Below are 54,688 nucleotides of genomic sequence, written 5' to 3' on the forward strand. Positions count from 1 at the left end.
GCGAGGAAGCCGCCGACCAGACCGGGACGCAGTTGAAGATCGAGCATATCAGCGCCGGCTATGCCAACGGCTTCAAGGTGCTGCATGATGTCTCGATGCATCTGCCGAAAGGCCAGACACTGGCGATCGTCGGCGAAAGCGGCTCGGGCAAGTCCACCCTTGCCCGCGTCATCACCGGGCTTTTGCCGCCGACCGAGGGGCGCATCACCTTCGAGGGCAAGGAGCTGCCGCGGGCGCTGAAAGGCCGCAGCAACGACGAGCTCCGCCGCATCCAGATGATCTACCAGATGGCCGATACGGCGATGAACCCGCGCCAGACGGTGCGAGACATCGTCGGTCGACCGCTCTCCTTCTACTTCGGCATGCACGGCCAGAAGAAGACGGAGCGGGTCAAGGAACTGCTCGACCAGATCGAAATGGGAACGCGTTTCCTCGATCGTTATCCGGCCGAACTTTCGGGCGGCCAGAAGCAGCGCGTGGCGATCGCAAGGGCGCTCGCCGCCAAACCGGAGCTGATCCTCTGCGACGAGCCCACCTCGGCACTCGATCCGCTTGTGGCCGAAGGCATCCTGAATCTGCTTCTTAAGCTTCAGGAGGAAACCGCTGTTTCCTATGTCTTTATCACCCACGACATCGCCATCGTGCGGGCGATCGCCGACAGCGTCGCGGTCATGCATCGCGGCCGCCTCGTGCGCTTCGGGCCGAAGTCGAAGGTGCTGTCGCCACCCTTCGACGACTACACGGACCTGCTGTTGAAGTCGGTTCCGGAGATGGAAATCGGCTGGCTGGAGCGGGTGCTGAAGACACGCCGCATGGAAAGCGCCGGCAACTGAAAAACGAGACGGCGGCACGATCGCGTGCCGCCGTCTCATGCCTTCGTCAGGCAAGCTCAGCGTTGCCAGAAGGCCTTGCTCGTCTCTGCGCGAACCTCAGCCCTCGTCATCCCGATATCCTTGAGCCGCTCCGGATATTGATCCGCCATGAGCTGAAGTTGCTCGCGGACGCGAACGCGGTCCTCCCAGACGACAAGGATCCGGAAGGGATCGTGGCGGCCGAGGCTGTCGGCCAGATGCTTGGCCGGCTGGTTGAGATCAAGCCGAACGGCGTGATAGAAATCGGACACTCCCGAAAGCAGGCTGCTCATCGCCGTTCCCACCTCTTCCTGCCCCTCAGGGCGTTGAAACACTGTCGGAACTCTAGGCCCGTGGAACGCGTCCCACATCGCGCAGCTGCTGTGTTTTCCTCTCCTGCATTTGTAGTATTTTGCCTGCAGCACCGCGCGCCCCGTTGGACGCGCAAGAGGCACTGTGGCACCTTGCCGTATGTCGCCATTGAAAACGGCCCGGTCAGATGGCAGGAAGCAGCCATGAACCGTATCCCGACACCACAGGTCGCCACCGAAGCCTTGTCAGACCGCGAGCGCGCCGTGGCCGAGCGCTTTGCCGCCGGCCTGACCTATCGCGAAATCGGCGAGGCGCTGTTTATCGCGCCGTCGACGGTGCGCACGCATCTGGCGACGATCTACGGCAAGCTCGGCGTTCGCAACAAGATCGAGCTTGCCGCCTCGGTCGCGCAGATGGTGGCCGGCAGGACGGCGACCGAGGCGGTCGCGCCGTTGCGCGACGCCGAGCCCGCCTCGCCGACGCTCGCCGTCTTTCCCATTGAAAGCCTCAATCCGGAGGAGCGCTGGCGCCGTTTCGCCGACGGGCTGTCGTCCGACATCTGCGTCGATCTCGCGCGCTTCGCCGATCTGCCCGTGATCGCCTTCCACACAATGAAGCTGCTCGGCAACCGGCCGGAAAGCTTCGAAGACCACGTCCAGGCGGTCGGCGCCACCTATGCCATCACCGGGCAGCTGCGCGCGGACGACCGGCGGGTCCGCCTGACGATCCAGCTTTCCGATACCCGCACCGGCATGACGCTCTGGAGCGAGCGCTACGAGCGCACCATGGAAGACGTGCTGACGCTGCAGGACAGCCTCACCGAAAGCGTCATCAACGTGCTCGCCGGCTGCTTCGGCACGCTGGCCGCCATCGGCCGCAAGGCGAGCCGGCAAAAGCCGCCGGGCAGCCTGCAAGCCTATGACTACTTCCTGCTGGGCGTCGAACAGCACAATCGCTTCAGCCCGGATGGCAACGCCGCCGCCATGCAATTGCTGACGCGCTCGATCGAGCTCGATCCGGGGCGGGCGCGCGCCTGGACCGAACTTGCCTATGCCCATTCCATCCAGGCGGCGAACGGCTTCGGCGACGACCTCGAAAGCGCAAGAAAGAACTGGCGCAGCGCCGCCGAGGAGGCGCTGCGGCTCGATCCGACGGATCCGGCCGGCCATACCTGTATCGGCGATTTCAAAGCCTGCATCGGTGATCTGGCGGGTGCCGCCGAGGCCCATGCCCGGGCGCTCGAATATGGCAGAAACAACGCCGATACGCTGGCGCTGCTCGCGGGAGCCAAGGCCCTGATCGTCGGCGATCCCGCCGACGGGATTCCCTTCATCGAGCGCGCCCTCTCGCTCAACCCGCTCGGCCCGCCCTGGTACCACGGCATGTTCGCGCGCGTTCTCTTCGTCGTCGGGCGCTATCGCGCGTGCTTGTCCGCGCTTGAAAAGAGTTCGCAGGAATCGCCGAACACACTGATGTTCCAGGCGATGGCACACGCGTACCTTGGCGAGATGGAGGAAGCGGCAGAGGTCGTATCGCGGCTGCAAGCCCAGTTCCCGTCGTTCACGGTCGAGGGCTTCATTGCCGGCTATCCCATCTCCAATCCGCCGGCGCTTTCGGCCGTTCGGGAGGGTGCCCGGTTGGCCAGGCTCGTCTGACGATAGCTGTCACTTCTGCCGGCAATCGACGTCGCCCACCCTCTGCGCCGCCTCGCCTTCGAAGGTCACCGTCGCCTCGCCCTTGGCCGAGCAGTCGCCCTTTTCGCCGCTGCCGGCGCGGAAGTGCACCACCGGCTGGCCTTCGACCATGATGCTCGGCACCACCTCGTAGAGTTCCGGCGGGCAATTGGTGACATCGGAAAGCCTGAGCGCCGGCTGCCCGCCGATCATCACGCTGGACGCCCCCGAAAGCGCACAGGACGGGATCGGCGCCCGTGCCTCCTCGGCCTTTGCCGGTGACATCGGCAATGCGAAGCAAAGGCAGGCGATAGCGGCCAAAGCAGATTTCATGATCCCCTCCTCGATCGGTGCGTTCGGCGAAACCTACCACATGGCGACGCCGCCTCAATATTCGGTCGGCACGGTCAAGAGCTCGGCATCGGGCGTATCGAGGAAGGCTCGCACCGTCTGCGGCAGGTGCCGCGAGCCGAAGGACAGCACGCCGCAACGTGAGAGCATCTGCCGCAGATCCGGCTGCGCCCCGAGCGAGCGCCAGATCATCCGGGACGCGTAAGGCAGGTTTTCCTTGCGCCAGGAGACCCCCATGGTGGTGCCGCGCAGATAGACCCGCTGATGCACTTCGAACGGCAGAAGGATGGTCTGCGCCAGCATCGGCTCGCGCCCGATGCTGCGCTCGGCGATGAAGATGCGGTTTCGCCAGAGAGTGACGAGGCCGACATATTTTGAGAACTGCTGGATCTCGTTTGCGGGATCGCGGATGCGCTCGATCGATTTCACCCGGATCGAGCCTGCCTCCTCGTAGATCCGGGCGCAGGAGCAGACGACCAGCCCCGGCCAGGAGAGCGACACGTGATAGGTCTGGTAATAGCCGACATGGCGCCGGAGGCCCGCGATGTCGCCCGGGAAACCCTCAAGCAGCAGGCCGGCATCCGAGCGGTCCCGATCGGGGCGCGTCATGCGCGCCTCGAACTGTTTGGCCGGCAACGCGAAGTCTTCGGCCGAAAGCCCGAAGAATCGGGCAATGCGCGCCACATTGTGCGCCGATGGCCGCGCCTCGCCACCGATGTAGCGGTTGAACTGCTGGCGGTTAATGCCGATTTCGCGGCAGATCTGCGAGATCGACCGTCGCGTCGCACAGGCAAACTTGAGATTGGCGGCGAAGATGTCGATGTCCTGCACGATGCTTTTCGAACCCCATTCAACGCGCTTCCAATCCCTGTCGAACAGGAAGCATTCAGGTAGCGTAAAAGAGCGTAAAGAAGCGTCAAGTCGCGAAATTGTGTGCCGGTCGGCAAACGCTAGGTTTTCCCTAACAAGCATCACTCCAAAGGGAACCCTAGAATGACCGAATTCACGAAGCGTCCTGACGGCCTCCTTATCCCCGCGAGCCTTGCCTCGACCGGCCTCAGCCGGCGCGGCTTCCTGGCCGGCACGGCAGCATTGGGCCTTGCGGCCGGTTTCGGCGGCACGCTCGCCGCCACGGACGCAAGGGCTCAGGAGCCGAAGCGTGGCGGCCATCTGAAGCTCGGTCTCAAGGGCGGCGCCACGACGGACTCGCTCGACCCGGCCGCCTATAGCGGTTCCGTTTCCTTCGTCATCGGTCACCTCTGGGGTGATACGCTGGTCGAATCCGACCCGAAGACCGGCGCGCCCCTGCCGGCGCTTGCCGAATCTTGGGAGCCCTCGGCCGATGCGTCCGAGTGGACCTTCAAGATCCGCGGCGACGTGAGCTTCCACGACGGCAGCAAGCTGACCGTTGCCGACGTCGTCGCCACGCTGAAGCGCCATGCGGACGAAGGCTCGAAGTCCGGCGCGCTCGGGCTGATGCGCTCGATCAAGACGATCGAGGAGAAGGCAGGCAGCCTGGTGCTGACGCTCACTGAAGGCAATGCCGACCTGCCGCTGCTTCTGACCGACTATCACCTGATCATCCAGCCGAAGGGCGGCGTCGACAATCCGGCCTCGCCTGTTGGTACCGGCCCCTACAAGCTTGCAAGCTACGAGGCAGGCCTGCGCGCCACCTTCGAGAAGAACGCCGATGACTGGCGCTCGGACCGCGGCTTCGTCGACAGTGTCGAGATCATCGTGATGAACGACACGACGGCGCGCATCGCAGCACTTTCTTCCGGCCAGGTCCACTTCATCAACAACATCGACCCGAAGACCGTGCCGCTGCTGAAGCGCGCCCCGCGCGTCGAGATCCTCAGGACCTCCGGCAAGGGCTTCTACAGCTTCCTGATGCATTGCGACACCGCGCCCTTCGATAACAACGATCTGAGGCTGGCGCTGAAATATGCGGTCGATCGACAGGCGATCCTCGACCGGGTGCTCGGCGGCTTCGGCACGCTCGGCAACGACTATCCCGTCAACGGCAACTATGCGCTGGCACCCGAAGACATCGAGCAGCGCGCCTATGACCCGGACAAGGCGGCCTTCCACTTCAAGAAGTCCGGCCATGACCGGCCGATCCTGCTGCGCACCTCCGACGCCGCCTTCCCGGGTGCTGCCGACGCCGCGGTGCTCTTCCAGGAAAGCGCCAAGAAGGCGGGCATCGAGATCGAAGTGCGCCGCGAGCCGGAAGACGGCTACTGGACCAATGTCTGGAACGTGCAGCCCTTCTGCGCTTCCTATTGGGGCGGCCGGCCGACGCAGGATTCGCGCTACTCGACCTCCTATCTCTCGACCGCCGAATGGAACGACACCCGCTTCAAGCGCGAGGATTTCGACAAGCTCCTGCTGCAGGCCCGCTCCGAGCTCGACGAGGCCAAGCGCAAGGAAATGTACCACACCATGGCGATGACGGTGCGCGACGAAGGCGGCCTGATCCTGCCCGTCTTCAACGATTACGTGAACGCCGCCTCGGCTTCGCTCAAGGGCTTCGTCGACGACATCGGCAACGATCTCTCGAACGGCTACGTCGGCAGCCGCGTCTGGTTCGACAGCTAAGCCATTGCGACGAAAGCCGGACGCGGGCTCGCGTCCGGCATTTCCCGAGAAAACAAAGAGATCGTTAGAACCACATGTCAGAGCGCGAATTCACAGTCATCGAAAACGAATGGATCCGGCTGAAGGACGGCACCGAGCTTGCCGCCCGCATCTGGATGCCGGCCGGCACGGAGGCCGATCCGGTTCCGGCCGTGCTCGAATACCTGCCCTACCGCAAGCAGGGCGGCACGAGCCTGCGTGACGAATCCACCTATCCTGTCTTTGCCGCCGCCGGCATTGCCGGCGTGCGCGTCGACATCAGAGGCTCCGGCGAAAGCGAAGGCGTGATCGACGGCGAATATACGCCGCGAGAGCTTTCCGACGGTTGCGAGATCGTCGAATGGATCGCCGCCCAGCCCTGGTCAAACGGCAAGGTCGGCATGATGGGCATCTCCTGGGGCGGCTTCAACTGCCTGCAGGTCGCGGCCTTGAAGCCGCCGGCGCTGAAAGCCGTCATCTCCATCGCCTCGACCGTCGACCGCTACAACGACGACATCCACTACAAGAACGGCTGCCACCTCTCCGCCCAGCTGTCCTGGGCGGCGACCATGCTCGGCTACCAGTCGCGCTCGCCGGATCCCGCCATCGTCGGCGACCGTTGGAAGCAGATGTGGATGGAGCGGCTGGAGAAAGAGCCCTTCTTCATGGAGGAATGGCTGGAGCACCAGCGTCGCGACGAATTCTGGCAGCACGGATCGATCTGCGAAGATTTCGACAGGGTTGGGATCCCCGCGCTGGTCATCGCCGGCTGGGCCGACGGCTACCGCAACACGCCCTTGAAGGCGGTCGAAGGCCTTGGGGACAAGGCCAAGGCGCTGATCGGCCCCTGGGTGCACAAGTACCCGCATTTCGCCTTTCCGAAGCCGCGCGCCGATTTCCACGGCGAGGCGATCCGCTGGTGGAACCGCTGGCTGCGCGACGAGGAAAACGGCGCCGAGAACGGGCCACAGGTGCGCGCCTATATTCTCGACGGGCCCCGCCCGTCGCTCCGGCGTGACAGCGATCCCGGCCGCTGGGTGGCGAAGGACGCCTGGGCAACGCCGGAAATGCATCTCTTCGGCATCTCCCATGACGGCCGACTGACGCCGTCGGCCGGCGGCACCGGCATCGGCGAGGTCTACCTGAAATCGCCGCTCGATACCGGCACGGCATCCGGCGAGTATTTCACGCTGAAGCCCGATGCCGAAATGGCCGGCGACCAGCGCATCGACGATGCCGGCTCGCTCACCTTCGAGACGGCACCGCTACTGGAAGCCGCCGACTATCTCGGCCAGCCAACGCTGACGGTCGACGTCACCTGCCAGGAGCCTACCGCCAATCTCGCCGTGCGCCTCGTCGACGTGCATCCTGACGGTACCGCCACCCGCGTCGCCTTCGGCGTGCTCAACCTTTCGCATCGCGACGGCAACGCCCAGCCGCGCGCCATGGAGCCCGGGCGCAAGACGCGCATCACGCTTACGCTCGATGCCTGCGGCTACCGCTTCCGCGCGGGCAATCGCATCCGGGTGTCGCTCTCGACCTCCTATTGGCCGCTGATCCTTCCCACCCCGACCGATCCGGGCCTTTCGATCGACACAGCAAGCCTCTCGCTCGCCCTTCCCCTGCTCGGCGCCCACAGGGAGATCGCCGTGCCCGAGCCGGAGAACCCCGACCCGCTGCCAAAGTATCGCGAGCTGACGCGCGGTATTTCGAGCCGCACCGTCGAGCGCGACATGACCCACGGCATGACCCATTACCGTATCTACGAGGACACCGGGCTTTCAGAACATCCGGATACGGGCCTTGCCACCCAGGATATCCGCGACGAGACCTGGTCGATCGCACCGGACGACCCCTCGTCGATGATCGGAACCTCGACCTGGACCTGTGTTGCCAAGCGCGAGGGCTGGTCTGTGCGTACCGTCTCGACCTCGACGCTCCACTGCACGAAAAGCGAGTGGATCACCGAGGCGGAGGTCGTCGCCTATGAGGGCGAGACACGGATTTTCGGGAAGCATTTCAAGAAGCGCATCCCCCGCGACTTCATGTGAAGGGCACGGGCGGCCGGTTCCAACGCGCTGCCCCGCCCCCGCATTGACATCTCACACAAGTCATTGTACCAATCGGTAAAGAGTTTACTGATTGGTACAACCATGCGCCATTTCTTCTCGCGTCATCAGCCTCCCGTTCATATCAACCGCGGCTTGATTGCCGGCATCGGCGGCCTCGTCGCCATCGCCGCCGTCGGCGCCCTCACAGGCCTTGTCGGCCACCCCATGTTGATGGCGCCCTTCGGCGCCAGCTGCGTGCTGATCTTTTCCGTCACGGCGAGCCCGCTGTCGCAGCCGGCCAACGTCGTCGGCGGCCACTTCGTTGCCACCCTCGTCGGCCTGATCCTCCGAACCGTCTTTCCGAATGAATGGTGGGCGGTCGCCATCGCCGTCGGCGCGGCGATCGCGCTGATGGCGGCATTGCGCATCACCCATCCGCCGGCAGGCGCCAACCCGCTCGTCGTCTTCGCCGCCGATCCCGGCTTCGAATTCCTGCTCTTCCCGGTGCTGACCGGCTCGCTTATTCTCGTCGCCGTTGGCGCGCTGTTCCACCGTTTCGCCAAGGTCGAGTATCCGCTGGTGAGGAAGCCCGCATGAGCCGCGTCGTCGCTGAGCGAAAGGACGTGATCGCCATGCTTGCGGAAATCTTCCGCGAGCACGGTTATGACGGCACCAGCCTCAGCCTGATCACCGAGAAGACCGGGCTTGGCAAAGGCAGCCTCTACCACTTCTTCCCCGGCGGGAAGGAGGAGATGGCAGAGGCCGTGCTTGGCGATATCGCCGCCTGGTTCCGCACGCACATCTTCGAGCCACTACGCAATGCGGAAGACCCGGCCGCAGCGCTGGACGCGATGTTTGCCGCCGTCGACGGCTACTTCCGCCAGGGCAGACGCCTCTGCCTGATGGGGGTAATCGCCACGAGCGGCGCACACGACCGCTTCGCCCGCGAACTCAACCGCTATTTCTCCGATTGGCGTGCCGATCTATCCGCAACGCTTGAACGCGCCGGCACACCGGCCGCCGAGTGCGACGGCGTTGCCGAGGAAATCGTCGGCGGCATCCAGGGCGCGCTGATCCTTGCCCGAAGCCTCGAGGACCCCGGCGCCTTCGTCCGGGTGCTGGCCCGCCTCAAGGCGCGCCTGCCCGTATCATCGTAAAAGCAAGCGACCACCCTTCCTCCCCGGCCCAAATTGACAAAAATCAGATCGCGGCTTGAGCCTGCCTTGACAATCGCCTTTTCGCACGGATATTAACCGCTAAGTTAAATAACTCTACGGTTAAAGACTGGGCGTATTGGGGCGCCCAGAGGAGGAGGATTCATGACAGCGGCGACCGCAAACGCAGCACGCAAGGATATCAGCCTGGAAATCGTGCGCGACTTCGAGGCGCCGATAAACCTCGTCTTCAAGGTCTGGTCGACGCCGGAGCACCTGTTGCGCTGGTGGGGACCGCAGGACTTCACGCCGCATTCGGTCAACATGGACTTCCGTCCGGGCGGGGCCTGGCGCGCCTGCATCCGCTCGCCCGAAGGCCAGGACTATTGGATGAGCGGCATCTTTCGCGAAGTGCGCGAGCCCGAGAAGCTGGTCTTCACCTTCGCCTGGGACGAAGACGGCGAGCCCGGCAGCGACACGCTGATCACCGTTTCCTTCGCCGATATCGGCGGCAAGACGCGGCTCACCTTCCAGCAAACACCATTCGAGACCGTCGAAGAGCGCGACTCGCACCAGGATGGCTGGGGCGAGTGCCTCGAGCGGCTCAGGGATTACGTCGACCATGTCTGAGATTTCGAACCTTGAAACCGAAAACGCGCCCGGTCCGAAGGCGACCCGGCGCGAATGGATCGGGCTCGCCGTGCTGGCGCTGCCCTGCATGCTCTATTCCATGGACCTGACGGTGCTGAACCTCGCGGTCCCGCAGCTTGCCGAACAGCTCAAGCCCTCGGCCGCCCAGCTTCTCTGGATCATCGATATCTACGGCTTCATGGTCGCAGGCTCGCTGATCACCATGGGCACGCTCGGCGACCGCATCGGCCGCCGGCGCCTGCTGATGATCGGCTCGGTCGCCTTTGGCCTGGCGTCGATCTTCGCCGCCTTTGCCTGGAATGCCGAGACGCTGATCATCGCGCGCGCGGTGCTTGGTGTCGCGGCAGCAACGCTTGCGCCCTCCACCCTCTCGCTCATCCGCAACATGTTCCTCGACGACCGCCAGCGCACGTTTGCGATCGGGGTGTGGATCGCCAGCTTCTCGGCCGGCGGCGCCATCGGCCCCGTGGTCGGCGGGCTGATGCTGTCGCAGTTCTGGTGGGGCTCGGTCTTCCTGCTCGCCGTGCCGGTCATGGTGCTGATCCTCATCCTCGGGCCGATCCTCCTGCCGGAATTCCGCGATCCCGAGGCCGGCCGGATCGATCTCGTCAGCGCCGCCCAGTCGCTCGTCTCCGTGCTTTCGGTGATCTACGGCATGAAGCACATCGCCGAGGCCGGGTTCGATACGATCGCAGTCTTCTTCATCCTGCTCGGCATCGTCGTCGCGATCCTGTTTGCGCGGCGCCAGCTTCGTCTCGCCGATCCGCTGATCGATCTGGCGCTGTTCAGGACGCCGGCCTTCAGCGCCGCTCTTGGCGTCAATATCCTCGGTCTCTTCGTCGGCTTCGGCGCCTTCCTGTTCGTGGCGCAGTACCTGCAGCTGGTGCTCGGGCTCACGCCCTTCGTCGCCGGTCTCTGGTCGGTGCCGACGGGTGTGGCGATGATCGTCGCCTCGATGACCGTGCCTATGCTTGCCACCCGTTTTGCCGCCTCCAACCTGATTGCAGCGGGCTTCGTGCTGACGGCGATCGGCTTTGCCATCTGCACCCAGGTCGGCACCACAAGCAGCCCGCTTCTCGTCACCACAGGCCTCGTTGTGCTCTGCCTCGGTTTTGCCCCGGTCGGCACGCTGACGACGGATATGATCGTTGGCTCTGCCCCGCCGGAGCGCGCCGGTGCCGCCTCGGCGATCTCGGAGACCAGCTTCGAGTTTGGCGGCGCGCTCGGCATTGCCGTGCTCGGCAGCCTGCTGACCTCGGCCTATCGCGGCCGCATGGACCAGCTGGTGGTCACCGGCCTGCCGGAGGAAACCGTTGCCGCCGCCCGGCAGACGCTCGGCGGAGCGGTCGCGGTGGCTGCCGACCTGCCACCTGCAGAAGCCGAGCGGCTGCTGACGGCGGCGCGCGACGTCTTCACTCAGTCCTTCGCCTTCACTGCCTCGATCTGCGTGCTGCTATCGCTCGGCACCGCACTCATCGCCTTCCTGCTCCTGCGCAAGGCCAGCGATGACGGTGACGGCAAGGCGCAGGTGGCCGCCGATCAGCCGGCGCATTCGGGCAACGCCGGTTAACAGTGCCCGGCGCCAGGCCGGAAACGCAAAGTAGCGCAAATTTCAAGCGGCGCCGGCCAGATGGCCGGCGGGCGATGATCTGCGTCCAATCCCAGGGAGGAAACCGATGAAGAAGCTCTATCGCGGCAGCTGCCATTGCGGCGCCATCGCCTTCGAATGCCAGCTTGATCTCGCCGAGGGCATCCGCCGCTGCAACTGCTCCTTCTGCGCCAAGACGCGCATGCAGAAGGCATTTGCGCTGCGCGAAGAATTCGAGATCACGTCAAGCAAGGACCGGCTGACGAGCTACCGGGCCGACAATTCGAGCTGGATCGAAGGCGACGTCGATCATTATTTTTGCAGCCGCTGCGGTGTCCGGCCCTTCTCGCGCGGCTACCACAAGGATTTCATCGGCCATTTCTACGCGGTCAATGTCGCCTGCCTCGATGGCGTCAGCGACGCGGAACTCGCCGAGGCGCCGATCATCTACGAAAACGGCCGCGATGACGACCACTTCAACGCGCCCGCCGACACGCGCTTCATGTGAGCGCACACGGCCAGTCAGGCGACGGTCAGCGCCCGGAGCGCATCGAGCGCTCGCTCGGCATCCGCTTCCGGCACGAAGATGTGGTCATGGTAATAGGCGGCGATCACATTGGCGCTGATGCCCTCGCGCGTCAGCGCTGCCGAAACGGCCGCCGTCAGCCCCACGGCCTCGAGCGCCGAATGCACGTTGAGCGTGATGCGGCGAAGCAGCGGACCATAGGCGAGCCCGGCCTCGTCGGCGGCCGCGCGGGTAACGACCAGGGTCAGCCCCTCGTCCTCGCGATAGGTGGCAAGCGCCTCCAGCGCCTGGTAGCGCGCCTGATCCTGATAGGCGACGGTACAATAGACATAGGTCTGCGGAAACAGCACCGGGTTCATCGTCGAAAGCAGTTTCGCGAGATCCGTTTCTCCGGCCATGTCATCGTCCCTCGTTCTCGGCGCCTCGTGCTTGCCCACTGGTATCGGATCGTCACGTTGGCGTGAAGCACGCGATCGCGATTTGACCGTTGCCAATCCCATGAAAACATGAGGTCATCGAACGCCGGCGCTGGAGCCGGGCGACGGGAGGACGCGATGGCGCGCAGCAAGTCGGTACATACCTCTGACAGATCCCTCACAAGATTGACCGCGGCCTTCGCCGCGTTGCTGGCGTTTTCGCCCATCGCCGCCGCCCAGGAGCCGGCCGTCGTCATCCCGCCGCCGTCACTCGACGAGAAGTCATCCGCTTCGACCGAAATCGCCGTCTTTGCCGGCGGCTGTTTCTGGGGCGTGCAGGGCGTCTTCCAGCACCTTAAGGGCGTGAAGAAAGCGGTCTCCGGCTATTCCGGCGGCACCGCGGCAACCGCCGACTACGAAACCGTGAGCGGCGGCAAGACCGGCCATGCGGAGGCGGTGGAAGTGACCTTCGATCCGCGCGACGTCACCTATGGCCGGCTGCTGCAGGTGTTCTTCTCCGTCGCCCACAATCCGACCCAACTCAACTATCAGGGGCCGGATCACGGCCCACAGTATCGATCGGCGCTCTTTACCATCACCGATGAACAGAAGCGGATCGCCGATGCCTATATAGCCCAGCTCGGCAAATCAGCCGCCTTCTCGGCAAGGATCGTCACGCAGGTTTCGCCCTTCAAGGGCTTCTACGCTGCCGAGGACTATCATCAGGATTTCTGGACGCGAAACCCGACGCACCCCTATATCGTCTACAACGACCTGCCGAAGATCGAGAACTTGAGAACCCTGTTCCCCGAGGCCTTCCAGGCAAATCCGGTGCTGGTGTTCAAGCCGAAGAGCTAGGCCCGCTTCACAAACGGACACAGCAGGTCGTCACCGCGTTCCGACAAGGACCGCCACGCCTTCCGCCAGCCGGCGAAAGCCTTCGCGCGCGCCCTCGCTCATGTGCCGCGCCCTCAGCCACGCATGGATCATCTGCGGCTCCTCGCGGAAGGTGACGTTCACGCCCGCCATAGCAAGCCGCGCCGCATAAATGCGGGCATCGTCGCGCAAGGGGTCAAAGAAGGCGCCGGTTACATAGCTCGGCGGCAGGCCCGAGAGATCCGTTTCCGCCAGCGGCGCGGCGAAGGGATTGTCCGCCGGCGCCTTGAGGATATCGCGATAGTAGCTGACATCGGCGGTCGTCAGTCCCGGCGCCTCCGCCATCTCCTCATAGGAACCCGACACAAGATCGCCGCCAAGGCCGGGATAGATCAGCACCTGGCCAACGATGCCGGAAAGCCTTTCCGCCCGTGCCTTGAGAACGATGCCAGCCGTGAGATTGCCGCCGGCGCTGTCGCCGGCCACGACGACCGGGCGGCCGTCGGACAGGAGGTGTTGCAGCACGGCGTAGCTGTCGTCGAAAGCAGTCGGCCAGACATGCTCCGGCGCGAGCCGATAATCGACCGAGACCAGCTCGGCCTGAGCGAAATCCGCAAGCTCGGCGCAGATCGCATCATGGCTGTCGAGTGAACCGACGACGAAGCCGCCGCCATGGATGTAATAGATGCGCGTTTCGCTCGAGACCTTGGCCGGCCGGTAGCGCCGGGTCGGGATACGGCCGTCGACGAGTTCATCCATGCGCGTCAGCCCGGCCGGGCTCGGCGCATCGAACTCGGCGCAGAGCGCGTCATACCATTTGCGCTGCTGCTCGATCGAGGCGTCGACCGCGTCGGCGGGATAGAAGTCCTCGCAGCGGCGATGAAAGGCGAGGATCCCCTCCTCCGTCGGCATCGGCCGCTTGGTCACCTGATCCACGTCGTCCTCCCTGCAATCCCGAAGTCGCCTGCAGCTTAGCACCGGCGTTCCGGCTCCCTGTCCGAAAACCGACATGACGGGAAAAAATCGGCGGTCGATCCGGTTGCATCGGCCACCCGCTTGCCAGCCCGGCCTCGCACCTATTAACTCGCGCCATGGCCTTCACTTTCAGACAGTTGCAGTATTTCGTCGCCGTTGCCGAACAGGGGTCGATCACCCGTGCGGCGCAGAACCTGTCGATCTCGCAATCCTCGATCACCGAGGCGATCAAGGAGCTGGAAGGCGATCTCGGCGTCGAGCTCTTCGACCGGCATCCGCGCGGCCTGTCGATCACCCACAACGGCCACCAGTTCCTGCGCCACGCCACCAAGATCCTCTCCAATGTCTCAGACGCCCGCCGCAGCTTTTCCGACAGCCGCGAGGAAACCGGCGGCAAGCTCAATCTCGGCGTCACCTCGCTGGTTGCCGGCTACGTGCTTTCCGATCTGCTCGCCCGCTATCGCCGCGCCTGCCCCGGCGTGGAAGTCAGCGCCATCGAGGACAACGGCTCCTATCTCGAACATCTGCTGATCGGCGGCGAGCTCGATGTCGCCGTCATGGTCATATCCAACCTGCGCGACCGCATGGCGCTGCAGGCGGAGATTTTGGAGACCTCGCCCTATCGCCTATGGCTGCCGATCGGACATCCCTTGGTCAGCGCCGACATCATCTCCGTCAGCGATATCGCCAAGGAACCGCTGATCATGCTGACAGTGGACGAAATCGAGGAGAACACCGGCAAGCTTTTGTCCGCACTTGGCGCCCGCCCGCATGTCGCCTTCCGCACCCGCTCGGTCGAAGCGGTGCGCAGCCTGGTGGCGACAGGCGCCGGCATCGCGCTTTTGCCTGACCTCGTCTACCGCCCCTGGTCGCTGGAAGGCGACCGCATCGAGAGCCGCGACGTGTCGGGCGCGCTTCCCGTCGTGCAGGTCGGCATGGTCTGGCGCAAGGGCTCCGGCCTGCCACAATCGGCGCGCGATTTCGTCGGCATCGCCGAAGCGCTGAGAAGCGCCAGACCGCGCTAATTCACTAAATTTATTAGTCTTCTCCCGACACTGGCCACACCTTTGGCGTGCCGGTGGGTGACCGATATCGGAAAAACCGAAAGCGACATTCTGTTTAATGAATTTGCGAATACGGTGAAATGAAGGCACGCTTCATTCTGGGAACGAAGCCGCAAAACGCGGCTCAAAACTGGGAGAATTCAGATGAAGCAGATGCTCAAATCCTGCACGGCATTGACCCTGTCGCTCGGCCTTGTCGCCCCGGCCTTCGCGCAGGAGCCGCTGAAGGAACTCGGCAAGGGCGAAGGCGAACTCTCCATCGTCGCCTGGGCCGGCTACATCGAGCGCGGCGAGACCGACAAGGCCTATGACTGGGTCACGGATTTCGAAAAGCAGACCGGCTGCAAGGTCTCGGTCAAGACCGCCGCCACCTCGGACGAAATGGTGGCGCTGATGAACGAAGGCGGCTTCGACCTTGTCACCGCCTCGGGCGACGCCTCGCTGCGCCTCGTCGCCGGCAAGCGCGTCCAGCCGATCAACACCGATCTCATCCCGAACTGGAAGACGATCGACGAGCGCATGCAGAACGCGCCCTGGTACACAGTCAATGGAGTCCACTACGGCACGCCCTACGTCTGGGGCCCGAACGTGCTGATGTACAACAAGGACGCCTTCAAGGGCGAAGCGCCGAAGAGCTGGAACGTCGTCTTCGAGGAAATGAACCTGCCCGACGGCAAGTCCAACAAGGGCCGCGTCCAGGCCTATGACGGCCCGATCCATGTGGCCGACGCTGCCAACTACCTGATGAAGCACAAGCCGGAACTCGGCATCAAGGACCCCTACGAACTCAATGAAGACCAGTACAAGGCAGCGCTCGAGCTGCTGCGCGGCCAGCGCAAGATCGTCGGCCGCTACTGGCACGACGCAATGATCCAGATCGACGACTTCAAGAACGAAGGCGTCGTCGCCTCCGGCTCCTGGCCGTTTCAGGTCAACCTGATGGAAGCCGAGAAGCTGCCGATCGCCTCGACCATTCCGGAAGAAGGCGTGACCGGATGGGCCGACACCACCATGCTGCACGCCGACAGCCAGCATCCGAACTGCGCCTATATGTGGATGGAGCACTCGCTGTCGCCGAAGGTCCAGGGCGACGTCTCCGCCTGGTTCGGCGCCAACCCGTCGGTCGGTGCGGCCTGCAAGGGCAACGAACTCTTGACCGACGCCGGCTGCAAGACCAACGGCTACGAGGACTTCGACAAGGTCAAGTTCTGGAAGACGCCGGTGACGAAGTGTGAAAGCCAGGGCGAATGCGTGCCCTATCACCGCTGGGTCTCCGACTATATCGGCGTGATCGGCGGCCGCTAAGCCGTCAGACCTATCGCAAGCATTTGCCCCTCACCCTGACCCTCTCCCCGCACGCGGGGAGAGGGAACGCCCCCGGCCAAACCGTAGGGCGTGAACTTGAGGCAAGACGCCCGCCGCACGTCCCCTTCGCCCTGCCTGCGGGGAGAAGGTGCCCGGCAGGGCGGATGAGGGGCCACATTTCCCGGAGCCATACAATGACCACCGCCGTTCTCTTCGACAATGTTTCCCGCCACTTCGGCGCCGTGCGCGCCGTTGATGGCGTGAACCTCGAGATTGCCGAGGGCGAGTTCTTCGCCATGCTCGGCCCCTCAGGCTCCGGCAAGACCACCTGCCTGCGCCTGATGGCCGGCTTCGAGCAGCCGACCGGCGGCCATATCGAGATCTTCGGCGAAACGGCGGAGGGCGTGCCGCCCTATCGCCGCAGCGTCAACACCGTCTTCCAGGACTACGCGCTCTTCCCGCACCTCTCGATCCTCGACAACGTCGCCTATGGGCTGATGGTCAAGGGTGTCGGCCGCGAGGAGCGGCGCAAGGCGGCCGAGGACGCACTCGCCATGGTCAAGCTGCCGGGCTATGGCACCCGCCGTCCCGGGCAACTCTCCGGCGGCCAGCGCCAGCGCGTGGCGCTCGCCCGGGCACTTGTCAACAAGCCCAAGGTGTTGCTCCTCGACGAGCCGCTCGGCGCGCTCGATCTGAAGCTGCGCGAGCAGATGCAGGAGGAATTGAAGAGCCTGCAGAAGTCGCTCGGCATCACCTTCGTCTTCGTCACCCACGACCAGGGCGAGGCGCTGTCGATGGCCGACCGCATCGCCGTCTTCAACGATGGCCGCATCCAGCAGCTTGGCAGCCCGGAAGACGTCTACAAGCAGCCGAAGACGCGGTTTGTCGCAGATTTCGTCGGCTCGTCCAACGTGCTGCCGCAAAAGCTCTGCCAGCGGCTCGGGCTGAAGGCACCCTTTGCGAGCCTGCGTCCCGAAGCGATCGTCCTCGCCCAGCCGGTAGATGGCGCGCTCAGCCTCTCGGGCACCGTCTCGGCCCATAGCTTCCTCGGCGCCGTCAACCGTGTCGTCGTCGATGTCGATGGCGCCCGCGTCGCGGTCGCCAGCCCCGCAGCGCTCGCCGTGCCCGCGCTCGGCAGCCCCGTCACCATCAGCTTTGCCGCAAACGAGCTGCACCCGATGGAGGACGCATGACCGCCTTTGCCGAACCCCTCGTTCTGCCTGAACGCCGAGGCCCCGCCGGCCGCCTGTTGGACTTCTTCTGGAAGCACCCGCATCTGCTTCTGTTGATCATGCTCGCCCCGCCGCTGCTCTGGCTCGGCGTCGTTTATCTCGGCTCGCTGTTTGCGCTTCTGCTCCAGAGCTTCTTCTCGATCGACGATTTCTCGGGCCTGATCAACTACGAGTTCACGCTCGCGACCTATCGCCAACTGCTCAGCGAAACCAATCTCGACATCATCCTGCGCACCGTGCTGATGGCGGCGACCGTCACCGTCGCTTCCGCCGTCATCGCCTTCCCGATCGCCTATTACGCCGCGCGCTACGCACAAGGGAAATGGAAGGTGCTCTTCTATCTCGGCGTGATGCTGCCGCTCTGGTCGAGCTATCTGGTCAAGATCTATGCCTGGAAGCTGATTTTGGCCAAGGAGGGCATCCTCACCTGGTTCTTCGAAAAGCTGCATCTCATGTGGCTGCTCGACGGCTGGCTGTCGCTACCCGTGGTCGGCGGCAACTCGCTCTCGGTCAGCTATACCGGCACCTTCATCGTCTTCGTCTATGTCTGGCTGCCCTTCATGATCCTGCCGATCCAGGCAGCGCTGGAGCGCGTGCCCGGCAACCTGATCGAGGCCTCCTCCGATCTCGGCGGCACGCCGGCCCAGACCTTCCGCTACGTGCTCTTTCCGCTGGCCCTTCCCGGCATCGTCGCCGGCTCGATCTTCACCTTCTCGCTGACGCTCGGCGACTACATCATCCCGCAGATCGTCGGCTCGTCGCGCCTCTTCATTGGCCAGGCCGTCTATGCCCAGCAGGGCACGGCCGGCAACATCCCGCTGGCCGCCGCATTCACGGTCGTCCCGATCGTCATCATGGGCGCGTACCTCTTCGTCGCCAAACGCATGGGAGCCTTCGATGCGCTCTGAACGAAACCGCTCACCGATGGGCCTGAAGATTGCGGCCGCCGCCGGCCTCGCCTTCCTGCACCTGCCGATCCTCCTGATCTTCCTCTATGCCTTCACGACGGAGGAAAAGAGCTATCAGTTCCCGCCGCCGGGGCTGACGACGCAGTGGTTCGCCGTTGCCTGGAACCGGCCCGACGTCTGGGCGGCGCTGACGCTTTCGGTCAAGGTCGCCTCGATCGCAACCGCGGTCGCGCTGGTGCTCGGCACGCTCTGCGCCGCAGCCGTCAGCCAGACGCGCTTCTTCGGCCGCGAGACGGTCTCGCTGCTCGTCATCCTGCCGATCGCGTTGCCCGGCATCATCACCGGCATTGCGCTGCGCTCCGCCTTCTCGATGGCCGATATTCCGTTTTCCTTCTGGACCATCGTGCTCGGTCACGCGACCTTCTGCATCGTCGTCGTCTACAACAATGCGGTCGCGCGCTTCCGGCGGATTTCCGGCTCGCTGATCGAGGCCTCGATGGACCTTGGCGCCGACGGCTTCCAGACCTTCCGCTACATCATCCTGCCCAACATCGGCACGGCTTTGCTTGCCGGCGGCATGCTCGCCTTCGCGCTCTCCTTCGACGAGGTGATCGTCACCACCTTCACTGCCGGCCAGCAGTCCACGCTGCCGATCTGGATGCTCGAAGAGCTGATCCGCCCGCGCCAGCGCCCGGTGACCAATGTGGTTGCCATGGTCGTGGTGCTCGTCACTTTCCTGCCGATCCTCGGCGCCTACTACCTCACCCGCGACGGCGACCAGATCGCCGGCGCCGGCAAATAACTCGACTATCAAGGGAGAACAGACATGGACACCCAACTGCTGATCGGATCGCGCTTCGAGGCCGGCACCGAGGCCGACGAACACATCCTGAACCCGCGGACGGGCGGCAAGATCGTCGATCTGCCGGAAGCCTCGCATGCCCAGGTCGAGGCGGCCGTCGACGCCGCTGAAAGCGCCTTCACCAGCTGGTCGCAGACGACACCGGCCGAACGCTCCAACTATCTCTTGAAGATCGCCGATGCGATCGAGAAGGATGCGGACGGCTTTGCAGCCCTCGAGGCGCTCAACTGCGGCAAGCCGATCAATGCGGTCAAGAACGACGAACTGCCCGCTATCGTCGACTGCTGGCGTTTCTTTGCCGGCGCCGTGCGCAACCTGCACGCCCCGACCGCAGGCGAGTACCTGCCCGGCCACACCTCGATGATCCGCCGCGATCCGATCGGCATCGTCGGCTCGATCGCGCCGTGGAACTATCCGCTGATGATGATGGCCTGGAAGCTGGCGCCGGCGATCGCCGGCGGCAACACCGTCGTCTTCAAGCCCTCCGAACAGACGCCGCTGACGGCGCTGAAGCTCGCGCGGGTGCTTGCCGACATCCTGCCGGAAGGCGTGGTCAATGTTGTCAGCGGCCGCGGCGAAACCGTCGGCAACGCGCTGATCAACCACCCGAAGATTTCGATGGTCTCGATCACCGGCGATATCGCTACCGGCAAGAAAGTGCTGGCGGCGGCCGCCAAGACCGTGAAACGCACCCATCTGGAGCTCGGCGGCAAGGCCCCGGTCATCGTCTATGACGACGCCGACCTCGAAGCGGTGGTCAACGGCATCCGCACCTTCGGCTATTACAATGCCGGCCAGGACTGCACCGCCGCCTGCCGCATCTATGCCGAAGCCGGTATCTACGAGAAGCTGGTCGCCGACCTCACCTCGGCCGTCTCGACCATCCGCTACAACCTCGCCGACGACACCGAAAACGAGATCGGCCCGCTGATCTCGCGCCGCCAGCGCGATCGCGTTGCGAGCTTCGTCGAGCGCGCTGCCGACCAGAAGCACATCGAGATCACCACCGGCGGTGCCGCCGGCAGCTCGGACGGCTTCTTCTTCCAGCCGACGGTTGTGGCCGGCGCCACGCAGGAAGACGAGATCGTGCGCCGCGAAGTCTTCGGCCCCGTCGTCTCCGTCACCCGCTTCACCGGCAAGGACGATGCCGTCGCCTGGGCCAACGACAGCGACTATGGCCTCGCCTCCTCCGTCTGGACCAAGGACATTTCCCGGGCGATGAAGGCCGCCTCCCGCCTGCAATACGGCTGCACCTGGATCAACACCCACTTCATGCTGACCAACGAGATGCCGCATGGCGGCGTCAAGCAGTCGGGCTACGGCAAGGACATGTCGGTCTACGCGCTCGAGGACTACACCGCCGTTCGCCACATCATGATCAACCACGGCTGAGGCTCACCGCCCCGGGCGCGGAGAATGCATGCAAACGAAACAAACGGGAGGAGTTTGCGATGTACCGTCGTCAATTGCTTGTTGCCGCTGGAGCCCTCGGCCTCAGCGCCCTCGTGCTCACGCCGGCGGCGTTTGCCGCCGACGCGCCGCCGGATGTGGTCGCGGCCTATGTCGCGGCCTGGAATGCCCATGACTCGAGCAAGGCCGCATCCTACTTCGCCGATGACGTCACCTATTACGACGCGTCGGTCGGCAAGCCGGTCACCGGCAAGGATGCCGCCAAGACCGGCGTCATCGACAATTTCCTGAACGCGGTGCCTGATGCCGTCTGGACCATGAAGGGTGATCCGATCGCTAGCGGCGACAAGGTCTCCTTCGAATGGGAGTTCTCCGGCACCAATTCGAGCGCCTGGGCCGACGGCACGGCCGCGACCAACAAGAGCTTCAAGTTCACCGGCGCCTCGGTCTTCACCGTCAAGGATGGCAAGATCGCCGCCCAGAACGACTATTACGACGCGCTCGGCTTTTACAAGCAGCTCGGTCTGATGCAGTAGACGAGCCGAGCGGCGGTTTCGCCGCTTCGATGGCCGCAGGCTTCGGCTTCCGGCCATCGTCTCTTGGCTTCAAATCATGAATACAAAACTCATAAATGACTTGCACCGGAAAAAATCTTGAGTAACACGATCACCTTATTAGTTTCTGACCACGCTCAGAAGGTATCGCATGCTTGCAGGACGGCGTTCTTCCAAGGCTCCATTACCGATCGGGCTTACCCGCGCGCGGGTGACGTCTTGACGGCGGCCGTGTCCGAACCGGTCGTCGCGACAGGCGGCCCCAAGGCGCTGTCGGTCGCCTTTGCCGGCACCCATGCCTGGTGCAATGAGAAGATGGTGCTCTCGGACGAGCTTTCCGACGGCATGGCGCTGCCGGACTTCTTTGCCTCCGGCGCCTTCGACCGCGCGCTCGATATCTACACGGAGAAATCCGGCGCCAGCGACCGCCGTGCCGTCGCCTCCATGTGGTCGCTCTACTATTTTTCGAGCCTCACCATTCCCTATCTCGTCGCGCGCGTGCTTGACGATCAGGTGCTGCCCGTCGCCTTCGATCAGATGAAGGTGGCGCTCGCCGAGGATGGCCTGCCGCGAACCTTCGGTGTCGCCACACCGGGCGACTGGCAGAAAGCGGACGATAGCGACGTTTTCGCCACGCTTGCCCCCCTGATGCAGGGGCATCTGCGTGAGGTCGTCAGTTATCTCAAGTCCGTCGGCGGCATAGCCCCGAAGCTCGCCTGGAACAATGCGCTCGTCTATATCGACTATGCGCTGCGCGCCTCCGGCATCGAGCCGCTGAACGCGCAAGCCGACGCGCTGATCGGCAGCAAGTCCCTGCCGGACGGCACACCCAATCCCTTCTTCGATTGCCTGCGGCACGAGGAGGAAGATGGCGCCCGTGTCTGCCGGCGCAAGATCTGCTGCCTGCGCTATCTGCTGCCCGGCGTCCCGAGCTGCGGCAGCCTCTGCGCCCTCCCAAGCCAAAGGAACCAATAGGTTTTGTCTTCCCGCTTCCTCTTCCCGGCCGCCCTGCGGCTGACGCTCGTTTTCATCACCGCCCTGCTCTTTGCTGTCTCCGCCCGCGCCGAAAGCAACTGGCCGATGACCATCACCGATGCGGTCGGCCGCGAGGTGACGATACCGGCAAAGCCGAAGGCGATCCTGCTTGGAAGCGGCTTCAATCTCGTCGCCCTGTCGCTCATCCATCCCGATCCCGTCAGCCTGCTTGCGGCCTGGTCCGGCGACATGAAGACCGACAACCCCGAGATCTACGAGAGCTTCCGGCGTAAGTTTCCTGATATCGCCGACGTGCCGCAGATCGACGATGGCACCGGCCCGGGCCTCTCCTTCGAGACGCTGCTGACGGTGAAGGCCGATCTCGCGCTGCTCAATAACTGGCAATCCGACACCGAGTCCGGCAGGCGCGCCATTGAGTATCTGACCGGCATCGGCGTGCCCGTGGTGGTGGTCGATTTCAACAACGACGCGCTGACCGGCACGCCGCGCATGATGCGTCTGCTCGGCCGCATCCTCGAACGGGACGAACAGGCAGAAGCTTTCGCCCGGTTCTACGAGGACAAGCTCAAGCTGATCCGCGACCGCATCGCCGCCAAGCCGGAACCGCGCCCGCTGGTGCTGATGGACGCCTTCCCCCAACCCGACCGCTGTTGCTGGGCCTATGGCACCGGCGGTCTCGGCGAATTCCTGACGGTGGCCGGCGGCCGCAACTTTGCCGAAGGCGTGCTGCCACGGCCGGGCGGGACCGTCAACGCCGAGGCGATCATGGCCGCCAATCCGGAAATCTATATCGCCACCTCCTCGCCCGGCGGCAAATACGGCACGCTCTCGATCGGCCCCGGCGTCAGCGAAGACGAAGCGCGCGAGACGCTGGCCCGCACCATCGAGGCGCCGGCGCTGAAGACCATCCGCGCCGTCGAGGAAAAGCGCGTGCACGGTCTCTGGAACTTCTTCAACGCGATCCCGCTCAACATCGTCGCCGCCGAAGCCTTCGCCACCTGGATCCGGCCGGATCTGTTCGGCGATCTCGACCCCCAGAAGAGCCTTGCCGAGATCAACGCCCGCTTCGCCGCGGTGCCCTTCGAGGCCACCTACTGGGTGAACCTGACACCCAACAGATAGGGAGACGTCCTGTACACGCGAGCGCGGACCCACGCGGCATCGTCATGCGTGTTCACCAATTCGTCAGGGTGCTTCCTTTCGTCCGACGCCCCGGCGTGTTGCCAGTCGGCGCCCACCCTATATAAAGGCCAGGTGGTGTAGCGCGCCGTTCCAAAATGCGAGCGTCGCTGTAACACGTTGATCGGCTGCACGATTTCTCTGTTGCGTCGATTCCGGACCAAGGAATGATGCGGGGTTGAGGAGGATCTTGATGCTATGGTTGATCGCGTTACCGCTGGGTCTTGTCGTGGTGTATCTGGCAGCGCGCTTCAGCCGCTTTCGTCATTGGGCCGAACCGATCCTCTCCGTCGCCGTGGCGCTCGGCCTGCTCGTCGCCTTCATCATCTGGTTTGCCGACCGCGACGGTCGCACGCCGGCCGCGCCCCCGCCCGTTGAGACGACCCAACCGGCCGGCCTCACGGCCGCCGACGTTGCCCTCGAAGGCCTGACCTTCGAACAGAGCCAGCCGGAGAGAAGCTTCCGGCTGCGCGGCACGGTGACGAACAAAGGGCCGCAACTGCTCGAATATTTCCGCCTCGCGGTAACGCTCGAAAACTGCCCTGACGGCAATTGCGAGACGATCGGCAACGACACCGCACTCATCCTCGCCCGCGTGCCGGCGGGCCAGAGCCGTTCGTTCGAAACCTTCCTCACCTTCCCCAACCGCGAGGGCGAAAGCCTGACGGCGCCGAAATGGACGACCGAGATCCAGGAAGTCCGCGGCGCCAACCGGTAGTCGGCGGCGCGGGAGCGGAAGCACCTGAACGGTAGCCCAGTCTGCCCGCGCCCGACCGTCAAGCCGCTGCCGGTCGCTGCAACGCCTCGACGAACTTCGCCGTCGACAACACCTCGGCAAATTCCGCCCGCAAGGTCGCCACGTGGGCGCGGTGGATTTCCCGCGCCGAGATCACTCCGCCTTCGCCGTCCGGCTGGTCGAAACAATCGCAGGCATCCTCGACGAGGATCATGCGGTAGCCGAGATTGGCGCCGACGCGCACCGAGGTCGAGACGCACATGTCGGTAGAAATGCCGAAGGCGACGACCGTCTCGACGCCGAGACGACGCAGGCGCAAGTCGAGGTCGGTACCGATAAAGGCGGCGTTGACGCCCTTGGTGACGAGTGCCTCGTCTCCCATCGGTCCGAAGCCCGGCCGGAAGCCGTTGCCGGGCGCGCCGAGGGAAAGCGTCGAGCCGGGCATGACGCTGTCGTGGCGCACGTGAATGACTGGTCGGCCGCTTGCCCGCCAGGCGGCAAGGAGCGCAAGGCCGTTGCTGTCGACCGCCTCATTCCAGCGACGCGGCCAGGGGGCGCTGTCAAAGGCCTGCTGCATGTCGATCGGCAGCAGCACGGCGTTGTCGGGGACACTCATTTTGGGCATGGCAAGGCTCCTTGGTTGTAGGGAGACGCTATCTTGCCTATCGTCCGATTTCACTGGACATGATGACGCCTGACCGGACATATGTCCGGAAATGGCGACAAGGAGGCGACGTTTTGACGGAAATCGATGAAAAGGATCGCCTGCTTTTGGCAGCGCTCAGGCAGGATTCGCGCCAGAGCCTGGTGGCACTGGCCCGCCACAGCGGCCTTTCGCGCAGCGCGGCCCATGACCGGCTGCGACGGCTGGAATCGAAGGGCGTGATTGCCGGCTACACCATCCGCCTCGGCATCGAAGACCAGAGCCCGACCGTCAAATCGCTGATCGCGATCACCTTCCAGCCCGGCAAGAACTGCGACCATATCGTGCCGCATCTCTCGGCCATGCCGCCCATCGTCACCTGCTGGTCGCTCGCCGGCGCCACCGACCTGATGGTGCTGGTCGAGTGCGCCTCCAACGGCGATCTCGACACCATCCGCCGCCAGATATCGATCATCCCGGGCGTCGCGACGGTGCAGACGCATGTGGCGCTGAGGACGCATTTCAACCGGCGGGACTAGGCAAACGAAATGCGTCGCCGGCACGCTTGCAGCGGCGACGCGATTTGCCTGCAGCTTGCCGCTCAGGCCGGCCGGCTGATCTCGTCGAGATACCAGTTGATGTAGCGCAGCTCGTTCTGCTCCATCGGCGCGATTGGGCCTGGCACAAAGTAGTGCGAACGCACGCCGCGCGACGTGTGCTCGATGATCGCCTTGTCCTCGTCGGTCGTCACCTTCCAGAGCCAGGTGAGCCTTTCCAGATCGTAGTCGCGCCCCTCCTCGGCCTTGCCGTCGACGAGCCAGATCAGCTCCATCTCCGAGGTTTCGGCCGTCTTCGGGATGAAGCGGTAGATCATGCCGTGGTCCGGATAGCAGACGAGGAAGGTGGTGCCGCCCAGATGGATCGAGGTGACGCCGCCGTCGAAATCGGTGAAGCGGCCCATCAGCGTGCTCAGCGCCTGCCCGTCCTTGCTGCCGGTCTGGACGCCATCATAGAGCGCGTAGCGGAAGGCATGAATGGTCTCCTTGCCGCCGGTGGAATTCTGCCAGTGATTGCCGGAGGCGACCTCGATGCCGAGCGCGCAGGTGCGCGCCTCCATCCTGGCGTTCAGTTCCTCGATCAGGTGCAGCGGCTGTTCCAGCGCATGGGTTTCGGAATATTCCGGATGCGCCGGCCCGCAATGGTAGCACTCGACATAGTTTTCGACCGCAAGCTTCCAGTTGGCGTCGATCGCATAGCTCTGACGATGGGCGATCTTCGCCGATCCCCAGCCATACTGCCCGCAGGTCGCATGCAGCAGGCGCTCGACCTCGGAGAAATCAAGCGGCTCGGCGGCAAAGGAGATGAAGATCAATCCTTCGACGACACGCACGTTGAGCTTCTTCAGGCCGTGGTCCTCGCGCTTGAAGTCCTTGGGCATCAGCCGCGCCGCCTTCAGCGCGCCATCATTGCCATAGGTCCAGGCATGGTAGGGACAGACGAAGGCACGGGCATTGCCCTTGTCCTTGGTGCAGACCTCGGCCCCGCGATGACGGCAGACATTGAGCATCGCATGGATCTCGCCGCTTGCCGTACGGGTGACGATCACCTGCTCGGAGGCCATGCGGAAGACCTCGAAATCATTGGCGTTGGGGATCGCGCTTTCATGGGCGACGCAATGCCAGTGACGCCGAAAAAGCCGCTCGAGGTCCCGTTCATAGATCTCCGGGTCGAGGTAGAAGGCGCGGGCAAGCCCATGGCCCGGACGATGGCCGGCGACCAGCTGATCGATGCGGTCGCCCGCAACTGTCGTATCCTTAAGCTCCGATGCGAGCATGGACTGAACTCCAGAAAGAAGACCGGAAACCCGCGATCCGGCACGCGTATTTTCGTTGTGCCTCGAAGAGCCCCTCATCCGCGCGGTGAGGGGTTGTCTCAAGCGCCAGGCACGCCACCCGACGCCTGCCTACATCCGCACCCGCTCCGCCCGCGGGTCGTACATGGGCTTCAACGACGCCTCCGCCTTCACCCGCGTTCCGGCGATCTCGATCTCGAAGCTTGATCCGAGCACGTCCTCTGCGCTCTCGCCTTCCGAGGGCACGTAGCCAAGCCCGATGGCGCCGCCGAGGTGGTGGCCGTAGTTGCCTGACGTGATCGTGCCGACGATCTTGCCGTCGCGAACGATCGCCTCGTTGTGGAAGAGCAGCGGCTCGGGATCTGCGAGCCGAAACTGCACCAGCCGGCGCGAAAGCCCGCGATTGTGCTTGGCGAGCACCGCCTCGCGGCCGATGAAATCGCCCTTGTCGGCCTTGACCGCAAAGCCGAGCCCGGCTTCGAGCACATGATCTTCGTCGGTGATGTCGTGGCCGAAATGGCGGAAGGCCTTTTCGATGCGGCAGCTATCCAGTGTGTGGATGCCGCAGAGCTTGAGGCCCAGGTCCTGCCCCGCCGCCTCCAGCGCCTCGAACACATGCGCCGTCTGGTCGGTCGAGACATAGAGCTCCCAGCCGAGCTCGCCGACATAGGTGACGCGGTGGGCGCGGGCGAGGCCCATGCCGACCTCGATCTCGCGCGCCGTGCCGAACGGATGCCCCGCGTTGGAAAAATCGTTCGGGCTCACCTTCTGCATGAGCTCACGCGCCTTCGGCCCCATGACGCAGAGCACGCTTTCGCCAGCGCCGACATCGGTGATCACCACGAACTCGTCCGTCAGATGCTTGCGCAGCCAGGCGAGGTCGCGCTGGAGCGTGGCGCCGGGCACGACCAGCAGGAAGGCGGTTTCCGACAGCCGCGTCACCGTCAGGTCGCTCTCGATGCCGCCGCGGGCGTTGAGCATCTGGGTATAGACGATCCGGCCGGGCTCGACGTTCATCTCGTTGGCGCAGAGCCGCTGCAGGAAGGAAAGCGCATCGCGCCCTTCAACCCGGATCTTCCCGAAGGAGGTCATGTCGAACAGGCCGACGCCGTTTCGCACCGCAAGATGCTCGTCCCTCTGGTTCTCGAACCAGTTCTGCCGCTTCCATGAATAGCGGTACTCGCGCTCCTGGCCTTCCTTCGCAAACCAGTTGGCGCGTTCCCATCCGGCGACTTCACCGAAGACAGCGCCGCGGGCTTTCAGATGCTCGTGCAGCGGCGAACGGCGCACCCCGCGCGCGGTCGCCATCTGGCGATAGGGGAAATGGTCGGCGTAGAGCAGGCCGAGCGTTTCCGAGACGCGATCTTTCAAATACGCGCGATTCTTCTGGAACGGCTGCGCCCGGCGGATATCCACCTCCCAGAGATCGAAGGGCGGCTCGCCGTCATTCATCCATTGGGCGAGCGCCATGCCGGCGCCGCCCGAGGAAACGATGCCGATCGAATTGTAGCCGGCCGCGACCCAGTATCCCCTCACCTCCGGCGCCTCGCCGAGATAGTAGCGGTCGTCGGGCGTAAAGCTTTCCGGGCCGTTGAAGAAGGTATGGATCCCAGCCGTTTCCAGCATCGGCATGCGGTTGACCGCCATTTCGAGGATCGGCGCGAAGTGGTCGAAATCGTCCGGCAACTGGTCGAAGCAGAAATCCTCGCGGATGCCGTCCATTCCCCAGGGCTTGGCCTTGAGCTCGAAGGCCCCGATCAGCATCTTGCCGGCATCCTCCTTGTAATAGGTGCACTCGTCCGGCACGCGCAGCACCGGCAGGCGCTTCAGCTCCGGAATCGCCTCGGTGACGATGTAGAAATGCTCGCAGGCGTGCAGCGGCACCGTGACGCCCGATTGCCGCGCAAACTCCCGGCCCCACATGCCGGCGCAGTTGACGACATGATCGGTCTCGATCGTGTAGCTCTCGCCATTCTGCTCGCAGGTGACGCCGGTGACCCGGCCGTCCTTCTTCAGGACGGACGTCACCTTGACACCCTCGATGATCGTTGCGCCGTTTTGCCGGGCGCCCTTGGCGAGCGCCATGGCGATATTGGCCGGATCGCACTGGCCATCGAGCGGCAGATGCACCGCCGCCTTCACATCCGAGGTGTTGAGGTGCGGATACATCGCCTTCACTTCGTCAGGCGTGATCTCGCGCACGTCGACATTGAAGGCACGCGCCAGCGACGCCTGGCGATAGATCTCTTGCCTGCGCTCCTCCGTCAGTGCCACGGTGATCGAGCCGTTCTGGCGCATGCCGGTGGAAATGCCGGTTTCGGCCTCGAGCTTGACGTAGAGGTCGGCCGAGTATTTCGCGAGCCGCGTCATGTTCTGCGAGGCGCGAAGCTGACCGATCAGGCCGGCCGCATGCCAGGTGGTACCGGAGGTCAGCTGCTTGCGCTCAAGCAGAACCACATCGGTCCAGCCGAGCTTGGCGAGGTGATAGGCGACGGAACAGCCGGAGACGCCGCCACCGATGATGACTGCGCGGGCTTTCGAGGGAATGGGCTTGCTCATGCGCGCAGTCTTTCATTGGAGGGATCCCAGAGCGGTTGGTCCGCCTCGACCGTCGCCTTGAAGCGATCGCCGAAGATCTCGACCTCGATTTCCTTGCCGGGCACGGCAAGGTCGGCGCGCAGCATGCCGAGCGCGATCGACTTGCCGACGCGGTAGCCCCAGTTGCCCGAGGTCGTCTCGCCGACAACCTGGCCGTCGGACCAGAGCGTCGACATATAGGGCGCGTCGCAGCCGTCGGCGGCGACCGTCAGCGTGACGAAGCGCTTGCTGACGCCCTGCTGCTTTTCACGCTCCAGCGCCGCCTTGCCATTGAAGCCGGGCTTGCCCCAGTCGACGAAGCGCTCCAGCCCACCCTGCAGGATGGTGTAGTCGGTCGACAGATCGCCCTTCCAGGCGCGATAGCCCTTCTCGATGCGCAGACTGTCGAGCGCTTCCATGCCGAAGGGTTTGAGGCCATGCTTCTGACCGGCCACCCAGACGGCGTCGAAGATGGCGGCCGTATCCTCCACCTTGGTATGGATCTCCCAGCCGAGTTCGCCGGCGAAGGAGACGCGCACGAGCTGGCAATAGCGCCCGGCGATCTGCGCCGTCTGGTGCGTGAGCCAGCCCTTGGCGAGATCCGCTTCGCTGACCTCGGCGAGGATCGCGCGCGATTTTGGCCCGGTCAGGATCTGGCAGGAGAAGGACTTGGTGACGTCGTCGATGGTGAAGGCGGCGTCGGCCGGCCGGTGCTTCATCAGCCATTCGAAATCGTGCCACTGCGCGGTTGCGGCGGTGATGAGGAAGAAGAAGTCTTCGTCGAGCATCATCACCGACATCTCGGTAACGATCCGGCCTTTGTCGTCGGCGAAATAGGCCAGGCCGATGCGCCCAGGCTTCGGCACGCGGCCTGTGATGAGGCCGGAGAGCCATGCGGTCGCGCCCTCGCCCTTTACCCGGAAGCGCGAGAAGCCCGGCAGGTCGAGTATGCCGGCGGCATCGCGCACGGCCAGGCACTCTTCTTCGATGCGCTTGGCCCAAGGCCCTTCGCGGCCCCAGGTCTGCGTCGCCTCTTCCGAGGTGTCATCGCCTGGTTTGGCGTACCACATCGCACGCTCCCAGCCGTTATAGGGCTTGAACTGGGCGCCGAGGGCGGCGATGCGATCGTGGATCGGCGATAACTTTTTGCCGCGCCCGGCTGGCCAGTAATGCTTCGGAAAGTGCATCGCGTATTCGTGGCCGTAGATCTCCATGCCCTTGGCGATGCAATAATCCTGGTCGGTGTAGTCGGTGTAGCGGCGCGGATCGCAGGACCACATGTCCCACTCGGTCTGGCCCTCGGTGATCCATTCGGCGAGCACCTTGCCGGCGCCACCCGCCTGGCAGATACCGAAAGTGAAGACGCAGGCCTCGAAGGCATTGGGCACGCCGGGCATCGGCCCGATCAGCGGGTTGCCGTCGGGTGCATAGGGGATCGGGCCGTTGATGATCCGCGACAGCCCGGCCGTTCCGAGGATCGGCACGCGCTCGACGGCGTCGTTCAGGTACCATTCCAGCCGGTCGAGATCGTCCGGGAAGAGCTGGAACGAAAAGTCTTCCGGCATCGGGTCGTCGGGCGTTACCCAGTGGGCGCGACAGTTGCGCTCGTAGGGGCCGAGGTTCATGCCGTTCTTTTCCTGGCGCAGATAGTAGGAGCTGTCGACGTCGCGCAGGAGCGGCAGCTTGTGGCCGGCCTCCTTCGACCAGGCGGCAAGCTCCGGGATTTCGTCGAACAGGATATACTGATGGCTCATCACCATCATCGGCACGTTGCGGCCAAACATCTTGCCGACCTCGCGGGCGTAGTAGCCGGCGGCGTTGACGACGTATTCGCAGCGGATCTCGCCCTGCGGCGTAGAGATGACCCATTCGTCGTTTTCGCGGCGCGCGCCCGTGACCGGACAGAAGCGGATGATCTTGGCGCCCATGTCGCGCGCACCCTTGGCGAGCGCCTGCGTCAGCTGCGCCGGGTCGATGTCGCCGTCATAGGGATCGTAGAGCGCGCCGGTCAACTCGTGTGTCTCGAGAAACGGATAGCGGGCGCGCATCTCGTCGGGCGACAGGATATCGAGATCCATGCCCTGGTAGCGCCCCATGCCGACGACGCGCTTGAACTCCTGCAGCCGCTCCTTCGAATGGCCGAGCCGGATCGAGCCGGTCACGTGATAGTTCATCGGGTAATCGACGAGCGCGCCGAGGTCGCGATAGAGCGACGCCGAATAGCGCTGCATGTTCATGATCGACCAGGAGGAAGAAAACGTCGGCACGTTGCCGGCGGCATGCCAAGTGGAGCCCGCCGTCAGCTCGTTCTTTTCCAGAAGCACGCAGTCGGTCCAGCCGGCCTTGGCAAGGTGGTAAAGCGAGGAAGCCCCAATCGCTCCCCCACCGATGATCACGACGCGTGCGTGCGACGGCAAATTCGACATCAACTGTTCCCTCGTTTTGGCGAATTCTTGCCGGTGAAGCCGGGCGCCATCAAGCAACGGAAACAGGCTTTATTGATCGATGTTTTCGATTAGATTGGAGCGATTGCAGCGGGAGAGAACGGCATGCAGGTGGAGCTGATCGAGACCTTCCTGGACCTGATGGAGAGCCGCTCCTTCAACCGCACCGCCGAGCGCCTGAATCTTACCCAGTCGACCGTCTCACATCGGGTGAAGGCACTGGAGGCGCAGTTCAACCGCAAGCTCTTTACCCGCAACAAGGGCGGCACCGTGCCGACGGCCGCCGGCCTGCGCTTTCTAGATTACGCAAAAGCCCTGCAAAACCAATGGCATGAGGCCACACGCGCGGTCACCAACGCCGGCGCGCTGGAGCGCTCCATGCGGCTTGGTGTCCAGCATGATCTGGCGGAAGCCTTTGCCGGGGAATGGATGGCGACGATCCGCCGGGAGCTGCCCGGCATCGAGATCTATATGGAGGCGGACTACTCCAACCAGATGAACCGCGATCTCGGCGCTGGCGACCTGGATCTGGCGATCCTCTACACGCCCCACTACCTGCCCGATCTTTATTACGAAAGGATCGGCGATCTGCATTACGTGATGGTGAGCACGGAGGCGCAGATGCTCGCCGAGATCCGCTCCGAGAGCTACATCCGCTCAAGCTATTCGCCAGGCTTCGATCGCGCCCACCGGCTGGCGCTGCCGCATCTCTCCGCAGCGCTGCTTGCCGCCGGCCAGAACATGGCGATCACCCGGCTGCTTCACACACTCGGCGGATCGGCCTACGTGACGGCAGCGACGGCCGAGCGGCTGGCGGACGATGGATTTGCCGCGCGCGTCCACGACGCGCCCGTCATCCCACAGACGGTCTATGCCGCCACCAGCCTGCGCACCCGCCACGCCCACCAGCACCGCAAGATCATCGCCGCCATGGCCGATCTGCTCGCAACGCTGCCGGTGCCGAATTCGGAAGCGGGTTAAGCCATGCGCCGCTGGATCAGCCGCTGCAGAAACATCAGGATCGAAACGATCGCGAGATAGTAGACCAGCGCTGCCGAATACCACTCGACGAAGCGGAAGCTGGAGGCGATCGCGTCGTTGACGACCGCCATGATCTCGCGCATCGAGATTACATAGGCAAGCGAGGTCAGCTTGATCAGGTTGATGAATTCGTTGACCAGCACCGGCATGACGATGCGCAGCGCCTGCGGCAGAACCACCAGAAAGAAGGTCTGCCAGCGATTGAGCCCGAGCGCGCGGGCGGCATCCGTCTGCCCCTGGCCGATCGCCGCAAGCGCCCCGCGCATCGCCTCCGCCATGTAGGCGGCCGTCACCAGCGTAAACGCGATGAAGGCAGCGACGAAGGGCGTGTACCAGGGCGCCCGCGTGAGCCCCGGAAAGAGCTGCGGTGCGCCGTTCCAGACGATCAGGAGCACGAGGATCAGCGGCGCCGAGCGAAACAACCAGACATAGACCTGCGCCGCTGTGCGCCTGACCGCCGCCATCGAATTGAGCGCGACGGCCAGCGGCAGGCAGAGCAGGAACGACGCCGCCTGCACCAGGATCGACAGCAGGATGGCGATGCCCGCCCCCTGCAACATGACGGGCATGGTCAGGGCATCGAAAAACAGTTTCGTATCGAAGTTCATGCCCCGTCTCCTTTCGCTCAGGAGTCGTAGTCGACGTCGAAGAGCGCCGGATCGAGCCCGTATTTCCTGGCGAGATCGCCGAAGAAGCCCTTCTCCTTGAGCGCCTTCAGCCCTGCCTTCACCGCGGCTGCATCGCCACCGTCACGGCGGCTGTAGATGCCGTATTTGAAATCCGATGCCCAGATATAGGGGAGCGTGAGCGCGCCGTCGGAGCGCGACGCGCGATAGGCGCCCTCCGCCTCTTCCGTTACGGTCGCATCGACGCGGCCGACGAGCACCTGCTGGTAGGCGGCCTGCTGGGTCGGGTATTCCTGCACATCGACCGGCGGCAGGCCCTTGGCCGTGAGCGCCTCGTTTAAGGGCCCGATCCGCTCTTCCTTGTAGTAGGCGCCGGCTTCGAGCGCGATGACCTTGCCGCTGAGATCCTCCGGCGCCTTGATCGTATCGCTGCCCGCTTTGGTGACCATGGCGGTCGCCGATTTCATGTAGGGCACGCCGTCATAGGTCTCGCGCCGCTTGGCGTTGATGTAGATGCCGCTGACGATGACGTCGCAGCGCCCTGCCCCGAGCGTCGGCAAGAGGCCGGCGAATTCGGTGACGGTGTAGTTCACCTTCGCATTCCATTGCGCGGCCAGCGCTTCGGCGATCTCGATGTCGATGCCGGTCGGCTTCGCATCGGCCGGATGTTCCTTGAACGAAAGCGGAGGAAAGGCCGCGGTGGTGCACACGCCAACCTCTCCATCGGCGGCGAAAGCCGGCGGCTCGGCCTGTGCGGCGCCGGCCGAAAGCACGGCGGTCGTCAGAAGGGTTGCGCAGGATGCCAGTCTGATCATCTTCATTCCCCTCATTGTGCTGGTGAAACGCGGCCGACGATGTCGCCATAGGTCTGGCTGTCGAAGGCAGGAAGGATGAGCGGATCCACAAAGCCGTCGCGCCGCGCCGTCAGCACGTATTGCATCATCGACGCATTGTCCGGCATCTCGAAAACCTGGACGAAGTCATAGGTCCCGAGCGTGGCATAGAAGGCGACCGAGCGGCCGCCGAGCGCTGCGACCCGATCCTCGCTCACCTTGCGCCGGCTGCCACTATCGGCAAGCTCGGCCAGTCCCTTCGAGGTCAGTCGCATCAGCGAGATGTATCGTTGCATAGGGCATCATTCCGTTGAACGGTTGGCAAAAGGCTTTGGAAATGTGAGGACCGCGCCTGGAGCAATTCCAGGAGAAGCGTGAAGCGGCTTTTCGCCCGGAATTGCGCGGTGCCAGAGCGCTAGCGGGCGGCGGCCTTGGCCAGTCCGGCAATAACGGCATCACTGGTCGAGACCGTGCCGAAGATGCCGTTCTCGATCGAGATCATGTTGATCGCCGCCTCATGCGCCCACTGCTCGCCGCTGGCGCAGCAGTCTGAAATCGTCAGGCACTGGAAATTGCGGTCGCAGGCTTCGCGCAGCGTCGTATGCACACAAACGTCCGTGGTGCAGCCGGTAAAGAGCATGTGGGTGATGCCCTGGGATCTCAAGACATGCTCGAGATCCGTATAGGTGAAGGAACTGTTGCAGGTCTTGTCGATGATGACGTCGGTGTCGGCGACATCGAGTTCCGGAAGCAACTGGAAGCCGGGGCTGGAACGCAAAAGCACCTGCGTGTTCTCAAGTCCGGAGCGCTTGCGCCGCCATTTCTCGTAAGGCGTCATGTCGGCGAGATCGGCGCGGTAGCCCTGGCGCGTGTGGATGATCAGGCAGCCGGCTTGCCGTGCGGCCGCAATCACCCGGTTGACCGCGGGCACGATCGCGGCCAGCGGCGCCGGATCGTAGCCCATCGAGGCGAAGTAACCGTTGGCCGAGCAGAAGTCGATCTGCAGATCGATCACCATCAGCGCCGTCTGCGCCGGAACCAGCTTTCCATCATAAGGAAAATCAAACGGTTGTGCCTCGATCATTGTGTTCTCCCTCTCTCAGGCCCGATTCATAGGAGCAAAAATCGATTGGGAATAGCGATTTTTTATGCTTGATATTGTGCAGTCTGGCTAAACGATTTCACGCCGTGAGGGGCGCGATCAGAGCGGGAGGGCTCACGTGAAGGCGTTGCATTTCCTGCCCTATATCCGGGCGTTCGAGGCGGTCGCGCGCATCGGTTCCGTGCGCCAGGCGGCGGATGAGCTCGGCTTGAGTCCCGGCGCCGTGTCGCTGCAGCTGCGCCGGCTCTCGGAGACGACCGGCCTGACGCTGCTTGAAAAATCCGGCCGCAACATCAAGCTCACGGCCGCCGGCCGCGAGTTCGCGCAGACGGTTTCCCACGCGATCGGCAACCTTGCCGCCGCCGTGGAGGACGGCACCGACCGACGGCTCGAAAGCCACCAGCGCAAGCTGACGGTCGGCCTGCCCCCGGCGCTCGCGATTGCCTGGATGGCCGGCCTCCTCGTACAGTTCGCGGGTGCGCGCGGCGTCACCGATCTTTCGATGCGCAATTGCATCCGCGCCAGCGACGTCGTCTGGGACGATGTCGATCTCGCCGTCGTCTACGACAATCCGCCCTTCGACGGCCTGTGGTGGCAGCCAGTCAGCGACGTGAAGCTCAGGACGGTCTGCTCGCCGCTCCTCTTCCCCCGGCTTGAAGGCCCGCTGCGCGAGCGGAAGCTGCGCGACGTCACGCTGCTGCATGAGGATGACGGCCGGGAATGGACGCGCTGGTCGGCCGCATCGCGCATTTCGCTCGAAGGCAGCCGGAGCGTGCGGGTGCAATCGGTCGCGATCGCCGTCGCCTCAGCGCTACAGGGCCAGGGCATCGCGCTCGTCTCAGACGTGCTGACACGCTCCTATCTCTACGAAGGACGCCTGATCCAGCCCTTCCCGACGGCGATACCGGCCTCGGCCGGCTACTATCTGCTCTGCCCGACGGAAAAGGCGGAGGAGCCGCTGATCCAGGCCTTCGCCAACCAGATCGCCGCGCACCTGCGTGGCGAGCGGTCCGGCGACAAGCAGGCTCAGTAGCGACCCTTGAGCAGCGCCTTCAGCCGCTCGGCGTCCGCCTCGCTGACATCAGCCGGTGCCATCACCTGCATCCACGCGTCGATATAGTGCTCCGGCGCATAGACATGGCCGTAGCCGATCGGCGAGGTCGTCGCGAGCGCCATGTCGGCAAGCAACTGAAACATGGTGACGACGGGGAACCATCTGAGCGCAGGAGAGACGTCGGCACCGCGCGGCGCCTTCATCCAGTCGGGCTCGCGGTAGAAGGAGTATGGATCGAAGAAGGTGATCGGATCACTGGCATATTGCAGATAGACGATGCGGACATTGCCCCAGGTCGCGCCCGGGATGTTCAGCGCATTCTCCTGATTGGTGAAACGGATCACCGAGCCGTCGCGATAAAGCGGCCGCCATTCCGGCGAGCCCGGATTGCGGTTTCGGGTGATCTGCAGCCAGGTCTTGGTCGGGAACGGCGAGCCGACCCAGAGCGCGCCCTGGAACGGATCGCTGATGATATCGAAGGGATCGACCGAGCCTTGCGAGTTCATCGAGCCGAGGCTGAGGCCATAGAGATAGAGCTTCGGCCTTCTGTCCTTCGGCAACGTCGTCCAGTAGCCATAGACCGCATCGAAGAGCGCATCGGCAGTCTCCGCGCCATATTCCGGCTCGACCAGCAGCGACAGCCAGCTCGTGAGATAGGAATACTGCACCGCGACGCTGGCGACATCGCCCTTCAGCAGATATTCGAGCGAATCGAGGCCCGGCGGGTCGATCCAGCCGGTGCCGGTCGGCACCACGATCAGAAGGTTCGATCGCTCGAAACCACCGACGCGCTTCAATTCCTCCAGCGCGAGCTTCGCCCGCTCCTTGGCGGTCTCGGCCGAGTTGAGACCGGCGTAGACGCGCAATGGCTCTTGTGCCTCTCCGCCGAAGAAGCCGCCGATGTCCTTCGCCGTCGGACCGGAAGCGATGAACTGGCGGCCCTGGCGGCCGAGTTCGTCCCACGTCATCAGCGACGCGCTGCTGCCGGTCTTCAACGGATCGGTCGGCGGCGCGACATCCGGATCGATCAGCGCGTCCAACCGCTGGAACGAGCTGTCGGCCGCATGCAGCGCGAAGCGGAAGATGACGCCGTCAACGGCGGACCAGAACAGCGCGACGGCGGCAACGACGGCTGCGACCTTTGCCAGCGGCCGGGTCAACACATGCTCGAAGCGGCGGGTCAGAAACCGGAAGGTCAAGCGGAACAGGCGCGCGATGAGCACGATGGCGACAAACACGAGTGCCGCGATCAGCCCGAGCTTGAACGGCTCAGCACTTTCGACCGGGTCGAGCCCCATGATCTGCCGCACCGTGTTCTGCCAGTAGGCGGTGCGCCAGAGGAAGGCGAGCGCAACCGCGGTGCAGCCGAGCGCCGCTAGCACCTTCACCGTAAGGCCTGTGCGGCCGCGGATCTCCGGCAGGTCGAGCAAGGACCACAGCCAGCGCAACAGTACGCCGATCGCATAGCCGGCGGAAAGCGACAGGCCCGAAATCACCGCCTGCACCACATAGGGCCGCGGGATGAGGCTCGGCGTCAGCGACATGGCAAAGAAGAAGACGCCGACGATGAGCCCCGTGGTCGAGAACGATGCCAGCAGCGTCGAGAGAAAACGCGGCATCGGCAACCTCGACAGCGGCGTCTGTTGAAGATGGTCCATGGCGTCGGGTCCCCACTGATGCTGGCACGGTCACCGGAACAACTGCGGGCTGTTCCGGCGCCGGCAATGTCGCTTCCCCGGCGTGTCCAGTCAATCGCCACAACCGCAAGACACCCTGACGCGAACCGGTCGACGGGCACTTCGGCCCCTAAACCCGGGTGACCTCGACCGGCGTCTTCATGATGATTTCACGGTGCGGGAACGGGATCGAAATGCCCGCCGCCTTGAACGCATCCCAGAGCGCCATCAGCACCTGGCCGCGAATGTTGGTGAGCCCGTTGCTCGGAACGGAGATCCAGAACCTCAGCTTGAAATCGAGCGACGAGGCGCCGAAACCCGTCATCCAGCACACCGGCTGCGCGTAGCTGCTCGCCACCCGCGGCAGCGATGCGGCAGTCTCGATGGCGATGCGCGCCACCTCGTGCGGGTCGCTGTCATAGGAGGTGCCGAAATCGACCTCGATGCGGACGAAGTCGCTGGAGAACGACCAGTTCACCACCTGCTGCGAAATGAAGTCCTCATTTGGAATGAGGTATTCCTTGCCGTCCCGGGTGATGACGGAGACGAAGCGGGAGCGCAGGTCGCGCACGGACCCGAAGGTATCGCCGAGCGTGATCGTGTCGCCCGGCTTGATGGATTTGTCGAGCAGGATGATGATACCGGAGATGAAGTTGGAAACCACCTTCTGCAGACCGAAACCGATGCCGACACCGACCGCCCCGGAAAAAACCGTCAGCGCCGTCAGGTCGATGCCGGTGGCCGATAGCGCGATTGCGCCGGCAAAGCCAATCAGCGCAATCTTGACCAGCTTGCTGATCAGAACCTTGAACGAGGGTGTCAGGTCCGCTGACCGCTGGATCCAGTGCGACGAGACATTGCCGATCAAAACGGCAAGCCAGATCAGCGCGGCGGAGAGCACGATGGCCTTCAGGACGAGCAGCAGCGATAGGCGAACCGCACCGAGATTGATGGCAACGCCGTCAAGTGTCGTCAGGATCACCCGGTCGAGCCCGACCGCATAGAGCGCAAAATAGATCCAGCCGACGACGGCGGTGACGCGCGCCAGCATCTGGTTGCGGATGATGCGTGTGAGCACCGAGATGACGAACCACGCCGCCGTCAGCGTCAGCGCGGTCGCCACCAGCCAGCGATAGGACGGCCAGCCAAAGCGCAGGATCATGCCGTCGGCGATCCAGAGCCAGACGATCAGAAACAGCCACCGCAGCCGCCGCATGAAGGCGATGATGACCCGCAAGAGATCCGGATTGCCCTTGATCAGACGGGCTCGGGCTTCGACCCGAGGCTCTATTCGCTTCGCCAGTGCGCCGCAGACCAGGTAGCCGGCGACGATGATGGCGAGCTGATAATAGGTCCACTCGTTCAAAAAGACCGTCTGCAGCCAGGAAGCGGCGGCATCGAGCGCTGTTGCGAAATCCATCGTCTCTCTCCGAGAGAGCAAGGCGCCCGCCGAGCGTGTGGGACGCCCTCCTAACTCGAATCTAGGGCATCCCTGATGGTTTCAAAGCCGGATGGACGATTATCGAACCGCTTCAGAGGCTTATGGAGGGGTTGGCACTAGACGCGCCGCTCCTTGATCGTGTTCATCACGAAACTCGTCTCGATCGAGGCGACGCATTTGAGCCTTGCGATCTTCTCCTTGATGAAACGCTCGTACTGATCGAGGCCGGCGCTCATCACCTTCAGCACGTAGTCCCGCGAGCCGGTCACCAGATGGCATTCGAGCACCTCGTCCCAGCCGCGCACCGCCTCTTCGAACATGACGATCTCGTCTTCGTGCTGGCGGCTGAGCGTGACGGTCGCAATCGCCGTCATCGTCCAGCCGTCGACTGCGGGATCGACCAAAGCCGTATAGCCGCGGATGACCCCGGTCTCCTCCAGCCGCCGTAGCCGACGCAGACAGGGCGACGCCGAGAGCCCCACCCGCTCGGCGAGCTCGTTGTTGGTCAGGCGGGCATCCGCCACCAGTTCCTTCAAAATCCTGCGATCCGTCTCGTCGGCAATTTTCTGCGCCATATCTTCTCAACTCAGCCAAATCTTTGCGCAACTCAAGGCGATCCCGCCGGAAATAGCAAGGATCGGTCCAAGCATCTGATATAATTTGCCTGTCAGTCGAGTCCGCTTCGCTTGAGGAGACAAGCCATGACCGCACCGCATCCCTCCAAAACCCACATCGGAAACCACAAGCTGCATCCTGAAACGCAGATGCTGAACTATGGCTACGATCCGGAACTGTCGGAGGGCGCGGTCAAACCTCCGGTCTTTCTGACCTCCACCTTCGTCTTCCGCTCCGCCGAAGAGGGCCGCGACTTCTTCGACTTTGTCTCCGGCCGGAAGGAACCGCCGGCGGGTGTCGGCGCCGGCCTCGTCTATTCGCGCTTCAACCACCCGAACAGCGAGATCGTCGAAGACCGTCTCGCCGTCTACGAGCGCACCGAAAGCTGCGCACTGTTCTCGTCGGGCATGTCGGCGATCGCCACGACGCTGCTCGCCTTCGTCAAGCCGGGCGACGCGGTGCTGCACAGCCAACCGCTCTATGGCGGCACCGAGACGCTGCTTGCCCGCACCTTCCTCAATCTCGGCGTTTCCGCCGTCGGTTTTGCCGATGGCGTGAACGAGGCGGCCGTCAGCGCCGCCGCAGAAGAGGCGATGGCCAAGGGCCGGGTCTCGGTGATCCTGATCGAGACGCCGGCGAACCCCACCAATAGCCTCGTCGACGTCGCCATGATCCGCCGCGTTGCCGATGCGATCGGCAGGAAGCAGGGCCATACCCCGATCGTCGCCTGCGACAACACGCTGCTTGGGCCCGTCTTCCAGCGGCCGATCGAGCACGGCGCCGACATCTCGCTCTATTCGCTGACCAAGTATGTCGGTGGTCACTCCGACCTGATCGCCGGCGCCGCGCTCGGCTCCAAGGCGGTGATGAAGCAGGTAAAGGCGCTACGCGGTGCGATCGGCACGCAGCTCGATCCGCATTCCTGCTGGATGCTCGGCCGTTCGCTCGAAACGCTGGCGGTGCGCATGCAGAAGGCCGACGACAATGCCCGCATCGTCGCCGAATTCCTGCACGACCACCCGAAGGTCGAGCGTATCCACTACCTGCCCTTCCACGGCGAGGACACGCCGGTCGGCCGCACTTTCAAGACGCAGTGCACCGGCGCTGGCTCGACCTTCTCCTTCGATATCGCTGGCGGCCAGGAGGCGGCCTTCCGCTTCCTCAATGCGCTGCAGATCTTCAAGCTCGCCGTCAGCCTCGGCGGCACGGAATCGCTCGCCAGCCACCCGGCGGCGATGACCCATTCTGGCGTGCCGATCGAGGTGCGCCACCGCATCGGCGTGCTGGAATCGACCATCCGCCTGTCGATCGGTATCGAGCATCCCGACGACCTCGTGGCCGATCTTTCAAACGCGCTGTCGCTCGCCTGATGCAAGAGGCCGCCGGTCCAGCCGGCGGCATCCTTCGCGAGTTTGCAAGGACGCAATTCCGGACGGAAAACCGCTGCGCACTTTTCCTGGAATTCGCTCGCTTGGCTGGCGCAATTCCGGATTGCTCAGTGCGCCAGGATGTTGACGATATTGCCGAACGGGTCGCGCATGTAGAAACGGCGCACGCCCCAGGGCTCGTTGGTGATGTCGTAGACGATCTCGACACCGGCGGCCTTGGCTCGCTGATAGGCCCGGTCGACATCGTCCACCTCGATCGAAAGCGCCGGCACCGGCGTATCGTTGCCGCCCTCGCTGGCGATGCTCACCTGTGGCATCGCGGCCTTGCCCTCGGCGGCAAAGGTCAGGATCCAGCCGTGATCCATCACCACGTCGAGTTCAAGCAGGTCGCCGTAGAAGGCGCGCGCCACCTGCGGGTCCGGGGCGTAGAGGTTTGAGACGATACGCTTGACTGTCATGGAATTCTGCTCCCTTCGACGCGCCGCAACGCGGCAGCATCGACGCTTACTGGTTGTTCGGCTGATAACGATACAGCCCATACTGCCCGCCAACGGCAGCCGATTGAAAGCGGAAATCGCCTCGCTTCAGAATGAAGCCGCCGCATGTTCCGATGGCGCCTTCGGGTTTGCTCCGGAAAGCGCCACCCGCACAAGCGTCGCCGCAGCCTTGCCCGCCACCTCCATATAGCTTGGATCCCGGTGCAGCAGCACGACCGCGAAACTGCCGTCGAGCAGCAGCAGGATCTGCTTTGCCAGCATGGCCGGCTCGGCGACACCGGCTTCGGTAAAGGTCTCGGCAATCCAGGCCTCGAACTTCTTCTTGTGGGCGGCACCGATGCGGATCGCCGGATGACCCGGCATGTTGGCAAGCTCGGCGGACGTGCGCAGGAAGCCACAGCCCTTCCATTTCGGATGGCGCGCCGCCCGCACCAGGTTGACGAAGATCGCCTCGATCTTGTCGGCAATGTCCCCGTCGCCCGCGTCGAACCACTTGCGGAAGAGTTTCAGATTGGGCTGGTCGCGGCCTTCGAGATAGGCGACGATCAGTTCGTCCTTGCTGTCGAAATGATAGTAGAGCGTGCGTTTGGTCACGCCCGCGGCTTCCGCCACCGCATCGACGCTGACGGCGCGGATGCCCTCGGCATAAAACAGCTTTTCCGCCGCTGCGACGATCAGTTCCCGGGTCGATTTCTCTGCTTTCGCCATCTCTCATGTATACCGACTAGTGAATATACATGGCATCTTCCCTCACCTAGCCTCTCCCCGTCAACACCTGCCGGAGAGCAACCATGTCGAACACCGTGCTGATGCAGATTTCCGAGGGCATCGCCCTCCTCACTCTCAACCGCCCAGAGAAACTCAACGCGCTGAACTACGAGCTGATCGACCGGCTCATGAGCCTTCTCGACCAGATCGAAGCGAACGACGGCGTCGGCGCCGTGATCATCACCGGCACCGGCGACCGCGCCTTTTCCGCCGGCGGCGACATTCATGAGTTCTCGGAAAGCGTGGCCAAGGGCGTAAACCCGGCCGTGCGCGATTTCGTCCGTCGCGGCCAGGGCCTGACGGCCCGGCTCGAAGCCTTTCCGAAGCCGGTCATCGCCGCCGTCAACGGGCTTGCCTATAGCGGCGGCTGCGAGATCACCGAAGCGGTGCATCTCGCTGTTGCAAGCGACCGGGCGCGTTTTGCCAAACCGGAAATCAAGCTCGGCATGCCGCCGACCTTCGGCGGCACCCAGCGCCTGCCGCGGCTCGCCGGCCGCAAGCGCGCGCTTGAACTGCTGCTGACAGGCGAGGATTTCTTGGCCGATCGCGCGCTGGAACTGGGGCTCGTCAACCACGTCGTCGCTCATGAGGAACTGATGTCGGCCGCCCGTGACCTGGCAAAACGCATCATGGGCCACTCCCCGCTTGCAGTGCGCTCGATCATCACCGCCGTCACCCGCGGCCTCAACATGTCGATCGCCGAGGGGCTGCTGGTCGAAAGCGAACAGTTTGCCCAGATGGTGCCGACCGACGATCTTGCCGATGCGCTTGCCGCCTGGAAGGGACGGCGCCTCCACGACGACCCACCGCGGCCTGGTCTCTTTTCACGATACTTTTAAATTCAACCGAACGGTTGACAATTAGGTCGAGCGAGAGGATATTCAACAATATGGTTGAATATCAGAACGCACATCTCGATGCCGTGTTTCACGCGCTTTCGGACCCGACGCGGCGCGCCATGCTCCAGGACCTTTCGCAGGGCGAAAGACTGGTGGGTGAGCTTGCGGCGCCGTTCTCGATCTCGCTGGCCGCGGCATCGAAGCACATCAAGGTGCTGGAAGGAGCAGGTCTGGTGCGCCGCGAAGTGAAAGGTCGCATGCATGTGTGCCGGCTCGATGCCGCACCGATGCATGCAGGCATGGAATGGATGCGCCACTACGAAGCCTTCTGGCGCACCCGCATCGACGCACTCGAGGCGCTGCTTCTCGCCGAAGACGCCACAATCCAAACTGATCCGGAGGAAAAGCCATGACTTCGTCTGCCACAGCCTTTGCCGGCGCCGATTACGGCCGTGTCGTCGCACCGGACGCGGTGCGCATCGAGCGCCTGCTTCCCGGCCCGATCGAGCGGGTCTGGTCCTATCTGACGGAGGAAAGCAAGCGCCGGCTCTGGATGGCGTCCGGAACGATCGGATCGAAGGAAGGGGCCGAGGTCGAGCACGTCTTCCGCCATTCGGAACTGACGACGGAGGACGATCGGCCACCGCAGAAATACGCCGAGCACGCCGGCGAGGTGCGCAATTACGGCCACGTGCTCGCCTGGGAGCCGCCACGACTACTGGCCTATACCTGGAACGAAGAGACCGGCACCCCGTCGGAGGTCCGCTTCGAGCTCAGCCCCCGCGGCGACAAGGTGCTGCTCGTCGTCACCCATAAGCGCATCGCCGACCGCGCGGTCATGACCAGCTTCTCCGCCGGCTGGCACGTGCACCTCGACATTTTGCGCGCTCTGCTCGAAGGCGAAAAGCCGGCAGCCTTCTGGAGCAAGTTTGCCGACCTTGAAGCGCAATATGACACGCGTATTCCGAAGCCCTGACGGCGGGATGGGCTTGAAGGTCAGGACGCGTGCAGGCGCCGGCAAGGATCGACTTGCCGGCGCTTTTCGTCAGGCTCGGGCGAAACCGAGAACGAAAAACGCCAACGCGCCGATCGAGGCCCATGTGCGCACGTGGTTCCACCAGACCCAATCGGTCAGATAGCGCTCACGCCAGAGATCGGTCGCCGCCTGACCGGGGGCTGCCGCGGCGAGTGCGTCATTCATCGGCACGTTGAAGACAATGGTCACCAGCAGCACGCCAACGACATAGGCAATGCCACCGGCGGCAAGCCACCACCTGCCCTCGCCCCCCGAGATGAAGGCGACGACGACGAGCGCCAGGGCGAGCAGCGCCGTGCCCATGAAGGCGCTGAGGAAGATCGGGTTCTGGATCACGACATTGATGGCGTTCATCGCGGCGATCCCCTGCTCCGGCGGCAGCCGCGACAGGGCCTGCATGATGCAAACCGAGAAGATGAAGAACAGCCCGGCCATCAGGCCGGAACCGATCGCGGCGGCAAACGCCAGAGCGGGGATCAACGGGATCATGCGGCAAGACTCCAAACACCAGTTGCTGCGGTTTCCCGGGCGTAATCTGCAAAGTCGCGCGGACGCCGCCCAAGCACGCGCTCGACATCGGACGTCATGCTGGAATTGCGCCCGTCGAGCACCGAGGTGAAGAGATAGCGGATGAGTTCGACATAGTCATCCGGCACGCCGTCCGCCTTGAGATGCGCTGCGAAGTCGGAAACCGGAATGGCCTGATAAGAGATCCGACGGTTGGCGGCCGCGGCGATCTCGGCGACGGCCTGGGCAAAGGTCATCAGGCGCGGGCCGGTCAAGGCATAGACCTTGCCGATATGCGCATCGTCCACAAGGGCCTCAACCGCCACGTCGGCGATGTCGTCGCAACTGACGAAGGGCTCGGTGACCTCGTCCACCGGCAGGAAGACCGAACCACTCACCACGCTGTCGGCCAGGAAGCCTTCGTCGAAGTTCTCGAAGAACCAGCTGCCCCGGATGACCGTCCAGTCGGCGCCGGAAGCCTGCAGCGCACGCTCGGAGGCTTCCGCCTCGTCCTCGCCGCGGCCCGACAGGAGCACCAACCGTTTGATGCCGGAGCGAACGGCAAGGCTCGAGAACTTGGCGATGACGTCGACGGCGCCCGGCACCGCCAGATCGGGCTGGTAGCAGACATAGATGCGATCGACATTTTCAAGGGCGGGCGTCCAGGTCGCCTCATCCGTCCAATCGAAGGAAGGCGACGCCGAACGGGCGCCGATGCGGACCGCTACGCCCCGCTCCCGAAGGCGATCGGCCACCCGCCGCCCCGTCTTGCCGGTACCGCCCAAAACCAGTGTGACTTTCTGAGACATCGTTTCCTCCTGAGGCTCCACCAACAAACATGAGCATCTCTCACATTTGCAAATGTGATAAATCCTCGTATTTTAGGAGTCAAGTCAAAATGTGAGCATTACTCATGATTCCAGATGCAAGTCCCGCCACGCTTCCCGCCGACGACGAGCCTGCGCTGCGCCGGACGCCGAGCCAGAAGCGCAGCCGCGAGCGCGTCGAGCAGATCCTTGCCTGCGCGACGGCGCTCATCCAGGAGAAGGGCAGCGACGCCATGCGCATGAGCGAAGTCGCTGAAAAGGCTGGGATTTCGATCGGATCGCTTTATCAGTACTTCCCCGACAAGGCGGCAATCGTGCGCACGCTGGCCGAGCGCTACAATGCGGTCTGCAACGAGTGCATCACGGCCGAACTGGCCAAGGTCACGTCGATAGCCGAACTGCGCGACGCCTTCTCGCTGCTGTTCGACATCTACTACGACATGTTCCTCGCCGAGCCGGTCATGCGCGACATCTGGTCGGCGATGCAGGCCGACAAGGCACTGCGCGAGATCGATCTTGCGCAAAGCCGCGCCGGCGGAAAGCTGCTTGCCGATGTCTGGGCCCGCCTTGTGCCGGAGACGCCGCGCGAAGAGATCGACAACGCCGCCTTCCTGATCATGCATCTCGGCGACTGCACCATGCGACTTGCAGTCTCGGTCGACCGGGCCGAGGGTGACCAGATCGTCGAAGCCTACAAACGCATGACCATCAAGGATTTTGTCGCGGATGGACCGCGCGGCGGCGCGCACTCAATTGACAACTCCATGACACAATCCTAATCATCTGGGATCGATTGGTTCCCGGGACGCGAACGTGTTTCGGGAGTAAACGGGAATGTGACGGATGGACCCAAGCTGGGCATTCAAATCACGGCCGACCCCGCGACTGTAGAGCGACGTCGATCCACCGTTCCGGAGCGATCCGGAAGAAGCCACTGGCAAGACCGCGAGAGGGCGGCCGAGCTGGGAAGGCGAGGCAGATCGAGGGCATCGAGCCCAACGCCGTGAGCCAGGAAACCTGCCACTCGATACGGGCATAGGGCCCAACCGGGAATTTCCCGATGCCATCACGGAGGTTGTCATGGCTACGTCTACCATTTCGAGCACCCCGCTCTCCCTCAGCGATCGTCTGACCGCTGGCGTCATCGCGCTCTTCATCGGCGCATTCCTCGTCTTTGGCGCCGGCCTTGCCAACTCGGCAGTGCTGCACGACACGGCGCACGACACCCGCCACTCCTACGGCTTCCCCTGCCACTGACCGATGCGCCGGAACGTGAACAACGTTCCGCATCGAACAATCTGCGGACCTGAACGCATCCGGCCCGAGCCGGATGGAGGCCTGCGTGCATCCCGGTTTTTCCGGCGCGCGAAGGCCATCCGCAGCATAGGGAAAATGGGAAGGCTCGAGGACCACGCCACAGGGCGTGGCTTTTGTCGTTATCGAGGGATTTCAAGATGATTGTCAGAACGCTTCTGGCCGCGATCGTGGCTGGATTGATTGCCGGTGTCTTCATGACCGGCGCCCAGGAACTGCGCGTCACACCGCTGATCCTGCATGCAGAAGAATTCGAAGGCGAGGCACCGGCCGCTACCGAACAGCCCGCCGCCCAGCCGGGTGCGGCACAGCCGGCCGCAGAAAACCACGACCAGCATTCGTCGCTCAAAGCCGTGTCGCCGTTCGGCGCTTTCCTCGACGCTTTGTCGCCGATCACCCCGGCCTATGCCCATGAGGGCGAGCATGAGGAAGGCGGCATCATGTTCGGCATGAGCCGCTTCTCCGGCACGCTGATGGCGAACCTCGTGACAGGTTCCGGCTTCGGCCTGCTGCTCGCCGGCGTCAGCCTGGTGATCGGCTACCCGATCACGCTCAGGAACGGCGCGCTGTGGGGCGCCTGCGGCTGGCTTGCCGTGCACATGCTGCCGGCGATCGGTCTACCGCCGGAACTGCCGGGCTTTCCGGCAGCCGAACTCGGCGACCGCCAGACCTGGTGGCTGGTGACCGTGGCGCTCTCCGCCGTCGGCCTCTATCTCGTCGTCCTGCGCGAGGAGATCGTCTCCAAGGTCGCAGGCCTGGTGGCGATCGCAGCACCCCATGTCTACGGCGCGCCGCAGCCGCTCGATATCACCAGCAACGTTCCGGCCGTGCTCGGCGCCGAGTTTGCGGTTGCCGCACTCGCCACCACGCTTGCCTTCTGGATCGTGCTCGGCGTCGTCTCCGGCTTCATCAACGAGCGCTTCGTCAAGGCACAGTGATCACTGATCACAGATCACAGATCGTCAGCAAAGCGACGGCGGGGTTCAGGTCCCGCCGTTTTGCATGAGATGCGCCGCCAGCCGCGCGCGGCGATCTTCCGGCTCCAGCAGCACGCAAGAGTCGCAGAAACTGCCCCCTTCCGTCTTGAAGTAGAGACAGCAGCCGCAACGGATCCGATACTGGCGCGACAGCTCAGCGCCGCTTGCCGGATCGAGAGCCGCGATCTGCTCGTAGCAGAGCTCCTCTGAGTAGAGCCGCGAACCCGGTCGTTTGACGATCGCCAGCGCCTCGGCCATGCCGCGCGCCTCGTCGCCGATCGCGCGGCCGATTTCCAGGAACGCGCCGGCCAGGGCATCGGCCGCGAGCCGCCATTGCGCCCCGCTCGACAGCCCTGCTCGCGCTTTCAGAACCGCAACGACGGGTGCCAGATGGGCGATGAAGCCCTGTTCGAATGCGCTGACGCCTTCGCCACCCTGGCGCTCCGTGGCCGGCGGATGCAGGCGAAAATGATAGCGCTTGCCCGCGATTTCGACGCCACGGTGAAGCCGCATCCAATCCTCGAAACGAATGCCGGCCACCTCCGCCTGCAACCCGGCGCCGAGATGGAACGCGCCAAGGACTACGCTCAGCTGGCGGCTATAGAAGGCGATCAGATGCGCCGCCCGGATCCGGTCGGTCATGCCGACCCCGAAGAAATCCTGATAGGCGAGCCCCGCCTCAAGGCCAGCGCTGCCCGCAGCCCAGAAGTCGCCCGGCGCGCTGAAATCACTGGCCGCCGGCCCGAGCGAGACGGCAGCCTCGGGAAACTGGGCACGCAGATGGTCGGCGACGGCCAGCGCCTGCGGCGCAAACGCCGCGGTCTCCGCTGTCGGCCGGTGGTCGTTCAAGCGCATGCCGTCTCCGTCGTCCATTCTCATCCTCTGGCGCGGGATGCGGGCGGATTACCACACGCGCCTTCCCCCTCCTGCAGCCAGCCACCGTCGAAGCCCGCCCGTTCAAGGCCGAGGCGGATCGCCGGCATGCTGCGCATCAGTGCCCAGCTAAGGCCGCTTTGCCAGTTCTCGATCATCATGACAACGAGGCCCTGGTCAAGACCGACGACCCGCGCATCGATCCAGCCCTCCGGGCCTGCGCCGGCGGCCAGGCTCGGGTTGAAGCCGCCGGGAAAGCGCCCTTCGCTCAGAAGTCCCGGATAACTGTCTGCCATATGCACGAGGGAGGCCTGCGCCGCATCCGGCTCGAACGGCAGGCAGGCAAGCGGCGCCCAGGGCACCAGCGTGCCGTCATCAAGGCCGTAGGGTGCGCCGCGGTTCACATAGCCGAAAAGCCGCTGCTGGCGCCCATCCGCAAGCCGCAGCCGGCCGCGGGGCGCATGGCAGGCGCTCAGGCCCCACAGGTCCTCGCCATATCCGGCGAAACCGCCGGGATTGGAGCGCGCATGGTCCCGCTGCAAGGCAATGGCGCGTCGGGTATTCTCGAAATAATCCGTCCCCCGCTCCCGCATCGGCCGGTCGGAAAGCCCGCGTAGATCGAGCCAGGCCTGCGGAAAGAGATGGATGAAGAGTGGGGCCGCATGCAGATGCGGCCGGCCGTCGACCGGGATCCAGTCATGGCCCTCGGCAAAGGCCGCATAGTGCTCCGGTTCGATCGAATGGTCGGGCGCGCCGAGTGCCAGCACATAGAGCAGCAGCGCTTCGCTGTAACCCCGCCAGCGATGCTTCAAGAACCGCCCCGGCGGCCGCCAGCCCATCGTCAGCGTGTCGCCCCGATTGAGCGCCCAGCGCCAGTCGACCCGCGCATAGAGCAGATCGGCAAGCGCGCGGATCTCGCATTCGTCCGCATCCCTACCGGAAAAATATGCAGAGGCGGTCAGGCAGCCGGCGATCAGCAGCGCCGTATCGACGGTCGAAAGCTCGCTCTGCCACGTGCGCTCGCCGGTCCGCATGTCGAGGAAGTGATGGTAGAAGCCGCGATAGCCGGTCGCCTGCCGGTGGCGGGACTGCGGGCTTTGGACAAGGAAGCGCAGCGTCGTCGCCACCCGCCGCGCCGCATCGCTGCGCGAAAGCCAGCCGCGCTCGACGCCGATCGGATAGCAGGAAAGGCCGAAGCCGGTCGCAGCGATGCTCGCCGGCGCGCCCGGCAACGCGGTGTCGGCGATCAGTCCGGTGACCGGATCCGAATGTTCGAGGAAATACCCGAACGCCGTCTGCTGCAATCGATCGATCTGAAATCGCTCAGTATTTTCCGTACGCTGCGGCATTTCGCCTTTCCTGTCCGACATCCGGCCTCATGCAGGACCCGGCAAAATCACTCTTTAGTGAAGGCCAACTACACCCAAACGGTCGCCGAAATCCAATCTTGTGTTACAGTCTTCTAATCTGACCGCGCGCAATGACTGGTTGAAGCGATGTTGAGCGTGTTGGCGTTACTCCTTTCATTGAGTGGTGGCCCGAGCCCATCGACCGCCGAGGCGACGAATGTCGACGTCGAACTGATCCTGGCGGTCGACATGTCCGGATCGATGGATCTCGACGAGGCCCGCATTCAGCGGGCCGGCTATGTCGAGGCACTCCGGCATCGCGACTTCCTTGATGCGGTCGAAAGCGGCCAGCTGGGCAAGATCGCCATCGGCTATTTCGAATGGGCCGGAACGGTGAACGAGTCCTCCGTTGTCGCCTGGAAGGTCATCGACAATGCCGCCGACGCCGACGCCTTCGCCAAGCTGATCGAAGCGCGGCCGGTCGGCACACGCCGCGGCACCTCCATCTCCAACGCCATTACCTATGGCACGGCGCTGATCGATTCCAACGCGTTCAGCGGCGTGCGAAGGGTCATCGACATCTCCGGCGACGGGCCGAACAACATCGGCCCGCCGGTGCTTCCAGCCCGCGAGATCGCGATCACGCGCGGCATCACCATCAACGGGCTTGCTATCCTCATTCGCCCGTCGGTTTCGACCGGCCCGCTTGACCAATATTATGCCGAATGTGTCATCGGCGGCCCCGGCTCCTTCGTGCTGCCGGTTCACGAGCCCGAAGATTTCTCCATCGCGATCCGCCAGAAACTGGTGCTCGAAGTCAGCGGCCTGCCACCACCGCCGACCATACGCTATGTCGATGCCTTCCCGGCGCCCGATTGCCTGATCGGCGAGAAATTGCGACCGGGCTTCCTCGACCGGGTCTATCCGGAGCTCGACAAGTAGCCTCGCTCGACCTGACGATGCCCCGCAACCTTTGCGCGTCAGATTGTCGTTTCCCTTCGCTTCGTCCGACGATAAGATGGCGCGTTGCTTCGCGGATCGATTCATGTCCTTGACCACCACGCCCCATCAGGCCGAACTGGCCACAGACCCGACCACCGACACCGGCAGTCAGCACATCCGCGATACATTGCGCGATGCGATCGTCGAGCGGCGGCTTGCGCCTGGCACCAAGCTTTCGGAAAGCGACGTCGGCGAACTCTTCAACGTCAGCCGAACGCTGGTGCGCGCCGCCCTGCAGGCGCTGTCCTATGAGGGCCTCGTCAACGTCGAGAAGAACCGCGGCGCCTTTGTTGCGCACCCTTCGATCGACGAGGCGCGCCAGATCTTTGCGACCCGCCGGCTGATCGAGCCCGGCGTCGTGCGCGCCGCCGCCGCCCAGATCGGCAAGGCGGAGCTTTCCGAACTCAGGCGCATGCTGGCAGCCGAGCGCCAACTGACCGAACAGCGGGGTCAATCGGCCCGTCGTGCGGAAATCAAGGCATCGGGCGATTTCCACCTGGCGCTTGCCGACCTCTCGGGCAACACCATTCTGCGCCGCTTCATGGACGAGCTCGTCGCCCGCTCCTCGCTGGTCATCGCGCTTTACGGACAATCGACCGTTTCGAGCTGCGGCCACAGCGAACACGACGAGATCGTCAACGCGATCGAGCGTGGCGACATCGACGCGGCCGCGCGGCTGATGGTCCACCACATCGACCATATCGAAGCCGACCTCGACCTGCGCGTTTTGAAGTCGACCGACCTCAAGGCAGCGCTGGAACTCTAGTGCCGCCACCTGCGCCGGGCCTGGATTTTCAAAGCTTTTCAACACCGGTCCGAGCTCGATGGAGCTCCCGCCGGACCTCCCTTCGTCCGCCGTCGGCAAAAGCGACGCAACCAAAAGATCAGGTTCGCAAAGCCGGAGAGAACTCGCCTGCCGTCAGCGCGAATAAAATCGGTCGACAACATGGAACCATCCCGCTGCTCTCGCGTTGCCCTCTCGCTCGAAAAGACTGTGAACGAGGAATGCAATGAGCGAGAAACTCTTTCCCACTCCCATCCCCCTGAAACTTTCGGCACGACGGCAGACCGTGGTCAGAACGGTGTTCGAAGCCGTGGAACTGCTCAGGCAGTGGCCGGGCCGTCGTGGCCGGGAATATCGCGCAGCCCTCAGGCGCTGCCTGGATGCGCTGGATGGATTGACGAGTACGGACCGGGCGAGCCGCTGCTTTGCCGCAGCCGCCCGGGAATCGGGCCTGTTGCTGGCCTGATCCGGGCGACCGGGATGATCCGGAACCGCAAAGGTGATCCGGGATATCAAGGGCTCGGAGTTTGAAGCTTTCACGATGCGCCGAAGGACGATCGGCGCATCGCCCCGACCGAAAGCACCTCAGCTGCGATCAGCAAGATTTCATGCCACGCGCGGCGATCAGTCGGCGAGTTCGGCCGCTTCCTTCGGTCCACGGTCGGCAAGCGCCTTGAGCGCCGCCTTGTCGAGCCGCCAGTCCGGCGCTCCGTAACCGAGCGGCCACTTGTACGGCTCCTTGTCGTTGAAGAAGACGACGGTCGTCAGAAGCGGGAAGGCCTGGCGGTAGGTCTGCTGATCCAGGATTTCGGCATACCATGCACGCTTGTAATCGGCCGAGCCGGAGACCCCGAGTTCGGCAACGATCACGGGCTTGCGGTAACGCGAAACGCGCTGGTACTTTTCCTTGAGCGCTTCGCCGAAGCGACGCTCGCGGCCCCAATAGTCGACGTCCATCTTCTGCAGGCCCCAGACAGGGATGCCGATCGCATCGACGACATCGTCGCCCGGATAATAGGCCGCGAGATTGCGATGGCCCTTCGGCGACCAGACGTAGCGGGCGGCCGGCGCGAGTTCCCGGCACTTGCTGACGAAGTAGCGGAACGCCGTCTTGTAGCCTTCGCTGTCGCGCCGCGCCCAGGGATAGCGCTCGCCGGGCTCTTCCATCTCATGGCCCCAGCGAACGTAGACCCGCCCGCGGAAGTCGGCGGCGCGCGTGCAAATATCGGTAATCTCGCGATCGAAGCGGCCCTTGCCGATATCGGCAAACAGCCGGTTGCCGCCGGCGCGCCAGTCGGCGGCATGGGTATAGGGCTCGACCGAAAGCATCAGCGCCCGCCCCTGTCGCGCGGCATTTGCGAACTTCCGTTTCAGCTGCGCCCGATCCGGCTTCTGCCAGTAGACGAAGACATGCTCGAGTGTCAGCGCGTCGCTGGATGCGACCGCATCATGCGGATCGTAAACACCGATTTCGACCGTGCGTGTTTCCCGCTCCCTTGCCTCAGGCGTGATGGCGGCGGTCGTCAGCGACCGGTCGATACCGTCTACGGAATCCTGCGCGCGACCCGGCGTGACTCCGGCAACCGCCAGAAGCGCCAGCGCGCCAGCACCGAGGACCGATCTTGGGACAGCAATAGGCAACGATTTTCTCCGGCGTGCCACATCTGGCACCGCATAAAACCAGACATGGCTTGCTGCGCGCTGGAAGCCGGTGCGATCGCGAGGCCGTGGGCGTCATGCCCGGATGGCAAAAAGGCCGCCGCCAAGGCTGGCAACCGCCCCGTCTCCATGATCGATTGCGCCTGCCTTCCCGAACGCGACAGACCGTTAGAGCGAGGCTCTGAGGAAACAGTGCGACGTGCGCCCGAAGCCGCTCGGCGAGCAGATATAGGGCGCGCGGCCGAGGTAGGTTGCCGTGCGCCTGCGCGTCGGTGCCGGCTCGACGATGTCTTCATCCGCCTCGGCGATCTTCAGCTGCTTCTCTTCCTTGCGGACCTTGATCGAAGGGCTCGCATAGGCACTCGAATGGCCCGATGCAAACAGCGGCGTTTCGCTGACGACCGTCGACGAGCAGCCGGCGGACAGAAGCAGGAGGCTTAGAACTGATGTCGTCGGTACGAGAAACTTGAAACCCGAAACGGCGGTGCGGCCTACGCCGGCACATGCGGTTTTGATTCGCATAAACGTCCTTTCGAATAGCGGTCCAGCCGCCTGGGGCTTCCTTTGGGCGAAAAGGCGGCGATCTTCAACCCCCTTTTTCATTATTCATTGCTTAAATTAACAATTCCTTTCTTAGAGATTCCGCCATGGTTGTGCCGCCGCTTTCGCCCTGCGCTG

The 54,688-nt window shown here is 64.0% G+C and carries 58 protein-coding genes and 1 riboswitch (2 of these 59 running past the window's edge); of the genes, 34 read left to right on the plus strand and 24 right to left on the minus strand.

What is annotated here, in order from left to right; translation table 11 throughout:
* Window positions 1-833: the 3' portion of an ABC transporter ATP-binding protein gene (locus tag IB279_RS13260; RefSeq protein ID WP_029742611.1), read on the plus strand. 799 nt of this gene lie to the left of the window's left edge; the window shows 833 of its 1,632 coding nt (coding positions 800-1,632); the start codon falls outside the window, past its left edge; the stop codon is at window positions 831-833.
* 56 nt (window positions 834-889) lie between these two features.
* On the opposite strand, the gene IB279_RS13265 is transcribed toward IB279_RS13260, so the two are convergent.
* Entirely contained in the window at window positions 890-1,186 is a 297-nt protein-coding gene (locus tag IB279_RS13265) for a DUF1127 domain-containing protein (RefSeq protein ID WP_192339241.1), read from the minus strand.
* Between the two features lie 180 nt (window positions 1,187-1,366).
* Between IB279_RS13265 and IB279_RS13270 the strand changes: the two genes are divergently transcribed.
* Entirely contained in the window at window positions 1,367-2,818 is a 1,452-nt protein-coding gene (locus IB279_RS13270; protein WP_112771149.1) for a LuxR C-terminal-related transcriptional regulator, read from the plus strand.
* A gap of 9 nt (window positions 2,819-2,827) precedes the next feature.
* Here the strand turns inward: IB279_RS13270 and IB279_RS13275 are convergent, their stop codons facing one another.
* Together IB279_RS13275 and IB279_RS13280 are read right to left on the minus strand one after the other, a co-directional pair.
* Window positions 2,828-3,169: a PAAR domain-containing protein gene (locus tag IB279_RS13275; RefSeq protein WP_112771150.1), complete on the minus strand. Its 342-nt coding sequence runs from the start codon at window positions 3,167-3,169 to the stop codon at window positions 2,828-2,830.
* Window positions 3,170-3,223: 54 nt separating this feature from the next.
* Complete coding sequence (locus tag IB279_RS13280) at window positions 3,224-4,018, minus strand: helix-turn-helix transcriptional regulator (RefSeq protein ID WP_029742607.1); 795 nt, start codon at window positions 4,016-4,018, stop codon at window positions 3,224-3,226.
* Window positions 4,019-4,180: 162 nt separating this feature from the next.
* Here IB279_RS13280 and IB279_RS13285 point away from each other — a divergent pair, with 162 nt between their 5' ends.
* The 7 genes from IB279_RS13285 (at window position 4,181) to IB279_RS13315 (ending at window position 11,755) form a co-directional block, all read left to right on the plus strand.
* Entirely contained in the window at window positions 4,181-5,785 is a 1,605-nt protein-coding gene (locus IB279_RS13285) for an ABC transporter substrate-binding protein (protein ID WP_112771151.1), read from the plus strand.
* 74 nt (window positions 5,786-5,859) lie between these two features.
* Window positions 5,860-7,854 carry a CocE/NonD family hydrolase gene (locus tag IB279_RS13290; RefSeq protein ID WP_192339242.1) on the plus strand — a complete coding sequence of 665 codons (1,995 nt, stop codon included), beginning with the start codon at window positions 5,860-5,862 and terminating at the stop codon, window positions 7,852-7,854.
* 102 nt (window positions 7,855-7,956) lie between these two features.
* Window positions 7,957-8,451 carry an HPP family protein gene (locus IB279_RS13295; RefSeq protein WP_029742604.1) on the plus strand — a complete coding sequence of 165 codons (495 nt, stop codon included), beginning with the start codon at window positions 7,957-7,959 and terminating at the stop codon, window positions 8,449-8,451.
* Complete coding sequence (locus tag IB279_RS13300) at window positions 8,448-9,011, plus strand: TetR/AcrR family transcriptional regulator (protein ID WP_034792115.1); 564 nt, start codon at window positions 8,448-8,450, stop codon at window positions 9,009-9,011. Before IB279_RS13295 ends, IB279_RS13300 begins: the two co-directional genes overlap by 4 nt.
* 162 nt (window positions 9,012-9,173) lie before the next feature.
* Window positions 9,174-9,638, plus strand: coding sequence for an SRPBCC domain-containing protein (locus tag IB279_RS13305; RefSeq protein WP_034792113.1), 465 nt, complete (start codon window positions 9,174-9,176; stop codon window positions 9,636-9,638).
* On the plus strand, window positions 9,631-11,229 hold the full coding sequence (locus IB279_RS13310; protein WP_112771153.1) for an MFS transporter: 1,599 nt from the start codon (window positions 9,631-9,633) through the stop codon (window positions 11,227-11,229). The genes IB279_RS13305 and IB279_RS13310 overlap by 8 nt, the downstream gene beginning before the upstream one ends.
* Window positions 11,230-11,335: 106 nt before the next feature.
* The gene (locus IB279_RS13315; protein ID WP_060515877.1) at window positions 11,336-11,755 is read left to right on the plus strand and encodes a GFA family protein; all 420 of its coding nucleotides are present in this window, start codon (window positions 11,336-11,338) and stop codon (window positions 11,753-11,755) included.
* A gap of 14 nt (window positions 11,756-11,769) precedes the next feature.
* Here IB279_RS13315 and IB279_RS13320 read toward each other — a convergent pair whose 3' ends face one another.
* Window positions 11,770-12,171, minus strand: coding sequence for an ACT domain-containing protein (locus tag IB279_RS13320; RefSeq protein WP_029742599.1), 402 nt, complete (start codon window positions 12,169-12,171; stop codon window positions 11,770-11,772).
* Between the two features lie 156 nt (window positions 12,172-12,327).
* On the opposite strand from IB279_RS13320, the gene msrA reads away from it, so the two are divergent.
* A complete protein-coding gene (gene msrA, locus IB279_RS13325) occupies window positions 12,328-13,047 on the plus strand; it encodes a peptide-methionine (S)-S-oxide reductase MsrA (RefSeq protein WP_192339243.1) in 720 nt (239 codons plus the stop codon).
* Window positions 13,048-13,077: 30 nt separating this feature from the next.
* On the opposite strand, the gene IB279_RS13330 is transcribed toward msrA, so the two are convergent.
* Window positions 13,078-13,977 (minus strand): alpha/beta hydrolase, encoded by a 900-nt coding sequence (locus IB279_RS13330; RefSeq protein ID WP_112771209.1) that lies wholly within the window; start codon window positions 13,975-13,977, stop codon window positions 13,078-13,080.
* A 179-nt stretch (window positions 13,978-14,156) separates the two neighbouring features.
* Between IB279_RS13330 and IB279_RS13335 the strand changes: the two genes are divergently transcribed.
* From IB279_RS13335 to IB279_RS13380, 10 genes are all read left to right on the plus strand, one after another.
* Complete coding sequence (locus tag IB279_RS13335; RefSeq protein WP_029742595.1) at window positions 14,157-15,065, plus strand: LysR family transcriptional regulator; 909 nt, start codon at window positions 14,157-14,159, stop codon at window positions 15,063-15,065.
* Between the two features lie 183 nt (window positions 15,066-15,248).
* The gene (locus IB279_RS13340; RefSeq protein WP_112771155.1) at window positions 15,249-16,409 is read left to right on the plus strand and encodes an ABC transporter substrate-binding protein; all 1,161 of its coding nucleotides are present in this window, start codon (window positions 15,249-15,251) and stop codon (window positions 16,407-16,409) included.
* Window positions 16,410-16,603: 194 nt separating this feature from the next.
* A complete protein-coding gene (locus tag IB279_RS13345) occupies window positions 16,604-17,602 on the plus strand; it encodes an ABC transporter ATP-binding protein (RefSeq protein WP_029742593.1) in 999 nt (332 codons plus the stop codon).
* Window positions 17,599-18,549 carry an ABC transporter permease gene (locus IB279_RS13350; RefSeq protein WP_112771156.1) on the plus strand — a complete coding sequence of 317 codons (951 nt, stop codon included), beginning with the start codon at window positions 17,599-17,601 and terminating at the stop codon, window positions 18,547-18,549. The genes IB279_RS13345 and IB279_RS13350 overlap by 4 nt, the downstream gene beginning before the upstream one ends.
* On the plus strand, window positions 18,539-19,351 hold the full coding sequence (locus IB279_RS13355; protein WP_034792091.1) for an ABC transporter permease: 813 nt from the start codon (window positions 18,539-18,541) through the stop codon (window positions 19,349-19,351). Before IB279_RS13350 ends, IB279_RS13355 begins: the two co-directional genes overlap by 11 nt.
* A gap of 24 nt (window positions 19,352-19,375) precedes the next feature.
* A complete protein-coding gene (locus IB279_RS13360) occupies window positions 19,376-20,803 on the plus strand; it encodes a gamma-aminobutyraldehyde dehydrogenase (protein WP_034792090.1) in 1,428 nt (475 codons plus the stop codon).
* Window positions 20,804-20,862: 59 nt separating this feature from the next.
* Entirely contained in the window at window positions 20,863-21,357 is a 495-nt protein-coding gene (locus tag IB279_RS13365; protein ID WP_112771157.1) for an ester cyclase, read from the plus strand.
* Window positions 21,358-21,690: 333 nt separating this feature from the next.
* Window positions 21,691-22,350 carry a siderophore-iron reductase FhuF gene (gene fhuF / locus IB279_RS13370; protein WP_112771210.1) on the plus strand — a complete coding sequence of 220 codons (660 nt, stop codon included), beginning with the start codon at window positions 21,691-21,693 and terminating at the stop codon, window positions 22,348-22,350.
* 33 nt (window positions 22,351-22,383) lie between these two features.
* Window positions 22,384-23,493 (plus strand): ABC transporter substrate-binding protein, encoded by a 1,110-nt coding sequence (locus IB279_RS13375; protein ID WP_246801935.1) that lies wholly within the window; start codon window positions 22,384-22,386, stop codon window positions 23,491-23,493.
* A 250-nt stretch (window positions 23,494-23,743) separates the two neighbouring features.
* On the plus strand, window positions 23,744-24,268 hold the full coding sequence (locus tag IB279_RS13380) for a hypothetical protein (protein ID WP_060515871.1): 525 nt from the start codon (window positions 23,744-23,746) through the stop codon (window positions 24,266-24,268).
* 58 nt (window positions 24,269-24,326) lie between these two features.
* Here the strand turns inward: IB279_RS13380 and IB279_RS13385 are convergent, their stop codons facing one another.
* Window positions 24,327-24,911 (minus strand): cysteine hydrolase family protein, encoded by a 585-nt coding sequence (locus IB279_RS13385; protein ID WP_112771159.1) that lies wholly within the window; start codon window positions 24,909-24,911, stop codon window positions 24,327-24,329.
* 113 nt (window positions 24,912-25,024) lie between these two features.
* Here IB279_RS13385 and IB279_RS13390 point away from each other — a divergent pair, with 113 nt between their 5' ends.
* Window positions 25,025-25,468, plus strand: a complete 444-nt coding sequence (locus IB279_RS13390) for an Lrp/AsnC family transcriptional regulator (protein ID WP_226020607.1) — start codon at window positions 25,025-25,027, stop codon at window positions 25,466-25,468.
* Window positions 25,469-25,530: 62 nt separating this feature from the next.
* Here the strand turns inward: IB279_RS13390 and IB279_RS13395 are convergent, their stop codons facing one another.
* From IB279_RS13395 to IB279_RS13405, 3 genes are all read right to left on the minus strand, one after another.
* A complete protein-coding gene (locus IB279_RS13395) occupies window positions 25,531-26,763 on the minus strand; it encodes an aromatic ring-hydroxylating dioxygenase subunit alpha (RefSeq protein WP_192339245.1) in 1,233 nt (410 codons plus the stop codon).
* A gap of 129 nt (window positions 26,764-26,892) precedes the next feature.
* Window positions 26,893-29,340: an FAD-dependent oxidoreductase gene (locus IB279_RS13400; protein WP_112771161.1), complete on the minus strand. Its 2,448-nt coding sequence runs from the start codon at window positions 29,338-29,340 to the stop codon at window positions 26,893-26,895.
* Window positions 29,337-31,784, minus strand: a complete 2,448-nt coding sequence (locus IB279_RS13405; protein ID WP_112771162.1) for an FAD-dependent oxidoreductase — start codon at window positions 31,782-31,784, stop codon at window positions 29,337-29,339. Before IB279_RS13405 ends, IB279_RS13400 begins: the two co-directional genes overlap by 4 nt.
* A 123-nt stretch (window positions 31,785-31,907) precedes the next feature.
* Here IB279_RS13405 and IB279_RS13410 point away from each other — a divergent pair, with 123 nt between their 5' ends.
* A complete protein-coding gene (locus IB279_RS13410) occupies window positions 31,908-32,783 on the plus strand; it encodes a LysR family transcriptional regulator (RefSeq protein ID WP_060582602.1) in 876 nt (291 codons plus the stop codon).
* On the opposite strand, the gene IB279_RS13415 is transcribed toward IB279_RS13410, so the two are convergent.
* The 4 genes from IB279_RS13415 to IB279_RS13430 all read right to left on the minus strand — a co-directional run bounded on the left by IB279_RS13415 (window position 32,780) and on the right by IB279_RS13430 (window position 35,386).
* The gene (locus IB279_RS13415) at window positions 32,780-33,451 is read right to left on the minus strand and encodes an amino acid ABC transporter permease (protein ID WP_034792072.1); all 672 of its coding nucleotides are present in this window, start codon (window positions 33,449-33,451) and stop codon (window positions 32,780-32,782) included. The two genes, IB279_RS13410 and IB279_RS13415, sit on opposite strands and share 4 nt — an antisense overlap.
* A 17-nt stretch (window positions 33,452-33,468) precedes the next feature.
* A complete protein-coding gene (locus tag IB279_RS13420; RefSeq protein ID WP_162732994.1) occupies window positions 33,469-34,284 on the minus strand; it encodes a transporter substrate-binding domain-containing protein in 816 nt (271 codons plus the stop codon).
* 11 nt (window positions 34,285-34,295) lie between these two features.
* Window positions 34,296-34,598 (minus strand): GYD domain-containing protein, encoded by a 303-nt coding sequence (locus IB279_RS13425; RefSeq protein WP_034792064.1) that lies wholly within the window; start codon window positions 34,596-34,598, stop codon window positions 34,296-34,298.
* Between the two features lie 119 nt (window positions 34,599-34,717).
* Complete coding sequence (locus IB279_RS13430; protein WP_034792059.1) at window positions 34,718-35,386, minus strand: cysteine hydrolase family protein; 669 nt, start codon at window positions 35,384-35,386, stop codon at window positions 34,718-34,720.
* A 136-nt stretch (window positions 35,387-35,522) separates the two neighbouring features.
* Between IB279_RS13430 and IB279_RS13435 the strand changes: the two genes are divergently transcribed.
* Entirely contained in the window at window positions 35,523-36,437 is a 915-nt protein-coding gene (locus IB279_RS13435) for a LysR substrate-binding domain-containing protein (RefSeq protein WP_034792055.1), read from the plus strand.
* Here the strand turns inward: IB279_RS13435 and IB279_RS13440 are convergent.
* From IB279_RS13440 to IB279_RS13450, 3 genes are all read right to left on the minus strand, one after another.
* A complete protein-coding gene (locus tag IB279_RS13440) occupies window positions 36,431-38,116 on the minus strand; it encodes an alpha/beta-hydrolase family protein (protein ID WP_034792053.1) in 1,686 nt (561 codons plus the stop codon). The two genes, IB279_RS13435 and IB279_RS13440, sit on opposite strands and share 7 nt — an antisense overlap.
* 148 nt (window positions 38,117-38,264) lie before the next feature.
* Window positions 38,265-39,554 (minus strand): mechanosensitive ion channel family protein, encoded by a 1,290-nt coding sequence (locus IB279_RS13445; protein WP_192339246.1) that lies wholly within the window; start codon window positions 39,552-39,554, stop codon window positions 38,265-38,267.
* A gap of 137 nt (window positions 39,555-39,691) precedes the next feature.
* Entirely contained in the window at window positions 39,692-40,150 is a 459-nt protein-coding gene (locus IB279_RS13450) for an Lrp/AsnC family transcriptional regulator (RefSeq protein ID WP_034792047.1), read from the minus strand.
* A 126-nt stretch (window positions 40,151-40,276) separates the two neighbouring features.
* Between IB279_RS13450 and IB279_RS13455 the strand changes: the two genes are divergently transcribed.
* Complete coding sequence (locus tag IB279_RS13455) at window positions 40,277-41,560, plus strand: cystathionine gamma-synthase family protein (RefSeq protein WP_034792023.1); 1,284 nt, start codon at window positions 40,277-40,279, stop codon at window positions 41,558-41,560.
* A gap of 125 nt (window positions 41,561-41,685) precedes the next feature.
* On the opposite strand, the gene IB279_RS13460 is transcribed toward IB279_RS13455, so the two are convergent.
* Both IB279_RS13460 and IB279_RS13465 read right to left on the minus strand, forming a co-directional pair.
* Window positions 41,686-42,036, minus strand: a complete 351-nt coding sequence (locus tag IB279_RS13460; protein ID WP_112771166.1) for a VOC family protein — start codon at window positions 42,034-42,036, stop codon at window positions 41,686-41,688.
* 126 nt (window positions 42,037-42,162) lie between these two features.
* On the minus strand, window positions 42,163-42,783 hold the full coding sequence (locus IB279_RS13465) for a TetR/AcrR family transcriptional regulator (RefSeq protein ID WP_112771167.1): 621 nt from the start codon (window positions 42,781-42,783) through the stop codon (window positions 42,163-42,165).
* An 83-nt stretch (window positions 42,784-42,866) separates the two neighbouring features.
* Here IB279_RS13465 and IB279_RS13470 point away from each other — a divergent pair, with 83 nt between their 5' ends.
* Genes IB279_RS13470 through IB279_RS13480 form a run of 3 tightly spaced genes read left to right on the plus strand, consistent with a single transcriptional unit; the run spans window position 42,867 to window position 44,658 of the window.
* Window positions 42,867-43,682: a crotonase/enoyl-CoA hydratase family protein gene (locus tag IB279_RS13470; RefSeq protein ID WP_192339247.1), complete on the plus strand. Its 816-nt coding sequence runs from the start codon at window positions 42,867-42,869 to the stop codon at window positions 43,680-43,682.
* 50 nt (window positions 43,683-43,732) lie between these two features.
* Window positions 43,733-44,095, plus strand: coding sequence for a helix-turn-helix transcriptional regulator (locus tag IB279_RS13475; RefSeq protein ID WP_112771169.1), 363 nt, complete (start codon window positions 43,733-43,735; stop codon window positions 44,093-44,095).
* A complete protein-coding gene (locus IB279_RS13480; protein WP_060605688.1) occupies window positions 44,092-44,658 on the plus strand; it encodes an SRPBCC family protein in 567 nt (188 codons plus the stop codon). The genes IB279_RS13475 and IB279_RS13480 overlap by 4 nt, the downstream gene beginning before the upstream one ends.
* A 69-nt stretch (window positions 44,659-44,727) precedes the next feature.
* On the opposite strand, the gene IB279_RS13485 is transcribed toward IB279_RS13480, so the two are convergent.
* Window positions 44,728-45,207 carry a DUF1772 domain-containing protein gene (locus IB279_RS13485; protein WP_034791970.1) on the minus strand — a complete coding sequence of 160 codons (480 nt, stop codon included), beginning with the start codon at window positions 45,205-45,207 and terminating at the stop codon, window positions 44,728-44,730.
* Entirely contained in the window at window positions 45,204-46,034 is an 831-nt protein-coding gene (locus tag IB279_RS13490; RefSeq protein ID WP_112771170.1) for an NAD(P)H-binding protein, read from the minus strand. Before IB279_RS13490 ends, IB279_RS13485 begins: the two co-directional genes overlap by 4 nt.
* A gap of 104 nt (window positions 46,035-46,138) precedes the next feature.
* Here IB279_RS13490 and IB279_RS13495 point away from each other — a divergent pair, with 104 nt between their 5' ends.
* The 3 genes from IB279_RS13495 to IB279_RS13505 all read left to right on the plus strand — a co-directional run bounded on the left by IB279_RS13495 (window position 46,139) and on the right by IB279_RS13505 (window position 48,304).
* Entirely contained in the window at window positions 46,139-46,831 is a 693-nt protein-coding gene (locus IB279_RS13495) for a TetR/AcrR family transcriptional regulator (protein ID WP_112771171.1), read from the plus strand.
* Window positions 46,830-47,092, plus strand: a riboswitch (cobalamin riboswitch). (Overlaps the previous gene by 2 nt.)
* 40 nt (window positions 47,093-47,132) lie before the next feature.
* The gene (locus IB279_RS13500; protein ID WP_034791966.1) at window positions 47,133-47,309 is read left to right on the plus strand and encodes a CbtB-domain containing protein; all 177 of its coding nucleotides are present in this window, start codon (window positions 47,133-47,135) and stop codon (window positions 47,307-47,309) included.
* A 197-nt stretch (window positions 47,310-47,506) separates the two neighbouring features.
* Window positions 47,507-48,304: a CbtA family protein gene (locus tag IB279_RS13505; RefSeq protein WP_034791964.1), complete on the plus strand. Its 798-nt coding sequence runs from the start codon at window positions 47,507-47,509 to the stop codon at window positions 48,302-48,304.
* Between the two features lie 45 nt (window positions 48,305-48,349).
* Here IB279_RS13505 and IB279_RS13510 read toward each other — a convergent pair whose 3' ends face one another.
* Both IB279_RS13510 and IB279_RS13515 read right to left on the minus strand, forming a co-directional pair.
* Window positions 48,350-49,216 (minus strand): ferric iron reductase, encoded by an 867-nt coding sequence (locus IB279_RS13510; RefSeq protein ID WP_234824427.1) that lies wholly within the window; start codon window positions 49,214-49,216, stop codon window positions 48,350-48,352.
* 2 nt (window positions 49,217-49,218) lie between these two features.
* Window positions 49,219-50,565 (minus strand): glucoamylase family protein, encoded by a 1,347-nt coding sequence (locus tag IB279_RS13515; protein WP_112771172.1) that lies wholly within the window; start codon window positions 50,563-50,565, stop codon window positions 49,219-49,221.
* 147 nt (window positions 50,566-50,712) lie between these two features.
* On the opposite strand from IB279_RS13515, the gene IB279_RS13520 reads away from it, so the two are divergent.
* From IB279_RS13520 to IB279_RS13530, 3 genes are all read left to right on the plus strand, one after another.
* Window positions 50,713-51,507: a DUF1194 domain-containing protein gene (locus IB279_RS13520; RefSeq protein WP_034791962.1), complete on the plus strand. Its 795-nt coding sequence runs from the start codon at window positions 50,713-50,715 to the stop codon at window positions 51,505-51,507.
* 103 nt (window positions 51,508-51,610) lie between these two features.
* Window positions 51,611-52,333 carry a GntR family transcriptional regulator gene (locus IB279_RS13525; protein ID WP_060515854.1) on the plus strand — a complete coding sequence of 241 codons (723 nt, stop codon included), beginning with the start codon at window positions 51,611-51,613 and terminating at the stop codon, window positions 52,331-52,333.
* A 244-nt stretch (window positions 52,334-52,577) separates the two neighbouring features.
* Window positions 52,578-52,817, plus strand: a complete 240-nt coding sequence (locus tag IB279_RS13530) for a DUF982 domain-containing protein (protein ID WP_034791960.1) — start codon at window positions 52,578-52,580, stop codon at window positions 52,815-52,817.
* Between the two features lie 158 nt (window positions 52,818-52,975).
* Here IB279_RS13530 and IB279_RS13535 read toward each other — a convergent pair whose 3' ends face one another.
* Both IB279_RS13535 and IB279_RS13540 read right to left on the minus strand, forming a co-directional pair.
* Window positions 52,976-53,992, minus strand: coding sequence for a glycoside hydrolase family 26 protein (locus IB279_RS13535; RefSeq protein ID WP_060582590.1), 1,017 nt, complete (start codon window positions 53,990-53,992; stop codon window positions 52,976-52,978).
* 186 nt (window positions 53,993-54,178) lie between these two features.
* Window positions 54,179-54,532 carry a hypothetical protein gene (locus IB279_RS13540; protein ID WP_034791958.1) on the minus strand — a complete coding sequence of 118 codons (354 nt, stop codon included), beginning with the start codon at window positions 54,530-54,532 and terminating at the stop codon, window positions 54,179-54,181.
* 42 nt (window positions 54,533-54,574) lie between these two features.
* On the opposite strand from IB279_RS13540, the gene IB279_RS13545 reads away from it, so the two are divergent.
* Window positions 54,575-54,688, plus strand: the beginning of a protein-coding gene (locus IB279_RS13545) for a hypothetical protein (protein ID WP_146749521.1). It continues 309 nt past the right edge of the window; the window shows 114 of its 423 coding nt (coding positions 1-114); the start codon lies at window positions 54,575-54,577; the stop codon falls past the right edge of the window.

This window comes from Ensifer sp. ENS06, from assembly GCF_014852205.1.
GTDB lineage: Bacteria > Pseudomonadota > Alphaproteobacteria > Rhizobiales > Rhizobiaceae > Ensifer > Ensifer adhaerens.

Excerpts from the sequence above, each read along its gene's own strand:
- IB279_RS13270 (WP_112771149.1), top strand. The coding sequence starts at position 1,367 with ATGAACCGTATCCCGACACCACAGGTCGCCACCGAAGCCTTGTCAGAC.
- IB279_RS13275 (WP_112771150.1), bottom strand. The coding sequence starts at position 3,169 with ATGAAATCTGCTTTGGCCGCTATCGCCTGCCTTTGCTTCGCATTGCCG.
- IB279_RS13285 (WP_112771151.1), top strand. The coding sequence starts at position 4,181 with ATGACCGAATTCACGAAGCGTCCTGACGGCCTCCTTATCCCCGCGAGC.
- IB279_RS13290 (WP_192339242.1), top strand. The coding sequence starts at position 5,860 with ATGTCAGAGCGCGAATTCACAGTCATCGAAAACGAATGGATCCGGCTG.
- IB279_RS13295 (WP_029742604.1), top strand. The coding sequence starts at position 7,957 with ATGCGCCATTTCTTCTCGCGTCATCAGCCTCCCGTTCATATCAACCGC.
- IB279_RS13300 (WP_034792115.1), top strand. The coding sequence starts at position 8,448 with ATGAGCCGCGTCGTCGCTGAGCGAAAGGACGTGATCGCCATGCTTGCG.
- IB279_RS13305 (WP_034792113.1), top strand. The coding sequence starts at position 9,174 with ATGACAGCGGCGACCGCAAACGCAGCACGCAAGGATATCAGCCTGGAA.
- IB279_RS13310 (WP_112771153.1), top strand. The coding sequence starts at position 9,631 with ATGTCTGAGATTTCGAACCTTGAAACCGAAAACGCGCCCGGTCCGAAG.
- IB279_RS13315 (WP_060515877.1), top strand. The coding sequence starts at position 11,336 with ATGAAGAAGCTCTATCGCGGCAGCTGCCATTGCGGCGCCATCGCCTTC.
- IB279_RS13320 (WP_029742599.1), bottom strand. The coding sequence starts at position 12,171 with ATGGCCGGAGAAACGGATCTCGCGAAACTGCTTTCGACGATGAACCCG.
- msrA (WP_192339243.1), top strand. The coding sequence starts at position 12,328 with ATGGCGCGCAGCAAGTCGGTACATACCTCTGACAGATCCCTCACAAGA.
- IB279_RS13330 (WP_112771209.1), bottom strand. The coding sequence starts at position 13,977 with ATGCCGACGGAGGAGGGGATCCTCGCCTTTCATCGCCGCTGCGAGGAC.
- IB279_RS13335 (WP_029742595.1), top strand. The coding sequence starts at position 14,157 with ATGGCCTTCACTTTCAGACAGTTGCAGTATTTCGTCGCCGTTGCCGAA.
- IB279_RS13340 (WP_112771155.1), top strand. The coding sequence starts at position 15,249 with ATGAAGCAGATGCTCAAATCCTGCACGGCATTGACCCTGTCGCTCGGC.
- IB279_RS13345 (WP_029742593.1), top strand. The coding sequence starts at position 16,604 with ATGACCACCGCCGTTCTCTTCGACAATGTTTCCCGCCACTTCGGCGCC.
- IB279_RS13350 (WP_112771156.1), top strand. The coding sequence starts at position 17,599 with ATGACCGCCTTTGCCGAACCCCTCGTTCTGCCTGAACGCCGAGGCCCC.
- IB279_RS13355 (WP_034792091.1), top strand. The coding sequence starts at position 18,539 with ATGCGCTCTGAACGAAACCGCTCACCGATGGGCCTGAAGATTGCGGCC.
- IB279_RS13360 (WP_034792090.1), top strand. The coding sequence starts at position 19,376 with ATGGACACCCAACTGCTGATCGGATCGCGCTTCGAGGCCGGCACCGAG.
- IB279_RS13365 (WP_112771157.1), top strand. The coding sequence starts at position 20,863 with ATGTACCGTCGTCAATTGCTTGTTGCCGCTGGAGCCCTCGGCCTCAGC.
- fhuF (WP_112771210.1), top strand. The coding sequence starts at position 21,691 with ATGGTGCTCTCGGACGAGCTTTCCGACGGCATGGCGCTGCCGGACTTC.
- IB279_RS13380 (WP_060515871.1), top strand. The coding sequence starts at position 23,744 with ATGCTATGGTTGATCGCGTTACCGCTGGGTCTTGTCGTGGTGTATCTG.
- IB279_RS13385 (WP_112771159.1), bottom strand. The coding sequence starts at position 24,911 with ATGCCCAAAATGAGTGTCCCCGACAACGCCGTGCTGCTGCCGATCGAC.
- IB279_RS13395 (WP_192339245.1), bottom strand. The coding sequence starts at position 26,763 with ATGCTCGCATCGGAGCTTAAGGATACGACAGTTGCGGGCGACCGCATC.
- IB279_RS13400 (WP_112771161.1), bottom strand. The coding sequence starts at position 29,340 with ATGAGCAAGCCCATTCCCTCGAAAGCCCGCGCAGTCATCATCGGTGGC.
- IB279_RS13405 (WP_112771162.1), bottom strand. The coding sequence starts at position 31,784 with ATGTCGAATTTGCCGTCGCACGCACGCGTCGTGATCATCGGTGGGGGA.
- IB279_RS13410 (WP_060582602.1), top strand. The coding sequence starts at position 31,908 with ATGCAGGTGGAGCTGATCGAGACCTTCCTGGACCTGATGGAGAGCCGC.
- IB279_RS13415 (WP_034792072.1), bottom strand. The coding sequence starts at position 33,451 with ATGAACTTCGATACGAAACTGTTTTTCGATGCCCTGACCATGCCCGTC.
- IB279_RS13420 (WP_162732994.1), bottom strand. The coding sequence starts at position 34,284 with ATGATCAGACTGGCATCCTGCGCAACCCTTCTGACGACCGCCGTGCTT.
- IB279_RS13425 (WP_034792064.1), bottom strand. The coding sequence starts at position 34,598 with ATGCAACGATACATCTCGCTGATGCGACTGACCTCGAAGGGACTGGCC.
- IB279_RS13430 (WP_034792059.1), bottom strand. The coding sequence starts at position 35,386 with ATGATCGAGGCACAACCGTTTGATTTTCCTTATGATGGAAAGCTGGTT.
- IB279_RS13440 (WP_034792053.1), bottom strand. The coding sequence starts at position 38,116 with ATGGACCATCTTCAACAGACGCCGCTGTCGAGGTTGCCGATGCCGCGT.
- IB279_RS13445 (WP_192339246.1), bottom strand. The coding sequence starts at position 39,554 with ATGGATTTCGCAACAGCGCTCGATGCCGCCGCTTCCTGGCTGCAGACG.
- IB279_RS13450 (WP_034792047.1), bottom strand. The coding sequence starts at position 40,150 with ATGGCGCAGAAAATTGCCGACGAGACGGATCGCAGGATTTTGAAGGAA.
- IB279_RS13455 (WP_034792023.1), top strand. The coding sequence starts at position 40,277 with ATGACCGCACCGCATCCCTCCAAAACCCACATCGGAAACCACAAGCTG.
- IB279_RS13460 (WP_112771166.1), bottom strand. The coding sequence starts at position 42,036 with ATGACAGTCAAGCGTATCGTCTCAAACCTCTACGCCCCGGACCCGCAG.
- IB279_RS13465 (WP_112771167.1), bottom strand. The coding sequence starts at position 42,783 with ATGGCGAAAGCAGAGAAATCGACCCGGGAACTGATCGTCGCAGCGGCG.
- IB279_RS13470 (WP_192339247.1), top strand. The coding sequence starts at position 42,867 with ATGTCGAACACCGTGCTGATGCAGATTTCCGAGGGCATCGCCCTCCTC.
- IB279_RS13475 (WP_112771169.1), top strand. The coding sequence starts at position 43,733 with ATGGTTGAATATCAGAACGCACATCTCGATGCCGTGTTTCACGCGCTT.
- IB279_RS13480 (WP_060605688.1), top strand. The coding sequence starts at position 44,092 with ATGACTTCGTCTGCCACAGCCTTTGCCGGCGCCGATTACGGCCGTGTC.
- IB279_RS13485 (WP_034791970.1), bottom strand. The coding sequence starts at position 45,207 with ATGATCCCGTTGATCCCCGCTCTGGCGTTTGCCGCCGCGATCGGTTCC.
- IB279_RS13490 (WP_112771170.1), bottom strand. The coding sequence starts at position 46,034 with ATGTCTCAGAAAGTCACACTGGTTTTGGGCGGTACCGGCAAGACGGGG.
- IB279_RS13495 (WP_112771171.1), top strand. The coding sequence starts at position 46,139 with ATGATTCCAGATGCAAGTCCCGCCACGCTTCCCGCCGACGACGAGCCT.
- IB279_RS13500 (WP_034791966.1), top strand. The coding sequence starts at position 47,133 with ATGGCTACGTCTACCATTTCGAGCACCCCGCTCTCCCTCAGCGATCGT.
- IB279_RS13505 (WP_034791964.1), top strand. The coding sequence starts at position 47,507 with ATGATTGTCAGAACGCTTCTGGCCGCGATCGTGGCTGGATTGATTGCC.
- IB279_RS13510 (WP_234824427.1), bottom strand. The coding sequence starts at position 49,216 with ATGGACGACGGAGACGGCATGCGCTTGAACGACCACCGGCCGACAGCG.
- IB279_RS13515 (WP_112771172.1), bottom strand. The coding sequence starts at position 50,565 with ATGCCGCAGCGTACGGAAAATACTGAGCGATTTCAGATCGATCGATTG.
- IB279_RS13520 (WP_034791962.1), top strand. The coding sequence starts at position 50,713 with ATGTTGAGCGTGTTGGCGTTACTCCTTTCATTGAGTGGTGGCCCGAGC.
- IB279_RS13525 (WP_060515854.1), top strand. The coding sequence starts at position 51,611 with ATGTCCTTGACCACCACGCCCCATCAGGCCGAACTGGCCACAGACCCG.
- IB279_RS13530 (WP_034791960.1), top strand. The coding sequence starts at position 52,578 with ATGAGCGAGAAACTCTTTCCCACTCCCATCCCCCTGAAACTTTCGGCA.
- IB279_RS13540 (WP_034791958.1), bottom strand. The coding sequence starts at position 54,532 with ATGCGAATCAAAACCGCATGTGCCGGCGTAGGCCGCACCGCCGTTTCG.